The sequence below is a fragment of the Plantactinospora siamensis genome (assembly GCF_042434095.1).
Taxonomy (GTDB): Bacteria; Actinomycetota; Actinomycetes; order Mycobacteriales; family Micromonosporaceae; genus KBS50.
Window position 1 is genome coordinate 624,357 of sequence record NZ_JBHLUE010000016.1, and the last position, 57,671, is coordinate 682,027.

42 protein-coding genes, 2 pseudogenes and 1 riboswitch (1 of these 45 only partly in view) are annotated in these 57,671 nt (G+C 75.0%); of the genes and pseudogenes, 25 read left to right on the top strand and 19 right to left on the bottom strand.

Annotation, left to right across the window (positions count from 1 at the left end):
* Positions 1–100: 100 nt before the first annotated feature.
* The gene (locus tag ACFFHU_RS20240) at positions 101–2,758 is read right to left on the bottom strand and encodes a leucine--tRNA ligase (protein WP_377341096.1); all 2,658 of its coding nucleotides are present in this window, start codon (positions 2,756–2,758) and stop codon (positions 101–103) included.
* A 315-nt stretch (positions 2,759–3,073) separates the two neighbouring features.
* Here ACFFHU_RS20240 and ACFFHU_RS20245 point away from each other — a divergent pair, with 315 nt between their 5' ends.
* The gene (locus ACFFHU_RS20245) at positions 3,074–3,985 is read left to right on the top strand and encodes a cation diffusion facilitator family transporter (RefSeq protein WP_377341098.1); all 912 of its coding nucleotides are present in this window, start codon (positions 3,074–3,076) and stop codon (positions 3,983–3,985) included.
* Positions 3,986–4,128: 143 nt separating this feature from the next.
* A riboswitch (cyclic di-AMP (ydaO/yuaA leader) is annotated at positions 4,129–4,258 on the top strand.
* Positions 4,259–4,261: 3 nt separating this feature from the next.
* Entirely contained in the window at positions 4,262–5,329 is a 1,068-nt protein-coding gene (locus ACFFHU_RS20250; protein WP_377341099.1) for a coiled-coil domain-containing protein, read from the top strand.
* Positions 5,330–5,399: 70 nt separating this feature from the next.
* Here ACFFHU_RS20250 and ACFFHU_RS20255 read toward each other — a convergent pair whose 3' ends face one another.
* The gene (locus ACFFHU_RS20255) at positions 5,400–5,960 is read right to left on the bottom strand and encodes a hypothetical protein (protein WP_377341101.1); all 561 of its coding nucleotides are present in this window, start codon (positions 5,958–5,960) and stop codon (positions 5,400–5,402) included.
* A gap of 181 nt (positions 5,961–6,141) precedes the next feature.
* A complete protein-coding gene (locus ACFFHU_RS20260) occupies positions 6,142–6,501 on the bottom strand; it encodes an STAS domain-containing protein (protein WP_377341103.1) in 360 nt (119 codons plus the stop codon).
* 527 nt (positions 6,502–7,028) lie between these two features.
* Between ACFFHU_RS20260 and ACFFHU_RS20265 the strand changes: the two genes are divergently transcribed.
* The 4 genes from ACFFHU_RS20265 to ACFFHU_RS20280 all read left to right on the top strand — a co-directional run bounded on the left by ACFFHU_RS20265 (position 7,029) and on the right by ACFFHU_RS20280 (position 9,844).
* Positions 7,029–7,451 carry a hypothetical protein gene (locus tag ACFFHU_RS20265; RefSeq protein WP_377341104.1) on the top strand — a complete coding sequence of 141 codons (423 nt, stop codon included), beginning with the start codon at positions 7,029–7,031 and terminating at the stop codon, positions 7,449–7,451.
* A 241-nt stretch (positions 7,452–7,692) separates the two neighbouring features.
* The gene (locus ACFFHU_RS20270; RefSeq protein WP_377341106.1) at positions 7,693–8,064 is read left to right on the top strand and encodes a hypothetical protein; all 372 of its coding nucleotides are present in this window, start codon (positions 7,693–7,695) and stop codon (positions 8,062–8,064) included.
* Positions 8,065–8,530: 466 nt separating this feature from the next.
* A complete protein-coding gene (locus ACFFHU_RS20275) occupies positions 8,531–9,205 on the top strand; it encodes a BON domain-containing protein (protein WP_377341107.1) in 675 nt (224 codons plus the stop codon).
* Between the two features lie 84 nt (positions 9,206–9,289).
* Positions 9,290–9,844, top strand: coding sequence for a DsbA family protein (locus ACFFHU_RS20280; protein WP_377341109.1), 555 nt, complete (start codon positions 9,290–9,292; stop codon positions 9,842–9,844).
* A gap of 65 nt (positions 9,845–9,909) precedes the next feature.
* Here the strand turns inward: ACFFHU_RS20280 and ACFFHU_RS20285 are convergent, their stop codons facing one another.
* Positions 9,910–12,714, bottom strand: a complete 2,805-nt coding sequence (locus tag ACFFHU_RS20285; protein ID WP_377341110.1) for a helix-turn-helix transcriptional regulator — start codon at positions 12,712–12,714, stop codon at positions 9,910–9,912.
* A gap of 142 nt (positions 12,715–12,856) precedes the next feature.
* On the opposite strand from ACFFHU_RS20285, the gene ACFFHU_RS20290 reads away from it, so the two are divergent.
* The 3 genes from ACFFHU_RS20290 to ACFFHU_RS20300 all read left to right on the top strand — a co-directional run bounded on the left by ACFFHU_RS20290 (position 12,857) and on the right by ACFFHU_RS20300 (position 16,829).
* The gene (locus ACFFHU_RS20290) at positions 12,857–14,038 is read left to right on the top strand and encodes a saccharopine dehydrogenase family protein (RefSeq protein ID WP_377341112.1); all 1,182 of its coding nucleotides are present in this window, start codon (positions 12,857–12,859) and stop codon (positions 14,036–14,038) included.
* A gap of 125 nt (positions 14,039–14,163) precedes the next feature.
* Positions 14,164–15,222, top strand: coding sequence for a DNA polymerase III subunit beta family protein (locus ACFFHU_RS20295; RefSeq protein ID WP_377341248.1), 1,059 nt, complete (start codon positions 14,164–14,166; stop codon positions 15,220–15,222).
* Positions 15,223–15,341: 119 nt separating this feature from the next.
* On the top strand, positions 15,342–16,829 hold the full coding sequence (locus tag ACFFHU_RS20300; protein ID WP_377341113.1) for an FAD-dependent monooxygenase: 1,488 nt from the start codon (positions 15,342–15,344) through the stop codon (positions 16,827–16,829).
* 22 nt (positions 16,830–16,851) lie between these two features.
* Here ACFFHU_RS20300 and ACFFHU_RS20305 read toward each other — a convergent pair whose 3' ends face one another.
* Positions 16,852–17,490: a TetR/AcrR family transcriptional regulator gene (locus ACFFHU_RS20305; protein ID WP_377341115.1), complete on the bottom strand. Its 639-nt coding sequence runs from the start codon at positions 17,488–17,490 to the stop codon at positions 16,852–16,854.
* Between the two features lie 73 nt (positions 17,491–17,563).
* On the opposite strand from ACFFHU_RS20305, the gene mgrA reads away from it, so the two are divergent.
* Both mgrA and ACFFHU_RS20315 read left to right on the top strand, forming a co-directional pair.
* Positions 17,564–18,559, top strand: a complete 996-nt coding sequence (gene mgrA, locus ACFFHU_RS20310) for an L-glyceraldehyde 3-phosphate reductase (RefSeq protein WP_377341117.1) — start codon at positions 17,564–17,566, stop codon at positions 18,557–18,559.
* An 85-nt stretch (positions 18,560–18,644) separates the two neighbouring features.
* A complete protein-coding gene (locus ACFFHU_RS20315; protein ID WP_377341118.1) occupies positions 18,645–19,391 on the top strand; it encodes a hypothetical protein in 747 nt (248 codons plus the stop codon).
* On the opposite strand, the gene ACFFHU_RS20320 is transcribed toward ACFFHU_RS20315, so the two are convergent.
* The 6 genes from ACFFHU_RS20320 to ACFFHU_RS20345 all read right to left on the bottom strand — a co-directional run bounded on the left by ACFFHU_RS20320 (position 19,312) and on the right by ACFFHU_RS20345 (position 32,857).
* On the bottom strand, positions 19,312–21,360 hold the full coding sequence (locus ACFFHU_RS20320; RefSeq protein ID WP_377341120.1) for a copper resistance CopC family protein: 2,049 nt from the start codon (positions 21,358–21,360) through the stop codon (positions 19,312–19,314). The two genes, ACFFHU_RS20315 and ACFFHU_RS20320, sit on opposite strands and share 80 nt — an antisense overlap.
* A complete protein-coding gene (locus ACFFHU_RS20325) occupies positions 21,357–21,824 on the bottom strand; it encodes a hypothetical protein (RefSeq protein WP_377341122.1) in 468 nt (155 codons plus the stop codon). Before ACFFHU_RS20325 ends, ACFFHU_RS20320 begins: the two co-directional genes overlap by 4 nt.
* A gap of 59 nt (positions 21,825–21,883) precedes the next feature.
* Positions 21,884–24,952 (bottom strand): multicopper oxidase domain-containing protein, encoded by a 3,069-nt coding sequence (locus tag ACFFHU_RS20330; protein ID WP_377341124.1) that lies wholly within the window; start codon positions 24,950–24,952, stop codon positions 21,884–21,886.
* A 20-nt stretch (positions 24,953–24,972) separates the two neighbouring features.
* Positions 24,973–26,292, bottom strand: a complete 1,320-nt coding sequence (locus ACFFHU_RS20335; protein WP_377341125.1) for a multicopper oxidase domain-containing protein — start codon at positions 26,290–26,292, stop codon at positions 24,973–24,975.
* A gap of 20 nt (positions 26,293–26,312) precedes the next feature.
* Positions 26,313–27,560, bottom strand: coding sequence for a multicopper oxidase domain-containing protein (locus ACFFHU_RS20340; protein ID WP_377341127.1), 1,248 nt, complete (start codon positions 27,558–27,560; stop codon positions 26,313–26,315).
* Positions 27,561–27,652: 92 nt separating this feature from the next.
* Positions 27,653–32,857, bottom strand: a complete 5,205-nt coding sequence (locus tag ACFFHU_RS20345) for a hypothetical protein (protein WP_377341129.1) — start codon at positions 32,855–32,857, stop codon at positions 27,653–27,655.
* Between the two features lie 299 nt (positions 32,858–33,156).
* Between ACFFHU_RS20345 and ACFFHU_RS20350 the strand changes: the two genes are divergently transcribed.
* Both ACFFHU_RS20350 and ACFFHU_RS20355 read left to right on the top strand, forming a co-directional pair.
* Positions 33,157–33,825, top strand: coding sequence for a response regulator transcription factor (locus ACFFHU_RS20350; protein WP_377341131.1), 669 nt, complete (start codon positions 33,157–33,159; stop codon positions 33,823–33,825).
* Positions 33,797–35,113 (top strand): sensor histidine kinase, encoded by a 1,317-nt coding sequence (locus tag ACFFHU_RS20355; protein WP_377341133.1) that lies wholly within the window; start codon positions 33,797–33,799, stop codon positions 35,111–35,113. The genes ACFFHU_RS20350 and ACFFHU_RS20355 overlap by 29 nt, the downstream gene beginning before the upstream one ends.
* Here the strand turns inward: ACFFHU_RS20355 and ACFFHU_RS20360 are convergent.
* Together ACFFHU_RS20360 and ACFFHU_RS20365 are read right to left on the bottom strand one after the other, a co-directional pair.
* Positions 35,100–36,569 (bottom strand): NADH-ubiquinone oxidoreductase-F iron-sulfur binding region domain-containing protein, encoded by a 1,470-nt coding sequence (locus tag ACFFHU_RS20360; RefSeq protein ID WP_377341135.1) that lies wholly within the window; start codon positions 36,567–36,569, stop codon positions 35,100–35,102. The two genes, ACFFHU_RS20355 and ACFFHU_RS20360, sit on opposite strands and share 14 nt — an antisense overlap.
* The gene (locus ACFFHU_RS20365) at positions 36,566–38,371 is read right to left on the bottom strand and encodes a hypothetical protein (RefSeq protein WP_377341137.1); all 1,806 of its coding nucleotides are present in this window, start codon (positions 38,369–38,371) and stop codon (positions 36,566–36,568) included. Before ACFFHU_RS20365 ends, ACFFHU_RS20360 begins: the two co-directional genes overlap by 4 nt.
* Before the next feature lie 683 nt (positions 38,372–39,054).
* Here ACFFHU_RS20365 and ACFFHU_RS31715 point away from each other — a divergent pair.
* Together ACFFHU_RS31715 and ACFFHU_RS31720 are read left to right on the top strand one after the other, a co-directional pair.
* Positions 39,055–40,002: pseudogene (locus ACFFHU_RS31715) on the top strand (DUF222 domain-containing protein); the annotation flags it as partial.
* A 624-nt stretch (positions 40,003–40,626) separates the two neighbouring features.
* Positions 40,627–41,058 (top strand): annotated as a pseudogene (locus ACFFHU_RS31720) (HNH endonuclease signature motif containing protein); the annotation flags it as partial.
* A gap of 602 nt (positions 41,059–41,660) precedes the next feature.
* Here ACFFHU_RS31720 and ACFFHU_RS20375 read toward each other — a convergent pair.
* Positions 41,661–42,896 (bottom strand): EamA family transporter, encoded by a 1,236-nt coding sequence (locus ACFFHU_RS20375; RefSeq protein ID WP_377341140.1) that lies wholly within the window; start codon positions 42,894–42,896, stop codon positions 41,661–41,663.
* Positions 42,897–43,008: 112 nt separating this feature from the next.
* On the opposite strand from ACFFHU_RS20375, the gene ACFFHU_RS20380 reads away from it, so the two are divergent.
* Positions 43,009–44,052, top strand: a complete 1,044-nt coding sequence (locus ACFFHU_RS20380) for a GlxA family transcriptional regulator (RefSeq protein ID WP_377341142.1) — start codon at positions 43,009–43,011, stop codon at positions 44,050–44,052.
* Here ACFFHU_RS20380 and ACFFHU_RS20385 read toward each other — a convergent pair.
* Entirely contained in the window at positions 43,972–46,170 is a 2,199-nt protein-coding gene (locus tag ACFFHU_RS20385) for a transglycosylase domain-containing protein (protein ID WP_377341144.1), read from the bottom strand. The two genes, ACFFHU_RS20380 and ACFFHU_RS20385, sit on opposite strands and share 81 nt — an antisense overlap.
* A gap of 190 nt (positions 46,171–46,360) precedes the next feature.
* On the opposite strand from ACFFHU_RS20385, the gene ACFFHU_RS20390 reads away from it, so the two are divergent.
* The gene (locus ACFFHU_RS20390) at positions 46,361–46,567 is read left to right on the top strand and encodes a nitroreductase/quinone reductase family protein (RefSeq protein ID WP_377341146.1); all 207 of its coding nucleotides are present in this window, start codon (positions 46,361–46,363) and stop codon (positions 46,565–46,567) included.
* Positions 46,567–46,704 (top strand): hypothetical protein, encoded by a 138-nt coding sequence (locus ACFFHU_RS20395; RefSeq protein WP_377341148.1) that lies wholly within the window; start codon positions 46,567–46,569, stop codon positions 46,702–46,704. The genes ACFFHU_RS20390 and ACFFHU_RS20395 overlap by 1 nt, the downstream gene beginning before the upstream one ends.
* Positions 46,705–46,766: 62 nt before the next feature.
* Here ACFFHU_RS20395 and ACFFHU_RS20400 read toward each other — a convergent pair whose 3' ends face one another.
* Entirely contained in the window at positions 46,767–49,043 is a 2,277-nt protein-coding gene (locus tag ACFFHU_RS20400) for a phenylalanine--tRNA ligase beta subunit-related protein (protein ID WP_377341150.1), read from the bottom strand.
* A 10-nt stretch (positions 49,044–49,053) separates the two neighbouring features.
* Positions 49,054–50,169 (bottom strand): phenylalanine--tRNA ligase subunit alpha, encoded by a 1,116-nt coding sequence (locus ACFFHU_RS20405; RefSeq protein WP_377341152.1) that lies wholly within the window; start codon positions 50,167–50,169, stop codon positions 49,054–49,056.
* 357 nt (positions 50,170–50,526) lie between these two features.
* Here ACFFHU_RS20405 and ACFFHU_RS20410 point away from each other — a divergent pair, with 357 nt between their 5' ends.
* Together ACFFHU_RS20410 and ACFFHU_RS20415 are read left to right on the top strand one after the other, a co-directional pair.
* The gene (locus ACFFHU_RS20410) at positions 50,527–51,204 is read left to right on the top strand and encodes an SRPBCC family protein (protein ID WP_377341154.1); all 678 of its coding nucleotides are present in this window, start codon (positions 50,527–50,529) and stop codon (positions 51,202–51,204) included.
* The gene (locus tag ACFFHU_RS20415) at positions 51,201–52,376 is read left to right on the top strand and encodes a zinc-dependent alcohol dehydrogenase (protein ID WP_377341156.1); all 1,176 of its coding nucleotides are present in this window, start codon (positions 51,201–51,203) and stop codon (positions 52,374–52,376) included. The genes ACFFHU_RS20410 and ACFFHU_RS20415 overlap by 4 nt, the downstream gene beginning before the upstream one ends.
* Positions 52,377–52,444: 68 nt before the next feature.
* Here ACFFHU_RS20415 and ACFFHU_RS20420 read toward each other — a convergent pair whose 3' ends face one another.
* Entirely contained in the window at positions 52,445–52,849 is a 405-nt protein-coding gene (locus ACFFHU_RS20420; protein WP_377341158.1) for a winged helix-turn-helix transcriptional regulator, read from the bottom strand.
* 73 nt (positions 52,850–52,922) lie between these two features.
* Between ACFFHU_RS20420 and ACFFHU_RS20425 the strand changes: the two genes are divergently transcribed.
* Positions 52,923–53,855 carry an NADP-dependent oxidoreductase gene (locus ACFFHU_RS20425; protein ID WP_377341160.1) on the top strand — a complete coding sequence of 311 codons (933 nt, stop codon included), beginning with the start codon at positions 52,923–52,925 and terminating at the stop codon, positions 53,853–53,855.
* 95 nt (positions 53,856–53,950) lie between these two features.
* On the opposite strand, the gene ACFFHU_RS20430 is transcribed toward ACFFHU_RS20425, so the two are convergent.
* Positions 53,951–54,403 carry an Lrp/AsnC family transcriptional regulator gene (locus ACFFHU_RS20430; RefSeq protein ID WP_377341162.1) on the bottom strand — a complete coding sequence of 151 codons (453 nt, stop codon included), beginning with the start codon at positions 54,401–54,403 and terminating at the stop codon, positions 53,951–53,953.
* 102 nt (positions 54,404–54,505) lie between these two features.
* On the opposite strand from ACFFHU_RS20430, the gene ACFFHU_RS20435 reads away from it, so the two are divergent.
* The 4 genes from ACFFHU_RS20435 to ACFFHU_RS20450 all read left to right on the top strand — a co-directional run.
* The gene (locus ACFFHU_RS20435) at positions 54,506–55,423 is read left to right on the top strand and encodes an SMP-30/gluconolactonase/LRE family protein (protein ID WP_377341163.1); all 918 of its coding nucleotides are present in this window, start codon (positions 54,506–54,508) and stop codon (positions 55,421–55,423) included.
* Between the two features lie 126 nt (positions 55,424–55,549).
* The gene (locus ACFFHU_RS20440; RefSeq protein ID WP_377341165.1) at positions 55,550–56,056 is read left to right on the top strand and encodes a GNAT family N-acetyltransferase; all 507 of its coding nucleotides are present in this window, start codon (positions 55,550–55,552) and stop codon (positions 56,054–56,056) included.
* Between the two features lie 295 nt (positions 56,057–56,351).
* On the top strand, positions 56,352–57,569 hold the full coding sequence (locus tag ACFFHU_RS20445; RefSeq protein WP_377341167.1) for a quaternary amine ABC transporter ATP-binding protein: 1,218 nt from the start codon (positions 56,352–56,354) through the stop codon (positions 57,567–57,569).
* Positions 57,566–57,671, top strand: the beginning of a protein-coding gene (locus ACFFHU_RS20450) for an ABC transporter permease (protein WP_377341169.1). The gene runs 773 nt beyond the window's last position; the window shows 106 of its 879 coding nt (coding positions 1–106); the start codon lies at positions 57,566–57,568; its stop codon lies beyond the right edge, outside the window. The genes ACFFHU_RS20445 and ACFFHU_RS20450 overlap by 4 nt, the downstream gene beginning before the upstream one ends.

Below are 57,671 nucleotides of genomic sequence, written 5' to 3' on the forward strand. Positions count from 1 at the left end.
CCCCGCCCCGCCCCCGCGATCTTGCAGTTTGGGCCGCCGACTCGCGGAGGAAAGTCCGGTTCGTCGCGGCCGAAAGTGCAAGATCGCGGGAACGGCGGAGTCAGCCGAGGACGATGTTCACCAGTCGGGGCGGCCGGACCACCACGGCCCGCACCGGCGTGGCGCCGACGGCGCGTGCCACCACGGGGTCGGCCAGCGCCTGCTCCCGCAGCTGGGCCTCATCGATGCCGGGTGGCACGCTCAGCCGGGCGCGTACCCGGCCGTCGACCTGGACCACGGCGGTGACGGCCGGCTCGGCCGCCAGCTCCGGATCGGCCGCCGGCCAGCCGGCCAGCGCCACCGTCGGGCGGTGACCCAGCCGTTCCCACATCTCCTCGGCGGTGTACGGGGCCACCAGGCTGAGCAGCACGGCCACGGTCTCGACCGCCTCCCGCACGGCCGGGTCGGCCGACCCCCGGCCGGCATCGGGCCCCCGGCCGGCGTCGGGCCCCCGGCCGGCGTCGGGCCCCCGGCCGGCGTCAGGCCCCGGGTCGGCCGGCCCCGGGCCGGCGTCGACGGCCCGCCGGGCGGCGTTGACCAGCTCCATCACCCGGGCCACCAGCACGTTGAACCGGCGCAGCTCCAACAGCCGGTCGGCCTCCCGGATGGTCCGGTGGGTGACCCGGCGCAGCTCGACGTCCCCGGCCGCGGGATCGGCGCCGGGCGCGCTGGTGACCTCCCCGGCCAGCCGCCAGGCCCGATGGAGGAACCGCAGCGACCCGCCGGGCGACAGGTCGGCCCAGTCCTTGTCCTCCTCCGGCGGCCCGGCGAACACCATGGTGAGCCGGACCGCGTCCACCCCGTACGCGCCGATCTGCTCGCCCAGGTCGATGCCGTTGCCGAGCGACTTGCTCATCCCCCGGCCGGAGTTGATCACCTCGCCCTGGCAGAGCAGCGCGCGGAACGGCTCGGCGAACGGCAGCTGGCCCAGGTCGTGCAGCACCTTGGTGACGAACCGCGCGTACAGCAGGTGCCCGGTGGCGTGGTCGCTGCCGCCCACGTACTGGTCGACCGGCCCCCACCGGTCGACCGCGGCCGGATCGAACGGCCGGCCGGCCTCGTGCGGGCTGGGATAGCGCAGGAAGTACCAGGACGAGTCGACGAACGTGTCCATGGTGTCGGTGTCCCGCCGGGCCGGCCCGCCGCAGCGTGGGCAGGTCACCGCCACCCAGTCGGCGGCGGCCAGCGGGGAGACGCCGGCCGGCTGGATCTCGTCGCCGCGCAGGTCGGGCAGCCGCACCGGCAGCTCGTCGAGCGGAACCGGCACCTCGCCGTCGCGCGGGCAGTGGACGATCGGGATGGGCGCGCCCCAGTAGCGCTGCCGGCTGATCAGCCAGTCCCGCAGCCGGTAGCTGACGGCCGCCCGGCCCGCGCCGGTCGACTCCAGCCAGCCGATCACGGCCGCGCCGGCCTCGGCCACGGCCAAGCCGTCGAGGTCGAGCCGGTCGTTCGCCGAGTTCACCGCCGGGCCCTCTCCCGGGTACGCCTCGCCGGCGAAGTCCGCGGGCGGCTGGACGGTGCGCACGATCGGCAGCCCGAACGCGGTGGCGAAGGCCCAGTCCCGCTGGTCCTGCCCGGGCACGCCCATCACCACCCCGGTGCCGTGGTCGGCCAGCACGTGGTCGGCTGCCCAGATCGGGATCCGCCGACCGGTGACCGGGTTGACCGCGTACACGCCCAGGAAGACACCGCTGCCCGGCCGGCTCTCGGCCTGCCGGTCCAGCTCGCTGAGCCGGCGTACCCCGAGCAGGTGGCGGTCGAGGTCCGCCCGCCGGTCCGGGCCGGCGGCCACGGCGCCGGCGGCGCCCGCGGCCCCGGCATTGTCGGCGCCGGCGGCCCGGGCGCCCGGCGACCCCAGCTCGGCCAGCTCGGCGGCCAGCGGCGAGTCGGGGGCGACCGCCAGGAACGTCGCGCCGAACACGGTGTCCGGGCGGGTGGTGAAGACGGTGACCGGCGCGGACCGGCCCGGCACCGCAAAGTCGATCTCGGCGCCGGCGGACCGGCCGATCCAGTTCCGCTGGATCGCCAGCACCCGGTCCGGCCAGCGCCCCGCCAGCCCGACCAGGTCGTCCAGCAGCCGCTGGGCGTACGCGGTGGTCCGGAAGTACCACTGGGTCAGCTCGCGCCGGGTGACCTCGGCGCCGCACCGCTCGCACCGGCCGCCCACCACCTGCTCGTTGGCCAGCACGGTCCGGTCGCCCGGGCACCAGTTGACCGGCGAGGAGCGCCGGTACGCGAGGCCATGCTCGTACAGGGTCAGGAACAGCCACTGCGTCCAGCGGTAGTACTCCGGGTCGTGCGTGTGCAGCCGGGTCGACCAGTCGAAGCTGACCGCGTACCGCCGAAACGACTCGGCCTGGGTGGCGATGTTGGCCTCGGTCCACGCGGCCGGGTTCTCGCCGCGCCGGATGGCCGCGTTCTCGGCCGGCAGCCCGAACGAGTCCCAGCCCACCGGGTGCAGCACGTCGTAGCCGCGCTGGAACCACCAGCGGGCGATGACGTCGCCCAGCGCCCACGCCTCGGCATGCCCCATGTGCAGGTCGCCGGAGGGATAGGGGTACATGTCCACCAGGTAGCGCCGCTCGCGGCCGTCGTCCCGGCGCCGGAACGGGTCGAGCTCCGCCCAGACCTTCAGCCACTTCTCCTGTACGGCCCGGACGTCGTACGTCGGTGCCGGCTCGCCGCGGTGGTGGGACGTGGCCGGCGCGTGCTCGCGCATGATCGGGTCTCCTCGCGCTCTCGCTGCTGCCGATCGACGGGCCCGGGGTCGGGCGCGGCCACCACGGCGCGGTCGATCGGCGGGAGCGCGGCCCGGGCGGGTCCTGGGCACAAAAAAGCCCCTCGGGTACGAGGGGCGGCCGCGCTGTCGGTGGTCCCGGCGATCAGCGCGGCTCGGTAAGGCGGAGAAGCGTTCCCATGCCGTCAGGGTACGGCAACGTCCCCCGTGCCGGGCGTCCCTTTTCCGTCGGTTGCACATATAGCAATGTGAGCATACATTGGGCCACGGGTCCGGACGACGACGGAGGGTTGACGGGTGGGCGCGGGTCACGACCACGGGCAGTCGGTGCACGCCGCGGGCCAACACCGGGGACGGCTGTGGGCCGCCGTCGGCGTGCTCACCGTCCTCATGCTGGTCGAGGCCGGCGCGGCCTTCACCACCGGCTCGCTGGCGCTGCTCTCCGACGCGGGCCACATGTTCACCGACGTGCTCGGGATCGGGATGGCGCTCGCGGCGATCACCGCGGCGCGGCGGTCCGGCAGTGACCAGCAGCGGACGTTCGGCCTCTACCGGCTGGAGGTGCTGGCCGCCCTCGCGAACGCGGTGCTGCTGTCCGGCGTGGCCCTGTACGTGCTGGCCGAGGCGGTCCGCCGGTTCACCGACCCGTCCCCGGTGCTGACCGGTCCGATGCTGGTGGTGGCCGTGCTCGGCCTGGCTGCCAACGTGGTGGCCTTCGCGCTGCTGCGCTCCGGGGCGCAGGAGAGCATCAACATGCGCGGCGCGTACCTGGAGGTGCTCGGCGACCTGCTCGGCTCGCTGGGGGTCATCATGGCCGCCGGCCTGATCGCGCTGACCGGATGGTGGTGGACCGACCCGCTGGTGGCGGTGGGCATCGGCCTGTTCATCCTGCCCCGCACCTGGCGGCTGGGTCGGGCGGCGGTGCGGATCCTGGTGCAGGCCGCCCCCGAGCACCTCGAGGTGCCGGCGGTGCGGGCCCGGCTGTGCGCAGTGCCGGGGGTGGCCGACGTGCACGACCTGCACGTCTGGACCCTCACCTCCGGCATGGAGGTGGCCTCGGCCCACCTCACGGTCCGGCCCGGCGCCGAGCTCGGGGACGTGCTGGCCGCGGCGCGCTCGGCGCTGCACGAGGAGTTCCGGATCGATCACGCCACGCTGCAGGTGGAGCCCGAGGCCCGCCCCGACGGCTGCGGCCGGACCGACTGGTGATTAGGAGATCCTTAATTTTCACCCGACCGGTCCGGCTTTTCGGACATTCCGCCCGACGCACCGGGCGGCCACCGGGACCGCTCCCGCGCCCGCCCGTAAACTCGGCCCCGGCCTCTCGCCGGTAGGCGCCCACCGGCGCCTGCGAGAAGCCGCCGCCTAATCGCGCTACGCGAGCCGGGGAACCACGTACCAGGGGTGCATCCGCGTCATGCGGTAGGGATCTTCCGTCCCGAACCCGTCAGCTAACCCGGTCGGCGGCTGACGGAAGGACGCTTCATGGCACCTGCTCGACGCACCGCCGCCGTCATCGCGGCGCTTCTCGGGGCGGCGCTGTCGTGCGCCGTGCCCGCCCTCCCCGCCTCGGCGGGACCGGTCACCGCGCTGGCGGCCGCGCCGAACGGCACCGACGACGAGGGCGGCAGCGACACCCTCCGACAGCAGCTCGACGCCGCCTCGCGCGGCTACCTGGACGCCAAGGCCAAGCTCGACAACTCGACCAAGCGGCAGAAGGAGCTGGCCAGCCACCTGGACAGCCTCGACGGCGAGGCGCGGATGCGCAGCCAGACCGTCGGGAACCTGGCCGGCGCCGCGTACCGCACCGGCCGGATCGGCCCGGTCACCGCGCTGCTCAACTCCGACTCACCGGACGGCTTCCTGGACACCGCGGCCCGACTGCAGGTCGTGGCCAGCAACGAGGACAGGCAGCTGCGCGCGCTGCTCGACACCCGCGACCAGGAGAGCCGGGCCAAGCAGGCGGTGGAGAAGGAGATCGCCGAGCAGCGCACCCAGCTCGCCGTGATGGGCAAGCGCAAGCAGCAGGCCGAGCAGGCCCTCGCGGTCGCCGCACGCGGCCGGAGCACCGCCGGGTCCGGCGACACCGGCGACACGGGCAGCCCGGGCGGCACCTCGACGGCGGTCGCGAAGGCCGCGCCGCGCAACTCCGACGGCTCCTGGCCGGCCGAGTCGTGCAGCGTCAACGACCCGACCACCACGGGCTGCATCACCCCGCGCACCCTGCACGCGATGAACGAGGCCAGGGCCGCGGGCTTCACGCACTTCGTCTCCTGCCACCGCAACGGCGGGTCCGGTGAGCACCCCAAGGGGCGGGCCTGCGACTTCGCCGCGGCAAAGGGCGGCTTCGAGGGCGTGGCCAGCGGCGCCGACAAGACGTACGGCAACAACCTCGCGGCGTACTTCATCAAGAACTCCGACCGGCTGGCCGTGCTCTACGTGATCTGGTTCAAGCGGATCTGGCTGCCCAGCAGCGGCTGGAAGGCGTACAGCGGCGGCAACGGCGACCCGTCCAGCGATCACACGAACCACGTACACCTGTCGGTCTACTGACCGCACGTTCCCGGCGGCGGGGCCCGGTCGGCCACGCCGGAGACTTCCGGGCCGTGGAGTTCTGTACCGGCTACGGCCGGTACAGAACTCCACGATCTCGCGCCACGGGTTCGGCGGGCGGACCGGCGGCGTCGGGGCGCACGGGCGCGGCGGCGCGGACGTTCCGGCGGCCCCGGCGGGTCCGCCCCCAGGGCTTGAAGCTCGACACGGCCGTCATGAAGATCAGCAGGCTGGACGACACCGACGGCGGGACCACCAGATCGATCCGGCTCCGCATCGGCGCCGCCCCGCCCAGCTCGCCGAGCCCGCGCACGGCGGGCAGCAGCACGAACAGCACCAGCCCGAGCATGGCGCTGGTGATCAGCAGCTTCACCACGACCCAGCGGTGGCGCACCAGTCCCCACGGGGTGAGCAGCGCGTTCAGCACGCCGATCAACCAGACCGCGCCGGAGAGCGGGGCGAACAGCAGCGTGGCCAGCAGCGCGGCGGCCGGATAGACGACGTCCCGGTCCGCGCCGGCCAGACCGGCGATGCCCAGGGTGAGCAGGGCGAGATCGACGCCCAGCCAACCCACCGAGGTGGCCACGTGCGCGGTCAGCAGGGTCTTACGGATGCGCGGCGGAACCCTCATGCGACCGATGCTGCCGCCTCGACCGGCGCGAGGTCGTGGTCCCGCGGGCGACCGTCAGAGTACGTCGGGGGGCGTAGCCGCGTCGGGGACGTAGCCGCGTCGGGGACGTAGCCGCGTCGGGGGGCGTAGCCACGTCGAGGGCGTAGCCGGCGGGGCCGATGCCCCGGGAGACGTCGGCCGCTCAGCCGTTGTGCACGGGCGCCTCGGGCACCCCGGCGAAATAGGGCTCGGGCGCGCCGAACAGCCCCAGCAGCCCGGTCACCCAGAGTTGCCGGTGGACGAACCGGCTCGGCTGGGTCACGACCAGCCGGACGCCGCTCACCTCGCCCATCTGGAAGCCGCTCACCATCGCGCTGATGCCGACCGAGTCGATGAAGCCGACCCGACACATGTTGAGCTCGATCCGGGAGGGTCGGCCCTTGGCCAGCACGCCTGCGATCGCCTCGCGCACCTCGTATGCCGTGTCGACGTCGATCTCTCCCTCGGGCGAGATTTCCACGATGCCACCGGGCAGGATCGACGTGCTGATCGACAGGCTCACGCGAGCACCTCCACTCGCCCGTACCGGGCGCTTCTAAGTACGCGGGCCGCGACCGAGCGTATTCCTCGGCAACGCAGGTCGCCACCCCTCCGGGGAAGCAATCTAGGCCGCGACCGCGAATCACCCGTACATTTCCGGGCAACTCGCCCAATCTTCCCCGACACCGGCGGACCCCACGCCGCCGGCCACGGGCTCCCACCCTAACCGCCCACGGCCACGATGCCAGCCGAAAATGCCGACGCCAGCCGACGCCGCCGCCGTGGGCCGACCGGATGATCAGGGCCGATGATCGGGCCGGGTGGCGCTCGCCACCGTCGGCTTCCGCGCGCGCCGGTCGGGCGGCGAGGCCCCGCATGTCCGGATCGTGCTGGTATTCTCGCTCTTCGAGCCCACCGCTCCGGCGGTGATCGCGAGTTTGCCACCCAGCGTGCGCGGGCACCTCGGATGCAGCACCCGCAAACCGCGCCGAACAGAACGCCTCTGTCCGAAGTGGCCAGCGACGTTCGGCAGCCGAGGAGGAACCACCGATGTTCGGAACCAACCTGCTGGACCGCCGGAGCAGGACCGAGCGGATCGCCGACCAGGCGTGGGACCATCTGGTCGCCGCGGTCAACTCGGCGGGCGAGACCGTCCGGGACACCGCGCTGGACACCGCGAAGACGGCCAGGTCGGCCACGGCCGGACTCACCGACGACGCGCGCGACCGCGTCGGCACCGTTGCCGACGAGGCCTGGCAGCGAGCCAGCCTCGCCTTCGACGCGCTCGCCGGCCGGCGCCCCGGGCTCCCCTGGGGCTACCTCATCGGCGCCGGTCTCATCGGCGCGGCCATCGGCTGGGCCGCGGGGACCGCGGCCCGGACGGCGATGGCCCGCGACAACGCCGCCCTCGGCTCGAGCGACCAGGTCGAGTTCGTGGACGTCGACCGTCCCGGCTCGGCGGCCGCCAACTGACTGACGGCTGTCCTCCGGGCCGGGTCGCCGCCGCGGCGCGGCCTCCGGCCCGGATCAGCCCGCTCGACCCGTCCCGACCGAGCCCGGCGGCTCACTCGGCGCGCCGCTCGACCGGTCGCTGCCGCTCGGCGTCGCCCGGCCGGCCGGGCGGGCGCCGGAACCTCGCGTCGCGCGTTCGGCCGGCCGGGCGCTGGAACTTCGCGTCGCGCGGTCGGCCGGGCGGGCGCTGCCGCTCGCCGGCGTGCTTCCGGTGGGCCCGGCGCCGCCGGTCGGCGAGGGCGAAGCGCTGCCCTCGGTGACCCCGCTGGACGCCGGTCCGGGCGACGAGCTCTGCGGCCCGGCGGACGAGGCCGGCGAGGAGGCGACCGGATCCGACGACCGGGTCGGCGCGGTCGTCGGGACGCCGGTGGGTGGCGCCGGCGGCGCCGTCCGGTGGCCGCCCGGACCGGCGCCCGAAGTGGTTCCGCGGCTGCCGCCCCCACCCGACGCGCCCACCCCGCCGGTGGCCGCCCGCGACCGCGTGACCGGCGCACCGCGGCGCGGACCGGCGCTGCCCGGTCCGGCGCTGGGCGACTGCGCGGCGTCGGTGCTCTCCGCCGGGACGATGTCCTGATCGGGCTGGGTGACGGCCGCGTCGGGCGAGCTGGTCGGCGGGTCCGGTGGGCCGGCGAGCAGGCTGCCCACCCAGAGCGCCGGCCCGAGGCCGGCCGCCACGATCGCGACGAACAGCCCCGCGGCCTGCCGGTCCATCGCCACCTCCGGACTGCCGGCGACGACGTCCGCCACCCCGCCGCATGCTGTCGCGCTCCGCTCACCGAACGCAACCATTCTCCATGCCATCCTGCCGAGCGGCCTCCGGCTGCCGCAGATCCGACCGCCGGAACAGGCTGTCCGGTGCGGCACCCATCGGTAAAACGGACGGGTCGGCACGTACCCTCGGGCGCGACTCACCCCGCCCGGGTGAGGGCGGTTCACCGTGCCCGGCGCGACGATCGGAGGGCGCGGGGTGGCCCCGGCCGCGCCCGCGCGGACCGCGCCGGGTTCGCGCCCGCCGCGCCCGAGTCGGAGGGAGCCGACCGATGGTCAGCACGATGGCCCGCACCGACGAGGCCATTCAGCGGAACGTCCTGGCCGAGCTGGAGTGGGAGCCCCGGCTGCGGCCCAACCGGATCGGCGTGACCGTCTCCGACGGTGTCGTGGCCCTGACCGGCCGGGTCGAGAACTACGCCCGGAAATGGGCCGCAGAGCGCGCGGCGCACCGGTTGTCCGGGGTACGGGCCGTGGCCAACGACATCGAGGTACGGCCGCCGGACTCCCCCGGCCGCACCGACGCGGAGCTGGCCGGTTCGGCCCGCCGGGCGCTGGAGTGGGACGCCTTCGTCCCGGCCGACGACCTGACGGTGACCGTCTCCAACGGCTGGGTGGTGCTGCGCGGCGAGGTCGAGTGGGAGTACCAGCGACGGGCGGCCGAGCGGTCCGTCCGGCGGCTGACCGACGTACGCGGCCTCACCACCGGCATCCGGGTCCAGCCCCGGGTCCGGCCGTCCGCCGGACAGCTGCGGCACCGGTTGCTGACCGCCCTGCTGCGGACGGTCTCGGCGGACGCCGACCAGATCGGCATCGAGGTCACCGAGGGCGTGGTACGGCTGCACGGCAGCGTGCGGTCCCGGCTGGAACGCGAGGAAGCCGAGCGGGTGGCCTGGTCCGGCCCCGGCGTCACGGAGGTGCGCAACGAGCTGATCGTCCGCTGGTGAGTTCCATCCGGGCCGGACGGACGGGTCCGGGCCCGGACCGGTACGAGCATCCCAACCATCGACGTGCACCGCGGAGGTACCGCCATGAGTAGCACTCCGCTCCAGGTCACGATGGGCCGGCTGAAGGTGCCGGCAACCGCCGACGACCACAGCCGCGGCCCGGTCGACGCCCCGGTGACGATCGTCCAGTACGCGGACTTCCAGTGCCCGCACTCGGGCGCGGCGGTCCGCAACCTGCGCGATCTGCTGCGCCAGCGGGCCGACACGGTACGCCTGGTCTACCGGCACTTCCCGCTGGTCAACGTCCACCCGTACGCGGAGATGGCCGCCGAGACGGCGGAGGCCGCGGGCGGCCGGGACCGGTTCTGGGAGCTGCACGACTGGCTGTTCGACCACCAGGAGCAGCTGGACCCGGTGCACCTGTCGCTCGGCGTGCAGCAGGTGGGTGTCGACGTGGACACCGTCTCGGCCGAGGTCAACGCGCACCGCTGGCTCGACCGGGTCCGCGCCGGCTTCGTGGGCGGCATCCGCACCGGGGTGAACGGCACGCCGACGTTCTTCGTCAACGGCGCCCGGCACGAGGGCGGGTACGCGCTGGCCGACCTGCTGGCCGCCGTCGACGCGGCCGGCGGCGCCTGACCCGCCCGGCGTTAAGAAGGGGCCCCTGCTATACAAAAAGCGATAACAGGGGGCCCTTCCTTCGCTCAGATCAGGTGCAGCTCGCGGGCCCGGCGGACCGCCTCGCGGCGCCGGCGCGCGTCGAGCTTGCGGTAGATGTTCCGCACGTGCGTCTTGACCGTGTTGACCGAAAGCGACAACTCGCTGGCGATTTCCACATTGGACAGGATGCTCTGCAGGTACCGCAGCACGGTGAGCTCGCGGTCGGTCAGCGGCTCGCCCAGGGCCGCCGGCGCCGCCGGTTCCACGGCGGTCCCTGCGTCGCCCGCGGCCAGCAGCTCGTCCAGCATCGGCCAGTGCGCCGTACCGGAGTCGCGGTGCGCCGCGAGCAGGTCACGGACCGGCGGGTTGGATCGGGTGAAGACCAGCCGGTAGCCGTCCGGCTCGGCCAGGTCCAGCACCCGCTCCACGATCCGGCCGACCTGCCCGAGCTGCCCGGCCGGCCCGGGCCGGCCGTCGCCGGCGCCGGCCCGGGCGGCGAGCGCGGCCAGCAGCCCGGCCGCCAGCCGGACCGGGACGGGCCAACCGGCCGCGGCCGGACCCGTCCAGTCCGGCAACGTGCGCGCGGCGCCGCCCGGATCGCCCGCCAGCAGCCGGACCCGGGCCAGCGCCACCGCCAGCGCCGGCGCGACCGGTTCGCCCGCCGCCTCCACCGCGGGGACCAGCAGGGAGCGGGCCGTGTCCAGATCGCCGTTGGCCGCCCGCAGCTCCGCCTCGGCCGCCAGCAGCGCCGGCTCGGCCAGCCCGCTCGGCCGGCCGGCCAGGGCACGCCGGCCCGCCTGCACCGCCTGGAAGCCGCCCACCAGGTCGGCCCCGGCCGCCCGCAGCCGGGCCCGGGCCAGCTCGCCGAGCGCCGCCACCAGCGGCTCGGCCGCCGGATCGACCGCGCCGTCGGCCAGCCCGAGGTGGGCCGCGGCATCCGCCGGCCGGTCCTGCTCGGTGGCCACCATGGCCAACGCCAGGTACGCCGGCGCGCAGTCGGCCCCGGCCGACCGGTCGCCGCCACCGGACAGCGCGAGCGCGGCCCGGGCGCTCTCGCCGGCGCTCCGCAGGCTGCCCCGGACCGCCCGGACCAGCGCGAGCCAGCCGGTGGCCGCCAGCTCGACGCGGGCCAACCCGGCCCGGCCGGCCGCGCCGGCGGCCGCGGCCAGCTCGGCCTCCGCGGCCGCGAAGTCCCCGGCGCCGAGCCGGAGCGAGCCCAGGGCCGTGCCGGCCAGCGCCCGGGCGGCCGCGGCGGCGGCCGGATCGTCGGCCAGCTCGGCCGCGTCGAGCAGCAGCCGGGCCGCGCCGGCGAGCCGCTCGGCGTCGCCGCCGAGCCGCGCCGCGCCGAGGCGCAGGGCCGCGAGGATCACCGGTACGTCGAGGTCCCGCGGGCCGGCGCCGGACCGGCCCGCGATCAGGCCCAGGACGGCCTCCACCGCCACCGGGTCGCGGTCGCGCAGCCGATCCGCCGCGTACGCCAGGGCCAGCTCCGGGTCGGCGCCGAGGTCCGCGGGCGGGGTCGGGGCCGGCGCCCCCGGCTCGGTCCGGGGCGCCGCGGCCACCAGCTCCGGCCAGTGCTCCCGGAGGATCCGCCGGGCCAGGCCCGGGTCCTCCGCGGCCAGCGCGTGCCGCAACCCTTCCGCCGGCCGGTCGTGCCGGACCGCCCAGCCGGCCGCCCGGCAGTGCAGGTCCCGCACCTCGGCCTCGGGCAGCCGGGCCAGTTCGGACCGGAGCAGCCCGGCGAGCAGCCGGTGGCAGCGCCAGGTGGCCGGCCGGGTGCCCAGCGGAACCACGAAGCCGGTCCGCTCGGCCCGGACGAGCAGCCCGCCCGGGTCGATCGGACCGGCGCCGCCGGCCGCGTCGATCGGACCGGCGCCACCGGCCGGGCTGGTCGGACCGGCGCCACCGGCCGGGTCGGTCGGGCCGTTGGCCAGATCGGTCGGGCCGGCGCCACCGGCCGGGCCGGTCGGGCCGGCGCCACCGGCCGGCGCGGCGAGCGTGGCCAGCAGCTCGGCCGAGAGGCGGTCGGCGACCGCGGCGCGCCGCAGCCCCTCCCGGTCGGCCGCCGGCAGCGCGCCGAGCACCTCTGATCTCAGGTATCCGGCCACCCCCGGGTCGTCGCCGTCGAACTCGGCCGCGTACCGGTCGGGGTCGGCATGGTCCCGCAGCGCGAGCGCGGCCAGGCGCAGCCCGGCCGGCCAGCCCTCGGTGCGCTCGACCAGCTCCGCCACCCGGTCGGCCGGCAGCCGGACCCCGTGCGCGGCCAGCAGCTCCCCGGCCTCCGCCGCGGTGAACGCCAGCTCGGCCGCGCCCAGCTCGGTGAGTTCGCCGCTCAGCCGCCAGCGGTGCAGCCCGAGCGCCGGATCGGTGCGCGCGCCGAGCACCAGGCGCAGCCGGCCGCGGCAGTGCCGCAGCAGCAGGTCGAGGCCGTCCTGCAGGTCCGGGCCGGCGTGGTGGGCGTCGTCCAGCACGAGCACCACCGGCTCCGGGCGCCGGGCCACCGCCTCGGCGAGCCGGTCCGGCAGGTCGGCCCGGCCGGCCGTACCGTCCGGCGGTCCGTCGGCGAGCGCGGCCGCCAGGTACGCCCAGCACCGGTCCGGCGGGTCCGCCGGCTCGAGGGTCAGCCAGGCCGCCGGCCCGCCGCCGCCGGCCCGCCGCCAGGCGCTGAGCAGCACGGTCTTGCCCCAGCCGGCCGGCGCCCGGACCAGGGTCACCGGTCCGGCCGCGCCGGCGTCCAGCAGCCGGTGCAGCCGGCCCCGGTCGATCAGCGTCTCCGGCACCGGCGCCGGGTCGAGCCGGGCCGCGAGCAGGGGCGGCGAGGCGGTCTCGGTGCGCACGTCCTGGAACACCTGCGGGCACCTCCTGGCGGGGCGGGGACCGGTACGCCGACCGGCCGGCGGCCCGGATTACCCGGCCCGGGCCGGTTCACCCCTTGCGGACGAGCCCGGGGTGAGCCGCCGCCGGCGTCCGGCACCCGTGGCAGACTGCGGTGTGCCCGCTGACCGTTCGTACGACCTCGTCCTGTTTGGCGCCACGGGTTTCACGGGCGGGCTGACGGCCCGCTACCTGGCCCGGACGGCCCCACCGGGCCTGCGCTGGGCGATCGCCGGCCGGAACCGGGACAAACTCGCGGCCCTGCGCGCCGACCTGGCCGCCGACGACCCGGCGCTGGCCGAGCTGCCGCTGGTGCTCGCGGACAGCACCGATCCCGCCGCGCTGGCCCGGGTGGCCGCGGAGAGCCGGGTGGTGGCCAGCACCGTGGGCCCGTACCAGCGGTACGGCGAGCCGCTGGTGGCCGCGTGCGCCGCCGCCGGCACCGACTACCTGGACATCACCGGCGAGCCGGAGTTCGTCGACGACATGTACCTGCGGCATCACGCCACCGCCGAGGCCACCGGGGCCCGGCTCGTGCACGCCTGCGGCTTCGACTCCGTCCCACACGACCTGGGCGCGTACTACACGGTCCGCCAGCTGCCCCGGGACGTGCCCATCCGGCTGGCCGGTTACGTCCGGGTCGGCGGCCGGTTCTCCGCCGGGACTTACCATTCGGCGCTGCTGGCGATCTCCCGGCAGCGCCAGACGGCCGCCGTGGGGCGGGCCCGCCGCCGGGCCGAGCCGCGGCCGGCGGACCGCCGGGTACGCGCGGTGCCCGGCCGGCCGGGCCGGGTGGCCGAGGCGGGCTGGTGGGCGCTGCCGCTGCCGACCATCGACCCGCAGGTGATCCGCCGGTCCGCCGCGGCCCTGCCGGCGTACGGGCCGGACTTCACCTACTCGCACTACGCGGCGTTCCGGCGCCTGCACATGGCGGCCGCCACGGTGGCCGGGCTGGCCGGCGTGGCCGGCACGATGCGGGTCCCGCCGGCCCGGGACTGGCTGCTGGGCCGGATGGCCGCCGGCGCGGGGCCGTCGGCGGAGCGCCGGGCGAGGAGCTGGTTCACCGTCCGGTTCGTCGGCGCCGGCGGCGGCCGGCGGGTGGTCACCGAGGTGACCGGCGGGGATCCGGGGTACGACGAGACGGCCAAGATGCTGGGCGAGGCGGCGCTGTGCCTGGCCCTGGACGACCTGCCCCGGACCGCCGGGCAGGTCACCACCGCGGTGGCCATGGGCGACGCCCTGATCGGCCGGCTCGACCGGGCCGGGATCGGCTTCCGCACGCATCAGCCGGCCGGCTGACGCCGGCCGCGTGCGAGCCGGCCGGCTGACGCCGGCAACGTTCGAGCCGGCCGGCTGACGCCGGGCCGGCAGGCTTGACCCTCGACCTTGTCGAGGCCCCAGGATCCCTCGTCGTGGAGAGAACGATGCGCAGCATCGGCGAGCTGGCCCGGTCCAGCGGCCTGTCGGTCAGCGCCCTGCGGTTCTACGACGGCGCGGGCGTGCTGGTCCCGACGTTCGTGGACCCGGAGACCGGCTACCGCTGGTACGCCGACCACCAGGTCGGGCCGGCCCGGCTGCTGGCCGGGCTGCGCCGGGTCGGGATGCCGCTGGCCGAGATCCGGTTGGTGCTGGCCGGGCGGCGGGATCCGGACGCCGTCCGGACGCTGCTGGACGCGCACCTGCGCCGGCTGGAGGACGGGCTCGCCGACGCCCGCCGCGAACTCTCCCGCGTCCATGCCCTGCTGATCCGCGAGGAGACCCCGATGAGCACCCGATTCACCGTGCGCGCGAGCGCGCTGGCCGCCGCCCTGGACGCCGTACGCTTCGCGGTCGGCGCCGACCCGGAGCTGCCGGCCATGCACGGCGTCCTGCTGGAGGAGATCGACGGTGGCCTGCGGCTGGTGGCCACCGACCGCTACCGGCTGGCCGTAGCCGCGGCGCCGCTGGCCGACCGGTCCGGGCCGCCGCTGCGGCTCACCGCGCCGGCCGGGCTGATCGATCAGGTACGCGAGCTGCTGCCGGCCGCCGACGGCGAGGTGCTGGTGGAGGCCGGAGGGACGGACCTGGCGGTGTCCGTGGCCGGACGCCGGCTCACCGGTACGGCCGTCGAGGGCGACTTCCCGGACGTCACCCGCCTGCTCCGCGAGCTGCCGACCGGCCGGCCGTGGCTGACCATCGACGGGTCGGCGTTGCGGGACGCGGTCCGGTCCGGCCGGACGCTGGTCCGGGAGCACAACGGCGAGCAGCGGAACGTCGTGCTGCTGACCGCGGATCCGGCGGCCCCGATCGGATCGCCCGAGGCGGCCGCGACCGCGGCCGGCGACGGCCACGTGGCGGTGGACCGCGAGTTCCTGCTGGACGCGCTGGACGCGGGCGGCCCGGGCCAGCTGGTGCTGGAGCTGGACAGCCCGATCCGGCCGCTGGCCATCCGCGCCGACGGCGCCGCCGGCTACTCGATCCTGATGCCGGTACGCCTGGACTGACTGCCCTGACCGCCGGAGTGACGGCGCTCGCACCGGAAAAACTCAACATTCGTTGACCCTCCCTCCATCGGCGGTTACCGTTGTCAACAAGCGTTGGCAAATGTTGGAGGGAGTCAACCATGGACATCCACACCGAGGTCCTGATCGCCGGCGCCGGCCCCACCGGGTTGTTGCTGGCCGGCGACCTGGCGGCCGCCGGCGTCTCCTGCACGGTGCTGGAACGGCGGACGCACGAGTCGAACCTGACCCGGGCGTTCGCCGTGCACGCCCGCACCCTGGAGCTGTTCGACGCCCGCGGGCTGGCCGAGGAACTGCTCGGCACCGGCCAGCGGTTGCGCCGGCTCCGGCTGTTCGGTGACGCGCAGCTCGACCTGGGCCGGCTGCCCACCCGCTTCCCGTACCTGCTGGTCACCCCGCAGTACCACACCGAGGCCGCACTGACCCGGCGGGCCGCGGCGGCGGGCGCCCGGATCGAGAACGGCGCCGAGCTGACCGGCCTCGACCAGGACCCCGACGCAGTACGCGCCACCGTCCGCGGCCCGGCCGGCACGCGGACCCTGCGGGCCCGCTACCTGGTCGGCGCCGACGGCGTCCGCAGCGGCGTACGGACCGCGCTGGGGATCGACTTCCCCGGGCACGCCGCGGTGCAGTCGGTGATGCTGGCCGACGTCCGGCTGGCCGAGCAGCCGCCCGACGTGCTCATGGTGAACGCGGACGGCCGCGCCTTCGCCTTTCTCGCGCCGTTCGGCGACGGCTGGTACCGCGTGATCGCCTGGGACCGGGCCCGGCAGCTGCCGGACGACGCGCCCGTGGACCTGGCGGAGATCGCCACGCTCACCCGGGAGGCGCTGGGCACCGACTTCGGGATGCACGACGCGCGGTGGATGTCCCGGTTCCACAGCGACGAGCGGCAGGCCACGGCGTACCGGTCCGGCCGGGTGTTCCTGGCCGGGGACGCCGCGCACGTGCACTCGCCGGCCGGCGGCCAGGGCATGAACACCGGGCTGCAGGACGCGGCCAACCTCGGCTGGAAGCTCGCGGCCGTGCTGCGCGGCGCGGCGCCCGAGGCGCTGCTGGACACGTACCAGGCCGAGCGGCACCCGGTCGGCGCCGAGGTGCTGCGGACCAGCGGCGCGCTGCTGCGCGGCGCCCTGATCGGCGCCGGGCCGCGGCTCGTGGCGCGGAACCTGGTCGCCCGGATCGCCACCGGCATCCCGGCGGTGAACGACCGGCTCGCGCTGCGGCTGTCCGGCATCGGGACCCGCTACCCGGCGCCGGCCGGCGCCCACCCGGAGGTCGGGACCCGGGTGCCCGACCTGCCGCTGCGGGCCGCGGCCGGCGGCCCCGACCGGCTGTACGCGGCGCTGCGCTCCGGCCGGTTCGTGCTGGTCGCCCCGGACGGCCCCGCCCCGATCGAGCCGCCGGCCGGCTGGGCCGGTTCGCTCACCACCGCCGTACGCGCCGACGGGCGGCCCGGCAGCCTGCTCGTGCGGCCGGACGGCCACCTGAGCTGGGTGGCGACCGACGCCGGGACGCCGCCGCCGGTCAGCCTCGCCGCGACCCTGCCGGCGCCGGACCGGACGGCCGGCGCGGTGCCGGCGGCGTGACCCCCGGGCGGGCCGGGGCGCCCTAATCCAGCGGGTCGCAGAGGTAGCGCTGCAGGGTCGGGCCGACCCACCGGGCGAGCTCGGCGGGCGCCATCGCGACCACCGGCGGCAGCCGGAGCAGGTACCGGCAGAGCGCGAGGCCGAGCACCTGGGTGGCCACCAGCCCGGCCCGCCGGGGCGCCTCGGCGGGCGGCGCCAGGCCGGCGATCATCCCGACCAGCTGGTCGGCGAAGACCTGCTGGACCCGTTCGGCCGCCGCCGCGTTGATGGCGGCCGACCGGAGCAGCAGCGCCAGCGCGTCGTCATGCAGCTCGCCCTCCCAGCGCCGCACGAAGTGCTCGGCCAGCGCCCGGCCGCGGTCGGCCGGCGGCACCGCGGCCAGATCCGGCAGCGCCAGGTCGACGGCGAGCGCCGCCGCGAACAACCCGTCCTTGCTGCCGAAGTAGCGGATCACCATCGACGGGTCGATGCCGGCCTCCCCGGCGATCGCCCGCACGCTGGCCTTGTCGTACCCGACCGCGGTGAACTGCCGGCGTGCGGCGCCCAGGATGGCCAGCCGGGTCCGGTCCGACTTGCGCAGCGGCGGCCGGTCGCCCCGCGGGCCGGCGGGATCGTCGCCGCGGCTCACCCGCGGCCTCCCGGCGGCCCCCTCGGCGGTCACGCCGGCGATGCTACCGCGACGCCACACAGCCGGGCGATCGCCCGCGCTGCCCGCCGGGCACTACCCTCGGTCCGTGACCTACCTCGCCGCGCCCGGACGCTATGACTCGATGACCTACCGCCGGGCCGGCCGCAGCGGCCTGTCGCTGCCGGCCATCTCGCTCGGCCTCTGGCACAACTTCGGCCACGGCCGCTCGCTGGACCAGCAGCGGGAGATCCTGCTGCGGGCCTTCGACCTCGGGGTGACGCACTTCGACCTGGCCAACAACTACGGTCCGCCGCCCGGCAGCGCGGAGGAACGGTTCGGCCGGGTGCTGGCCACCGACCTCGGCCGGTACCGCGACGAGCTGATCATCTCCACCAAGGCCGGCTACCGGATGTGGCCCGGCCCGTACGGCGAATGGGGTTCCCGGAAATACCTGCTGGCTTCCCTCGACGCCTCGCTGCGCCGGATGGGCCTGGACTACGTTGACGTCTTCTACCATCACCGGCCGGACGAGGACACGCCGTTGGAGGAGACGATGACCGCGCTGGACACCGCGGTCCGGTCGGGCCGGGCGCTGTACGTCGGGATCTCGAACTACTCGGCCGAGCAGACCGCCCGGGCCGCGGCCATCCTGCGCGACCTCGGCACGCCGCTGCTGCTCCACCAGCCGTCGTACTCGATGCTGAACCGGTGGATCGAGCGGGACCGGCTGCTCGACACGCTGGCCGACGCGGGCGCCGGCTGCGTGGCGTTCAGCCCGCTGGCCCAGGGCGTCCTCACCGACCGCTACCTGAACGGCATCCCCGCCGACTCCCGGGTACGCACCAGCGACTTCCTCTCCGAACGCGACCTGAGTCCGAAGACCATGGCCGTGGTCCGGGACCTCAACGAGCTGGCCGCCGGCCGGGGGCAGTCGCTGGCCCAGCTGGCCCTGGTGTGGGCGCTGCGGGACCCGCGGATGACCAGCCTGATCATCGGGGCCAGCAGCGTGGACCAGCTGACCGCGAACGTGGACGCGCTGGCCAACGCCAAGCTCGGCTCGGACGAGCTCGCCGAGCTGGACCGCATCCTCGCCGGCGCCTGACCGCCGGCCGGCGATGCGCGGCCGGTGCGATGACAGTCCATTCATCTGCTGGCTCGGCGGCGGCCACCGTGTCCACAATCGAGGCATGGTCCGACTGCCCAGCACCGCGAACCGCCGCACGTGCCCGCGGGTCCGGACGGTCGCCGCCGCCGTCGCGGCCGCCGCCACCACGCTGGCGGGCCTGCCCGGCGTGGCCGCCGCGCACCCCGGCTCGCAGCCAATACCGGACGCCGCCTATTACCGGGCCGACCTGGCCGAGGTCGTGCCGGCCCCGGCCGGCGTGCGGGTCCGGGTCGACCCGGCCGGCGAGTGGATCGAGCTGACCGACGGCGGGCCGGCCGAGGTGATCGTGTTCGGTTACGCGCGCGAGCCGTACCTGCGGATCACGTCCACCACCGTGCAGGAGAACCAGCTCTCCCAGACCACGTACCTCAACCGCAGCCTCTTCGCCGACTCGGTGCCGACGGCGCCGGCGTCCGGCAACCTGGCGCCGGTGTGGCGGACCATCGGCTCGGCCGGGTCGGTGCGCTGGCACGACCACCGGATCCACTGGATGGGCCAGGCCCGGCCGCCGGCCGTGGACGCCGACCCGCGACACCCGCACCCGGTGGGCGACTGGACCGTGCACGCCACCGCGGCCGGCCGGCCGTTCGAGATCCACGGCAGCCTCCGCTGGCTGGGCAAGCCCGATGCGGCCAACGCCCAGCCGGTGCCCGGCTGGCTGCTCTGGATCGTCGAGTCGATGGCGTTGGTCATCCTGGTCCTGCTCGGCCTGGTCGTCCGGCAGCACCGCCGGGGCCGGCGGAGGAATATCCCCACGCCGACCGGGTAGCGCGCGGGGTCCGGCCGGCGGACCGGTCGGGACCGGTTCGCGGGCCCGGCCGGCCGGCGGCCGCCCGCCGGCGCAGCCAGCCGGCCGCCACGCCGGCGCCGACGAGCGCCGCCAGCACCGCCAGGAGGTCGACGCCGGGTCGCAGCGGGGCCGCCGAGACCCGGACCGGCGCGGCCGCCGACGGCGCGGCCGGCACGATCCAGGAGTGCGGATCGGTGACCGGCGGCAGGCCCTCGCGCAACACGGTGACGGCCACCCGCCAGGCGCCGGCCGCCCGGATGTCGTCCACCGGTACGGTCCAGCCGTCCGCGGTCCGGGTGACCGGGTGCAACCGGGTCGTGCCGTCCGGGGCGGTGAGCTGCACCGACACCCCGGTGACCCGGGCCGGCGCCGGTCGCCGGGTGTCGTTCACCGTGATGGTCACGACGTTCCGGCCGGGCAGGTTGGGCCGGATCGCCACGGTGTCCACCAGGTCGGCCGCCTGCCCGCTGACCTCCGGCACGGTGCGGCTCGGACCGGCCACGGCATACCGGGGACCGCGGGCCGGCCCCGCCGCCGCCAGCGCGCCGGCCAGCACGAGCACGCCGGCCAGCACGGCCGCCTCGGCCGCGAGCCCTCGCCGGGGCAGCGCGGCGTCCCCGGGCCCGGTCACCCGCAGCCGGCGGGCGGTGCGGAGGCCGAGCAGCCCGGCCACCCCCACGGCCGCCACCTTGGCCACCAGCAGCAGCCCGTACGGCGATGTCAGCAGGGCGTCCACGGTGGACACCTCGGCGCCGGTCAGCAGCAGCCCGGTGATCGTGAGCACCGTCAGGCACGTCACCGCCAGCACGGCGAAGGCGTGCAGGACGGCGCGGACCGGGATGTCCTGCCGGCGCCCGGTCCCGGACAGCGGCAGCAGCGCCGCCGCGGCGACCAGCACCGCCCCGGCCCAGCCGCCCGCGGCCAGCACGTGCGCGGTCCCGGCCAGCAGCGTCAGGGTCCGACCGCCGCCCTGGTGGCCGAGCAGCGCCGTGCCGGTGGCGGCCGCCAGCGCGCCGGCCGCGCCGAGCCCGGCCACCGCCGCCCGGGCGCCGGTCCCGGCCGGTACGCCGCGCCGCCGCACCCCGAGCACGACCGCGAGCAGCACGGCCAGGCCCAGTTCGCGCAGCAGCCAGCGACCCGCGGTGAGCTGCTCCAGCAGCACCGACCGGCGGACCGGATCGCCGCCGCCCACCTGGACGACGAGCTGGATCGGGGTGGCCACCAGCGCGGCCGCCCCGCCGTACGCCGCCGTGCCGAGCAACCGCCGGCGCAACCCGGCGCCGCCGGCAGCCCCGCCACCGGCAACAGCGCCACCGGCAACAGCGCCACCGACAGCCGCGTCGGCGGCGTCCGCGGCGGCGGCCGCGCGGCCGGTCCGCCGACGGCCCGTGATCAGCGTGATCAGGGCCAGGCCGGCGCCACCGAGCAGGACGGCCAGCCCGACCAGCCCCACCGCCCGGGCCGCGGTCTCCCGCGGGCCGGGGCCGGCCGGGCCGGCGGGCCCGGCGGCCGGTCCCACCGCGCGGCCCACCCCGAAGACCAGCGTCCCCGAGGTGGTGTGCAGATCGTCCGAGGACAGGGTGCGCCAGCCGACGTGGTAGACGTTCGGCGGCAGCGCGGGCAGCCCGGCCACCAGGATCACCGGTGACTCCGTGCCCGCCTCCGCCGTTCCGGGCGCGCCGGCCTCGCCGGCCGGGCGGACCGCCAGCGAGGTGACGGCCCAGTGCCGCCCGTCGCCGTCGACCAGGTCCACCCGGGCCGCCGACGCCTCCACCCGCTCGGTGAAGGTGAGCGTGAGCACCTCCGGAGCCCGGTCCAGCACCGCGCCGTCCGCCGGCGCGCTGGCCGCGAGGTACGCGTGCGCCGAGGCGGGCGCGGCGGCGGCCAGCGGCGCCAGGGCGCCCAGGAACAGCGCGAACGCCGTACGGGCCAGCCGGGACACGCTCACCGGACCGGGACGTGGGCCAGATGGCGGGGGCCCGCCACGATTTCGATCTTGTCGCCCCGCTTCACCGCGCTGTCGTTGTTGAGATAGAGCAGGTAGTAGCTCTGCCCGGGTCGCAGCTCGTGGCCCTGCTTCATCAGCGCCGTACGCCAGGCCAGCTTGCCGGAACGTTCGTTGCGCAGCCGCGGCGGATGCTTGGTGTCGTTCTGGAACGCCGACGCCTTCTGGGTGTCGAGCACCGTGTACCGAAGCTCGACCAGGCCGCCGTCGCCCACCACGGCCGCCTGGGTGAACCGGATGCCGAGCGATGCCTCCAGCTGGCCGTCGTGCGGGATGTCGTACCGCTGCCGCGCGTCGGCGTACCCGCTGAACCGGACGACCGCGACGGCCGCGAGGGTCAGCACGAGCAGCAGGATCAGCGCCTGGCCGAGGCGGCGGCGCGGGAACCGGACGGGAATGGCGATCATCGTTGCTCCTGGAGTGGAGGGTGGGGACGCGGGCGGCCGCCCGCGTCCCCACCGGTGCGTCAGGGCGCGGTGTACCGGGTCGATGCGTAGTTGTCGAAGGTGAGCGAGCCGGTGGTGGCGGCCGACCGGGCCACCAGGCCCAGCGCCGCCGACTCGATGACGTACGCCGAGGTGTTGCCGGTCAGCGAGCCGACGGTGACCGTGCCGACCTTCAGCGTGGCCACCCCGGCCGTGCCGGAACTCCAGTCCACCCGCACGGTGCCGCCGCTGGCGGCCACCCAGCCGGTGTACGCCCAGCCGGTCGAGCGGAGCTGCCCGAGCCGGAACTGGTTGGTCCCGCCGTTGCGGCGGTACTGCACGGTCAGCACGGCCGCGCCGGTGGCGCCGCGGAGCTGGTACAGGTCCACCGTGGCGGTCTGCGGGTTGAACGAACCGAGCGTCACGTCGAACTTCGCGTGGAATGTCCGTTCCGCCGTCGGCCGGTTGTCCACCACGTAGGCCACCCCGCCGACCACCAGCGCGCCGGAGGCGGCCGAGGCGGTCCCCACGGTCTGGGACCAGGCCGCGGTGTTGCCGGCGAAGCCGTCCGCGAAGATGGCGTTGGGCGGCTGCACGGTCACGGTGACCGAGCCGGGCGTGCCCCAGTTGCCCACCGCGTCCCTGGCCCGCACCCGTAGGGTGTGTGCCCCGGCCGCGAGGCCGGAAAGGTTCACGGTGGCCGAGAGCGCCCCGCCGCTGACCGTCATGGCCGTGCCGTGCCCGACCCCCGGATCGGTGCCGTCGAACCATTCGGCGGCCGTCACCGCGGAGAGCGCGTCGGTCGCGGTGGCGGACAGCGCCAGGGTGGCGGCGCCGTTCGTCGGGTTCGGCGTGGCGGTCACCGCGCTCACCACCGGACCGGCCCGGTCGATGGTGAACACCACGGCGGTGAGCGGTCCCCAGTTCCCGGCCGAGTCCCGGGCGTGCACCAGGACCTGGTGCGGCCCGTCGGCCAGCGGGATCAGCTCGGTCAGCGGGATCAACCCGTAGGTGTTCTCGGTCCCGCTGTTGTACGACCCGTCGAGGGCCTGGAACGGCAGACCCGTTCCGTCGGCGCCGGCCGTCTCCAGGAAGCCCTCGGCCGCCGCGATGGTGCCGTGCACCGCGCCCCCGGTGGGGTCGGTGAACGCCGCGTTGATCCGCAGGTCGGTCGGATCGGCCGGCGACCCGGTGCTGCCGTTCGTCGCGGCCGGCAGCGCGGCGCCGGAGAGCAGCGTCGGCACCGTGCGGTCCACGATGAGATCGGCCGTGGCGTACGGGCCCCACAGGTTGAAGGAGTCCCGGGTGTGCACCGACACGGTGTGCCGGCCCTCCGGCAGGGCCGCCATGACCACGGCCGGGATGGCGCCCGACTCGGCGGTCACCGCGGCGCCGGGGCTGTCCAGCGCGAGCGCCGTGCCCGCGCCGTTCGCCCCGGTGGCGTCGATGAAGTACTCGGCGCCGGTGACCGTGCCGCCCAGCCCGCTGTCGTCGCCGCTGGCGGTGAGCGCCACCTCGGCCAGGCCGGCCGTCGGGTTCGGGTTGAGCGTCACCGCCGTGGTGGCGGCCCCGGTCTTGGCGAGGTTGAAGGTGGCGCTGCCGACCACGCCCCAGTTGCCGGCCACGTCGTGGCCGCGGACGTAGACGGTGTGCCGGCCCTGGCCCAGGCCGGTCAGCACGCTGCCCGGGATGGCGCCGGTGGCGCCGGTGACCACGGCCGCGGCGCCGAAGTCGGGCGAGCCGAGCGCGATCCCGGTGCCCTCGGCGATGGACAGGTCGTCCACCACCAGCTCGGCCCGGTCCACGATGGAGTTGCCGTTGGCCGCGTCGGAGATGTCCGCCGTCACCGTCACGGTGTCCAGCACGGAGGCCGGATCCGGGCTCACCCGGATGTTGCGGGAGACCGGCCCCACGTGGTCGCCGCTGACCGGCGGCGGGTTGGTGTCCAGGAAGGTCAGCATGCCGCCGAACGCCTGCTGCGGGCTGACGCCCGGCACGATGGTGCCGTACCGCTGGCCGGCGTTGTTGAGCTGCCCCCCGGACTCCAGCAGCGCGAAGCGGCGCCCGTCCGGGCCGGCCGGGACGCTCACCACCGCGTCGACGGCCTGTCCCGGTTGCAGCGGCAGGGTCACCGCGCCCTCCGGGTACGCGGCCGGCCGCGCGTCCTGACCGACCACGAACTGATCCAGCCCGAGCAGGGTCATCGGGTGCGGCTGCAGGCCCGCGTCGACGTACCGGAGCAGCACCCGGCGGTTGATGTCGGTGGCCAGCACGTCGGTCTCCGGGAAGGCCTTGCCGTTGATGAGCCGGTACTTCGGGCTGTAGGCGCGCATGTCGAAGCCGCCCGGGTTGGCGTTGAGCGCCGGGTCGACCTCGGTGAGCACCAGCACGGCCTCGTCGTCGTAGACCGAGGCCGCGTCGCCGTACCCGCTGGGCCGGCCGCCGACGGCCGCGGCCCGCACCACCAGGGCGCCGACCAGGCCCATGGCCGCCTGCCGGGCGCCGTCCGCGGTGTGCCCGGCCTCATAGAGGTACGTCCCGGGCCGGCCCGCGGTGAACGTGTAGGTCTTCGTGCCGCCGGGCGCCACGCCGGTACGGTCCGGCGCGAGCCCGGTCACCGCGGGCAGCGCCAGGGACAGGTCGCCGGCGGTCAGCTGGTTGTGCACGCTGATGGTGACCGACGATCCCTGATCGACCACCAGCACCGGACCGGGCAGCGTGGCCGTGCCGGCCGCGGTCGAGGTGAAGCCCCAGATCGGCACGCCGGAGGTCGCGCCGGGCAGCGTGACCGAGCCCGGCTTGGCCCAGAGGTCGCAGCTCGCGACGCCGGCACCGAGCGTGCAGCCGGTCTGCGGCAGCGGGCCCTGCGGCGGCGCGGGCGCCGCGAGCGAGGCCCGGCCCGGGTCGGGTCGCGCCGCCGCGACCGGTGGCGGCACGGCGGCCGGCGCCGGCCCGTGCGCCGCCGCGACGGGCGGCGCCGCGAGCACCCCCGCCGGCGGGGCCGTGGCCGCGGCCGGCGCCGCGGGGGCCAGCCCGAGCGCCAGGATCGTCGCCCCGAGGCCCGCCACCGAGCGCGCAGCCATCGAGCGCGGAACGGAGAGCAGTCTCATCCTCGCCTTCCCTTCCGGCCTCATCCCGGGCATCCGACGGGCGGATCGATCCGGATCAAGGTCATCATTCCGCCGAAGCTGGCGCCGTAGTTCGTGGCCTGCTCCAGGGCGTGGCTGTGCGCGACGTGGTAGTACTCGCCGCACTGGTTGTTCTGCACGACCCCCGGTGGCAGCTCGCCGGGCTGGCCGCCCAGGTATGGGTTTTCGGCGAACCAGGTGTCCGAGCCGGGCCCGACGATCTGGTCCTGCAGCGGCGGCAGCGGAACCGGGATGGGATTGTTGGTGGGGTCCCAGTGCTCGGCGTCCTTCCAGAACATCTGGGTGTCGGCCGTCTGCCCGGGGGCCACGTCGATGAGGAAGTTCGAGAACGACAGGTCCTGCCCGCCCGGCCCCTGCGCCGGGTGCCCGTCCCGGGCGATCAGCTGCTCGTCGCTGCCGTGCGGGTGGAACGGGTAGCTCACCGAGCCCGCGTTCAGATAGCGGATCAGCGCCGGCTTCGGGTTGGTGGCCGCGTCGAACGGGCGGATGTGGATGAGCGCGCCGTACGGCTGCGCCGGCAGCCAGTCCGCGTGGTTGGCGGCCAGGGTGTCCGGCATGCTCCGGCCGTTGATCATGAAGTACCGGGCCTTGTACTTGGTGAAGTCGTACGCCCGCTTGCGCTCGACGGCCAGGTGCAGGTCCGGGTCGACCTCGCTGAGCAGGTAGAGATACTCGTGGTCCGGGTCGAACGCCGAGTCGGGCCGGTCGTTCTCCCAGTCCCGGTGCGCGGGCGGCCGGACCACCAGGGCGCCGAACAGCCCCATCTGGACCTGCTTCTGCACGTCGGTCCCGGAGGAGTACAGGTACGTGCCGGGCGCTCCGGCCACGAACGTGTACGTCACCGAGCCCGAGGTGGCCGCCGCCGAGGTGGTCAGCGAGGTGAGGTTGCCGGCCGCGTCGGTCTCCGGCTGCGCCGGCTGGCCGTCGGCGAGCACCTGGGTCTGGCCGGGGAAAGTGATCGAGGTGGCCTCCGGCAACGTGTTGTGCAGCACCACGGTCACCTTGACCCCGCTGTCCACGCAGAGGGTGGGGCCGGGCAGCTGGAACGACCCGCCGCTCGGGCCGTAGCTCCACATGAAGATGCTGTTGCCGTCCGGCGTCGAGATGTAGCCGCCGCCCGCGGTGAGCGAGAAGGCGTTGCTGGCCGAGCTGAGGCATTCCAGCCCGGCCGCCGGGCTGGCGGCCGAGCGGTGCGGGCCGGGCACCAGCAGCACGGCCACGATGGCGGCCACCAGCGGCACCGCCAGCAGCCGGCGCGACCGGGCCACGGACCGCAACCGGTCCAGTCTGAACGAGCGCATCGGTTTCTTCCCACCCCTCGTCACGTGTTCGCCCGGGTCTGCCGGCCGAGCGTCCCGGGCGGCGAGACGCGGATCTCGGTCAGCTGGCCGCCCCGACCGGCGCCGGAGTTGGCCAGCGACGCGTAGTCCCGGTCGTACAGCAGGTACGTGCCGGCGGCCGGCGCCGTGAACAGCACGTCACGGCTCTCCCCCGGGCCGATCTCCACCGTGTTGACCACCTGGAACTGCGCGCTGCCGTCCCGGCCGCGCAGCAGCGCGGCGTCCTTGCCGACCACCGTGAGGTCGACGCCGTCCACGGTGAGCGCGTGGTTCTGGTAGCCGAGGTTGGCCAGCCGCAGCAGCACCCGCTCCCCCGCGTTCGCCGTGATCAGCGACGAGATCGGCTGGTACCGCAGCCGGCCGGTCGTGGTCATCGGATCGCCGGCCGGCTCCACCGTGTCCGGGTACGCCCGGCCGTTGAAGGCGAAGAACGACGGCCGGAAGTCCGTCCAGTCGGTGGTCTGGATGTGCGCGTCCCGGTAGTGCGCCTCGGCCCACACCTCGGTGAGCATCAGCGCGAACTCCCGGTCGTACCGGGTGGAGCCGTCGCCGTCGTTGTAGACGAACTTCTGCGTGGCGGTGTTCTGCCGTGGCCGCACGCAGACGATCCCGGTCATGCCCATCTGGACGTGCTCGACGTCCTCGAAGTGGCAGTGGTACATGTACGTGCCCGGGTCGTGCGGCCGGAAGAAGTACGTGAACTCCCGGCCGATGGGCACCGAGATGGACAGCTCCGGCACCCCGTCGAAGAGCGGGATGGCGTTGCGGAACCCGTGCCAGTGCACGGTGTGCCCGTCGACCAGGTCGGGCCGTTGCGACAGGCCCAGGTTGGAGAGCGTGAGCTTGATGTCGGTCTCCTGGTCGAAGACCAGCAGCGGGGCGCTGACCTGCGCCTTGCCCCGCTGGGCGCTCACCTGGCTGGCCGAGAACCCCGTGACGTCCCGGAAGCCGAAGACATACAGGTTGGTGTCGGTCGGTGCGAGCGGGTCGGGCCAGAAGGGCGGGATGGGCGGCGACCCGGCGGGCATCGACACCCACCCGTCGGTGGCGGCCAGATGCAGCTCCACGGTGGGATTCGCCAGCGCCCGGGCGCGGGCCGCGGTGGGCCGGCCGGACTGCGGCTGGGCGCCGGAGCCGCTCTCCGGCAGCACCGCCCAGGTGGCCGCGCCGGTGGCGCCGGCCAGCAGCGCCCGCCGGCTCAGGCCCGGGCGGCTTGCGGGTTCGGACACGTTGTCCTCCTAGCGGACGTCTCGATCGGGTGGGCCCGGACCGGTGACCGGCGGCTTGCGGGTCCGCCGGTCACCGGTCGCTCGCGGAGCGCCTAGTGGGCCTTCTTCGTCCAGCGGGTGGCCGGGGGCGCCGACCGGATCGGAGCGGGCGCCGTGAACAGCAGCCGCAGCTCGTCAGCGCCGCTGTCCGGCCGGGTGGCGCTGCGGGCCTGGCCGTCGTAGTCGGTCCGCGGCGCCTGCACCACAACACCGCCCACCGTCCGGGAACCCACCCCGAGGTCGTTGGCCGGGGAGCCGGCGCCGACGAGGTGGTAGTCACCCATCTGGGTCAGTGGCACGTTCTGCAGCACGATCACCGCCTGGCGGAACGCCGGGAACGTCCGCGAGGCCTGGATCGTGACCGACGCCGAGAAGGCGCTCCGCACCTGCGGATCCACCCCGACCCGGTTGGTTGGGCTGGCCGCCGTGCCGTCGGTGGTCTGCAGGATCGAGTTCGTCGGGGCGAGCGGTCCCACCCCGTCGGCCGAGCCCATGTCCCAGTGCCGGACCGGGTCGCCGGCCGGCGCGTCGGTGGACCCGATGCCGCTGACGTAGACGCCGTTCCAGCTGCCGGCCCGGTTGTCCCAGAAGATGTTGTTGAACTGCTTCGGGTTGCTGAACGTGGGCGAGCCGGCCGGCAGGGTGGCCTGCAACTGGTCGCTGTTGGCGGCCGTGGACAACCCGGCCGGGGCGGCCGTGCCGTTGCTGGTGGCCGCGGTGGCGGTGGTCTGGTTGCCCATGATCGTGTTGTTCACCACCCGCACGTCCGGCGCGTCGTCCAGGGCGATGCCGCCGCCCTCGTGGGTGGAGATGTTGTCCACCACCATGTTGTTGGTGACGGTGATCGGCACGTTGCCGGCCTGCAGCGCCCGGATGCCGCCGCCGTCGTCGTTGGCCAGGTTGGCCTCGATCAGGTTGGCGTCGATGGTCACGGCGCCGGATCCCGCGGAGAGTCCGTTCGGGTTCGCCGGCAGCTCACCAGCGATCATGACCCCGCCGGCCTCGTCGTACGACTGGTTGAGCCAGATCCGGTTGCCGGTGATCTGCCCGCCGGGCGACCTGCCGTAGTGGCTGATCCCGCCGCCGTACTCGGCCGAGAAGTTGCCGCAGATGGCGTTGTGGTCGACCGTGTAGTTGTCGCTGCCCGCGAAGATCCCGAGGCCGCCGGCCAGGTTCGTGCCGCCGTTGTCCCGGATCTGGTTGCGGGCGATCGTGACGTTCGAGTTGTGCGTGTTGAGGTACGGCGTGCCGACCCGGATGGCGCCGCCGTACGAGCCGCTGTTGGCCACGATCACGTTGTCGGTGATCCGGGTGTACCGGTCATCGGCGTGCAGATAGATCCCGCCGCCCTGGGTGACCAGCGAACCGGCCGCCCCCACCGGCGTGTTCACCGCGCCGGTCACGTCGTTGACGTTGCCCGCGAAGTCGCTCTGGTTGCCGCCGGAGATCCGGAAGCCGTCCACCGCGGGCGGGTTGAGCACGTTGAACTGGTTGGGCTGGGCCAGCACGGTGACCACCGCGCCGTCCGGCACGTCGGCCGGCCCGCTGTGCGGCACCGACGCCACCAGGTTCAGCCACGCCGTGCCGCTCGGGTTGTCGATGCCGAATGCCCGGCCGTCCAGGATGGAGCCCGGCACGGACGTGCCGTCGGCGTACTGGCCGCCGGGGCCGACCCCCTGGAGGCGTACCGAGGAGTGCAGCACCACGTTCTCGAAGTAGGCGCCGGTCGGGTTGTCCGGGGCCGCCGCCTGCGGCCAGACCGCGACCACCGCGGTGCCGCCGGCCCCGGCGGCCGCGTTCAGCGCGGCCTGCACGGTCTGGTACGTCCCCTGGCCCGACCCGGCCCCCGCCGGCGGATTCACCTGGTAGAGCCGCGGGTTGGCCACGGTGCCCAGCAGCGGACCCGTGCCGTTGCCGAGCAGTTGCAGGCTCAGCCCGTTGGTGGTGCTCTGCCCGTTGGCGGCCGTGACCGTGAGCGTCGCGGCGCCCGGCAGCAGCGCCGAGCCGACCGTGACGTCGATCTGCCGGTCGGTCCACGAGTTGATCGTCACCGACGGGTTGACCAGCAGGCCGGACAGGCTGACCGAGCTCCCCGCCCCGCGGGCGCCGAACCCGCTGCCGGTGATGGTGATCCGGCGGTTGGTGTCGGTGCTGCGCAGGTACGGCCTGGACACGGCGAACAGCTGCGGGGTGTCCGTGGCCGGGGCGCAGTCCACCGCGCCGAGCTGGCCGGAGCCGGGTGACATGCCGACCGCGGCCACCTGGGTGGGCGCCGTGTCGGTCACCGTGTACAGCCCGGGCCAGGCCTGGAAGTTGGTGGCGATGGTCCGGTACCGCGCGTTGTAGTTGGCGTTGATGTGCCCGGGCTGGCCGGGGTCGTTGCCGACGAACCGGTACATGTTCGGGCACGGGCCGGCCGGCAGCGGGCAGTTGAAGGTGTCGGTGGACGGCTCGATGGCCTCGTACATGCCGTTGAAGTCGGTGTCCACGGTGTCGACCAGCCGCCCGGCCCAGTCGTACAGGCCGACGGGGATGTTGGGGATGCCCTCGGCCTCGCCGTAGTTGCTGCTGCGCTTGTCCCGGGTCAGGCCCAGGTCGTTGATGACCAGGCCCCAGAAGTGGGTGGGCAGCGGCACCGCCGTGAACAGGTTGAAGTTCGGCGCCGACGCCTGCCCGGTGCGCACCTCGACAAGCTTGGTGTCGCACAGCGGCTTCTGCTGGCCCTCGAACGGGCTGCCGCCGCCGTCGACGAACGGCTGGTCGGTCACGTGCACGGTGTGCAGCGCGCCGGCGCACGCCGAGATGATTCCGTTGCCCTGCGACGGCGGTCCGCTCGGGTCCGTGGGCGTCCCGTCCGGCGGCCCGGGCGGGTTGCTGGCGGCGTCTGCCGAGGGTGGGAAGTTCTCCTGCGGCAGGAAGCCGTCGCCGTCGAAGATGTTGACGTCCTCCTCGCGGGTCGGCGTGTACATCTTGCCGCCGCCCACCGGGTTGTCCGGGATCTCCACGCTCACCAGGTAGTCGTCGGCCGCCAACGGCTGGGTCTGGCCGTCGGGCAGCGGGGCGTACAGCGGCAGGTCGTGGTCGGGCGCCGGGTTGGCCGGGTCGCCCGGCGGGATGAGGTTGAGCTTCGAGTCGCTGAACGCGTAGTTGCCGTTCACGGTCTGCCCGAAGTTCGTCGGGTCGTTGTCGGTGGGCGCGGCCTGGAAGCCCATCATCGGCGCCTCCACGCACAGCTGGTTGGCGTCCCGGCCGAAGTCCGGCAGCGCGAGCTGGTCGGTCAGCGGCCGGCCGTCGAACAGCCGGGCGGTGCAGCCGCGGCCGGGCTGCCAGGTCTCCGACGTGTACGCCTCGTTGAGCTCGGGCCCGCGCTTGATCGAGCCGTCGGCCCCGCGTACCGGGTCGCCGTTGCCGTCCCGGACCACCGCGTACAGGTGCACCTTGAGGCCCGGGATGCCCGGCTGGTAGGGCTCGGTGACCGACTGCGCGGCGTCCAGCTCGTTGCGGGTGGTGTCATAGCTGATGGTGCCGGCGATGCCGCCGTTCTCGGCGCCCCTGTACGGCTGGACGCCCCAGTCGATCCGGCCGCCGAGCCCGATGATGGGCAGCACGTCGACGTCCACGGCGGCGCCGCGCAGCGTGGTCGGGTCCGGCTCGTTGTCGGCCTGGTAGGTGATGCCCGTGGTCTTGAACCGGGTGTTGAACGCCTCCAGCACCAGCCACTTGGTGAGCGGGTACGCCTCCTTGATGGCGTAGTTGCCGTTGCCGTCCGTGCTGACCGTGTTGGTGCCCTGGTCCATCAGCGAGTTGTCGCGCTCCTTGAGCACCACCGGGAACCGCGGCACTCCGCTCTCCCCGGCGTCCCGCCGGCCATTGCCGTTGGTGTCCACGAAGATGGTGCCGTGGATCTCGGTGAACCAGCCCACCAGGATCTTGTTGCCGACGTCCACCGTTTGTCCGTTCCGGACGGTCACGTTGAACGAGTCGAGTATCATCTCCTGCGGGCCGTCCCAGGCGGTGAGCTGGTAGTCCCCGTCCGGCACGTTGGCGATCGAGAACGAGCCGTCGGCGCCGCCCTGGGCCAGGTAGACCATCTGGTCCCCGTTGCCCAGGTCGGACAGGGCGATCCACGGCCGGGGCACCGGACCGGCGATCGAGGCGCCGGCCACCCCGTCGGCCGGGATGGTCACCCCGCCCTGCCCGCCGACGTACGTGCGGGCCTGCACCACGGTCCCGGTGATCCGACCGGACGCGCCGCCGGTCAGCGGCTTGGGCGCGACGAAGCCGAAGTCCACGTACGGCACCCGCTCACCGCCGAGGGTCTGCTCGGTGTCGTACCCGGTATCGCCCTCCTGCACCCAGATGTCCCAGTCGTGACCGCCCTCCAGCGTGGTCGTCTGGATCCAGCTCTGCCCGCCCGGCGGCACCACCTGGGCCGCGTACCGGTCCGGGCCGAGGTTGGGGATCGTGATGTCGCCGTTGGCGTCGGACCGGCACCCCGTCGAGGGGGCGGAGATCTCCGGCTTGCCGTCGGCGCCGAAGACGAGCTGCCCGCCGGGGTGCGCGGCGTCCGGCGCGGTGTGCCGGTACTGCGTGCACAGCGGGTTGCCGTAGTAGTCGGTGGTCACCTCGCCCAGCACGTCCGCCAGGTGCGCCGTGAAGCCGGCCAGGCCGCGCTCGGCCCCCACCTCGTACGTGCCGTCCACCGGCACGGAGTCGTCGAAGACCCGCAGGCGCACGGTGCCGAGCGGCAGCGGGTACGGCTGCAGGCCCACGGTGACCGCCGTGGTCTGGCCGCCGGTGACCGCGAAGTGCTCGCCGTCGATCTTGTAGCCGTCGGCCGTCACCGAGATCAGGTAGCGCCCGACCGGCAGGTCGGCCAGCGCCTTCCCGGTGTTCAGGCCGCTCTCGTCGCCCTGCGCCACCACGGGCACCGCGCCCGGGGTGTTCCGGATCGACGGCCACTGGCAGTGGTCCGCGAAGTCCGGGCCGCTGGCCACCCCGGCCCGGGCGGGCAGGCAGTGCGCCAGGGGGTCGTGCGGGTCGCCGACGTCGTCCGCGGTGATCATCCAGCGGTACGCGGCAACCGCCGCGCCCTGCTGGATCTGGGGCGGCGGCCCCACCGTTCGGGCGCTCTGCACCCGAAGCGTCACGGCGCCCGTGGTGGGCGCGGCCGCGGCGGCTCGGGGCACGACGAATCCGACGAGTAGCAGGCTGCTGGCGACGATGAACCACCGGGGCCATCGGGAACGGCGCGGCATGCCTTACCCCCTTGCTCAGGGCTGATCGGCCCGGATCGGGCTGGTGGTGCGAATCATCGGTGCCGGCGTGCCGGCCGCGACCCGTTCATGACAACGCCGTCATCCGGCCGTCATCTGCGCCGGGCTCGGGGCCGGCCCTCCGCCACAGCGATTCGGGACGGCTGCCGTCCGCCGGCACGGCTGAGGGGAGCGTGTCGGAACGGCGACACGAGTTAGCACCGTTCGGTGGTGCCCCTAACCGGCAAGTCAGCGGCTTCATAGAGACGCGGGACTGCGGGCGTGTGGGGTGAGGGGGCTCGGTGGGACGGGTACTGGTGATCGAGGATGACGACCGGATCGGCCGGCTGGTCACCCGCGCGCTGAGCAGCGGCGGTCTGACCACCGAGCGGGCCGCCAGCGGACCGGCCGGCCTCGACGCGGCGCTGAGCCGCGAGTTCGATCTGATCGTCCTCGACCTGATGCTGCCGGGCATGGACGGCCACCAGGTGCTCCGGCGGTTGCTGGCGGAGCGGCCGGGCCAACGCGTGCTGGTGCTCTCCGCCGTACCGGAGATCGGCACCCGGGTGGCCGTGCTGGAGGCCGGCGCGGCCGACTTCCTGGCCAAGCCGTTCGCGGTGGCCGAGCTGGTGGCCCGGGTCCGCGCCCGGATGCGGTCCGCCGCGCCCGGCGCGGCCACCCGGTGGTTCCAGGTCGGTCCGGTACGCCTCGACCTGCTGAAGCGCCGGGCCGCGGTGAACGGCGGCGACATCGAGCTGCCGCTGCGGGAGTTCCTGCTGCTGCAGCACCTGATGACCCGCGCCGGCCAGCCCTGCAGCCGGGACGAGCTGCTCGCCGACGTCTGGGGGTTGACCTTCGACCCGGGCAGCAACGTGGTGGACGTCTACGTCCGGCGGCTGCGTGGCAAGCTGGACCGCCCCGACCGGATCGAGACGGTACGCCATGTCGGCTACGCCTACGCCCTCGACTGACCGGCTGCTCGGCGCCGCCTGGATCGCCTTCGCCAGCGGGAACGTCCTGTTGATGTGGATCCTCCCGGGCGAGGAGACCGTCCCGTTCCACTTCGTCTGGATCAGCCTGGCCCTGGTCTACGGCTTCACCATGTGGCGGGTGGGCTGGATGGTGCTGGCCCTGGTCGCGGTCACGGCCAGCACCGGGCTCATCCTCGGGCACCACGCCGCCGTCGGCGAGATCCGCTGGGAGGAGACCACCGAGGAGCCGTTGATGGCCGCCATCTTCATCGTGATGGTCTGGCACGTGCACCGCCGGCACCTGCTGCTGGCGGAGCTGCGCGGGGTCAACGCGGCGGAGCGGATCCGGGCCCAGCGCAAGCAGCTGTTCAGCCGGCTCGCCTCGCACGAGCTGCGGACCCCGCTCACCGTGGCCCGCGGCTACACGGAGCTGCTGCGGGCGGAGCTCGGCGACCCGTCCTCGGCGGACGATTTCGCGATCGTGCTGGACGAGCTGGACAAGGCGATCCGGATCAGCCAGCGGATGGTGGCCCTGGTCCAGCTCGACCAGCCGCCCCCGGCCCGCCCGGTGGACCTGGACGCCGAGCTGATCCGCATCCTGCGCCGGTGGTCACCGACCGCGCCCCGGGCCTGGTCCTGCGAGTCCGCCATCGGTGCTGCCCGGGTGAACCCGGAGCGGCTGGAGGCGGCCCTGGACTGCCTGATCGAGAACGCCATCAGGTTCACCGCCCCCGGCGACCGGATCGAGCTGCTAGGCGTCCGCGACGCCGAGGGCTGGCGGGTCGAGGTGGCGGACGGCGGCCGCGGCATGCCGCCGGCGGCCGTCCGGCAGTTGCTGGCCGGCGACCCGGTGCAGAACCAGCCGGCCGGGCTCGGCGGCGGCACCGGGCTGGGCCTGCTGATCGTCCGCGAGGTCGCCGCGTCGCTGGGCGGCCGGCTCAGCATCTCCAGCCGGCCCGGCCGCGGCTCCCGGTTCGGCATCCGGGTGCCGCACCCGGCGCCGAGCCTGCCACCACCGAGCCCACGGCAGCCGGCGCCGAGCCTGCCACCACCGAGCCCACGGCAGCCGGCGCCGAGCCTGCCACCGCCGGGCCCACGGCAGCCGGCGCCGAGCCTGCCACCGCCGGGCCCACGGCGGCCGGCGCCGAGCCCCGTACCGCTGGTGGCGGACCGTCCACCGGCGGCGGCGAAGCCGGCGCGGCCGGCGCCGGCCAGCGAGCCGGGCGCTCCGCAGCTCCCGGACGCCCGCCCGCCGGCGCCGTCCTGTCCCTCGTCTACTCCTCGCTGAGCCGCAGCGCCAGCGCCGGGCACATCTGGACGGCCTTGGTGGCCCCGCCCTCCAGCCAGGTCGGCACCGGGGTGGGCGGGAAGCTCGGGAAGCCGTTGTCGTCCAGCCGGATGAACTCGGGAGCCACCACCGCGCACAGCCCGTGCCCGTCGCAGCGCGACCAGTCCACCGCGAGCCGGCGCTTGACGACGTTCGGCGCCTCCGGCAGGCCGAGGACCCCCTTGACCCGCTTGCCGCAGCCGTCCCGGGTGGTGTGCGCCGTGACGTCGGCCGCGAAGACCTCCATGGCCGAGGTGGCGAACCGGCCCGTACCGTCCGGGTGGCTGCACGCCCCGCGGCCCTTGACCGTGCCGGCCGCGGACCGCACCACGTCGATGGTGCTGGCGCCGGAGACCACCAGGTCGGTGGCGCGGGCCAGGTCCGGCAGGCCGAGCCGGCACGGCCCGCACTGCCCGGCCGACTCGCCGGCCAGGTAGCGCACCACCTGCGCCACCTCGCCCAGCGGGCAGGTGTCCTCGCCCAGCGGCAGGATGATGCCGGCGCCCAGCGTGCCGCCCACGGCCGCCAGGCCGGCGCGGGACACCTCGGCCCTGGCCGCGGCCTCCGCCGAGATCCACTTGCCGTGGTAGCCACCGACCAGCACGCCGGGCCCGGGCGGCACGTCGCACAGCGCCAGCACGTCGGCCAGCGGCGTACCGGTCGGGCACTCCACGACGGCCTTCCGGCCGGCCGCGCCGCCCACGGTGAGCAGCACCGTGCCCGGCTCCTGCTCGGTGCCCACGGCCGCGTACTCGTACGGGCCGAGCCGGGCGGCCACCGCCAGCTGGGCGTACGTCTCGGCGTTGGAGAGCAGGGTCGGCAGGCCCGCCACACCCGAGTCGCTGGCCCGCTGCTTGCGGCCGGGCGGGATGTGCGCCTCGCCGTTGATCCCCCGCACCAGGGCGCCACCCTCGCCGGAGATGAACCGGTGCGGCACCGTCACGATCCCGGTGTCCACCGGCATCTGCCGCTCCCGCAGGGCCGCGGCCAGCGGACCCTCGCCCACCCCGTCGTCCGCCACCCCGATGACGATCTCGTCGGCGTCCAGCGCGTACGCGGCCAGCGCCGCGCCGTCGAGGATCAGGTGCGGCGCCCGGGTGAGCAGGACCTTGTCCTTCCAGCTCGCCGGCTCGCCCTCGGTGGCGTTGACCACCACCACCGGCGGCGCCTGCTGGGACCGGGCGGACTCGAGGACGGCGCGCAGCTTACGGGCGAACGGGAAGCCCGCGCCGCCCCGGCCGGTGATCCGGATGTCCTCGGCCAGCCGCAGCAGCGCCGTGATGGACAGCGGACCGATCGGCCCGTGCACCTCCTCGTGCGCCGCCAGGTCCAGCGAGCCGAACTCGTCCAGCCCGGCGGTGAGCCGCGGCTCGCCGAAGCAGGCGACCGGCGGCACGACCGGCACGGTCCCGATCACTGCGCCTCACCCCGCAAACTTGCCCAGTACGCGCTGTCGGCCACGTCCGCGGCCGCGCGCCTGCCCTCGGCCGCCTCGCCACCGCGGCGCCGCTTCGAGCGGCCCTCGGCGCGCATGGCCCGGCGGGACGCCAGGTCGACCAGCGTCGGCGTGTCATCCTCCGGCGCCTCGTACCGCGCCGTGCGGCCGGTCGAGACGTACCGGTCCTCCCGGTCGTACCGGTCCTCCCGGTCGGCACGCTCGTAGCGGTCCTGGCGCTGGTAGCGGTCGTACCGGTCGTCGCGCTCGTAGCGGTCGTACCCCTCACCGCGCTCGGGGCCGGCGTCGTACCGGTAGTCGTCCTCGTCCTCGTCCCGGCTGTGCCGCGGCCCGCCGCTGGTGACGGCGACCCGCTCGCTCGGCGGCGCGCTGTAGTTCCGCGGCGTTTCCCAGTAGTTGCTGTCCGCCGCGGCGGCCACACTCGGCTCGGCGACCCGGCTCGACCGGGCGGACCGACCCGACCGGCTCCGCTCGCTCACCGGCGCGTCGAGCTCGTTCTCCGCACGCACGTCGCGCTCCGCCCGCAGCTCCCGCTCCGCACGCACGTCGCGCTCGGCACGCAGCTCCCGCTCCGCACGCTGGTCCCGCTCCGCACGCTGGTCCCGCTCCGCACGCTGGTCCCGCTCCGCACGCTCCGCGGACCAGCGCCGCGGGCTGTCCCACGGCTCCTCCGGTACGTCCGCCGCGGCGTACCGCGAACCGCGGCGCGGCGCGGCGTCGCGCTCCCCGGCGGACTCATACCCGCGCGCGCCGCTGGCCGCGTACCGGCGTCCGCTCGGCGGCGCGTCCAGCTCCGGCTCGCGCTCCCAGTCGGCGGCCGGCGCCATCGTGGACTCGGACTGCCAGGCGGGACGGTCACCCGGCTGGGCCGGCACCTGCGGCACGGTGAACCGGCCGTTCCCGGCGCGTCGCCGCGGCGAACCCACCGCGCGGTATCCGGCGTCCGGCGCCCACGAGTCCAGCGCGGCCGTGGCCATCGTCGGCTCGGCCATGACGTCCCGCCCGACCCGGATGTCGGACACGGCACGGCTCGATTCGGACGCGCCCCGGCTGACCGGCCAGCGGACCGAACGGGAACCCTCGGCCTGGCCCGCCGAGTCGCCCTTCGCCCGGGTCGCGGCCGGGTTGCGCTCGGCCTCCCGCCGCTTGCGTCCGAGGCTCACCGACAGCCGGACGATCAGCGCCACGACCACGAGCAGGACGCACAGGATGTAGCTCACGGTAACCCAGCCGGCCGGGGTACGCCCGGCGTTCAGGCCGTGGACCAGGGCGATCGGCCAGGAGACGTACGCGCCGCTGTGCAGCGCGCGCCACATCCACGGCTTCCCGGCGCCGGCCCAGCGCATCCGCACGATGCCGGTCCAGAACACGGCCGCCATCGACCAGCCGGCCAGGGTGCCGAGGCCGACGAAGAAGCCGCGGCCGGAAACGAACGGCAGCACCGGGTCGAGCAACCCGGCGTGCCCCTCGGCGATCTTCGTGAGAATGTGCAGCCCCAGCGCGCCCACCGCCATGGTGCCGAGCGCCCGGTGCGCGGACTGCATCAGCACCCGGTGCTTGATCCCCAGGACGATCCGGTCGGTGGAGACCACCCCGATCATCACCGTGATGCTCAACAACACCAGGACGGCCACGCCGCCGTAGAACTCGGTGAAGACGAACAGGTACGCATAGACGACCTGGCCCGCCGAGGTCGTCATCATCACGGCCCAGAAGACGGCCGTGATCGACGCGACCAGGCCGGCCAGGGCGCGGCGGGACACCGTACGACCACTCCGGCTGCTGGTGCTCCGCGGAGCCTCCGGCACCTGGGTCCGTTGTTTCCGAGCCATCCGCTCCTCGATCTCGCGCCGTGCCGACGTTCCACTTCAGGTACGGGCGGGCGGTCCGATCGGATGAACGGTTTTGCGATTCTTTCCGTGAATCCCTCAGGCGGTCATCCGACCACACACCGTGAGCAAGCTAATGCGGGCAAACCGGGACCACCCTGCCGACCACGCCGCGGCGCCGTGGCGTACCGCACTCAGCGGCCACGATAACGCTGCGCCGTGCGGCCGATGTGCGCTACGCCGTGGCAGCCGATGCGCGCCGCGGCGTGCCGGCAGATGCGCGCCGCGCGGTGGCGTACCGCACGCAGCGGCCACGATAACGCCGCGCCGTGCGGCCGATGCGCGCTACGCCGTGGCAGCCGATGCGCGCCGCGCCATGCCGGCAGATGCGCGCCGCGGCGTGCCGGCCCACGCGCGCCGCGCCGTGACGGCCCATGCGCGTCCCGCCGTAAACGCTCGCGCCGGACCGCCGGATTGCCCCTTGCGGCATCATCTGAGAGCGACGGCTCGCTCGCGCTGCGCGGCCGGGAAGTGTCGGTGGGTCGTGCGAACGTGAACTCGTGCTCGACGAGTTGGCGCGGATCGACGACGCGGTGGCGGCCTGCCTGGCCGCTCCGGTGTGGGCGCTGCCCGAGGGCCGGCTCGGCGAGTGTCTGGGCGAGGTCCACCGGCTGCGCCAGCGGCTGGACGTGCTCGAGCTGAGCCTGGTCCGCGAGGCCGACGGCCGGGACATCGGCCGGGCTCAGGGTGCCACCTCCACGGCGGTCTGGCTGCGCGACCGGCTGCGGGTGACCAGCGCCGCAGCCCGCCGGATGGTGGCCGACGCGGCGTGGATGGACGCCGACAGCCCGGCCGCGGCCGCGGCGGGCCCCGGCGATGACCGATGCTCCCCCACCATGGGCGGCGTCGATGATCGCTCGGCTGGTCCGGTGCTGAACGCGGCGGCCGGTTGCGCCGCGGATGCCGCGGGTCCGGCCCTGCGCGAGCGGCTGGCCGCCGGGGAGCTGAGCCTGGATCAGGCCCGGGTCATCGCGTCCGCCGTCGACCACGTTCGCCGTGAGGCCGACGCCGAGGTCGCGGACAAGGCCCTGCACACCCTGCTCGCGGACGCCCGGGAATGGGGCCCGCGAGCCCTTCGCGCGCTGGCCGACCGCATCCTCTGGCACGTCGCCCCGGACGCGGCCGAGGCGGCGGACCTCCGGGCGTTGCGTCGGGCCGAGGACGACACCGGCCGGCGGCGCCACCTCACGCTTTCGAACGGTGGCGACGGCTGGATGCGGCTGCGCGCCGTGCTCGATGCCGAGACCAGCGCCACGCTGCTCGCCGCTCTGGACCCGCTGACCAGACCGAACGGCCCGGGCGACGACCGCACGCCCGGACAGCGCCGACACGACGCACTCGCCGAGCTGACCCGGCTCGCGCTCCGCACCGGTGAACTGCCAGACAACGGTGGCGAACCGGCCCAGATCGTGGTCACCACCAACTACCGCGAGCTGGCCGCCGGTCTTCGCCCGATGCCCCATCCTGACGCCGGTCTCCCGCCCGGCGCCGATGTCGGTCTCCCGGCCCGGAAACGCCGGATCGACCCCACGGCCCGCGGCCGCCGCAGACCGCGCTCCAGCCTGCCGGTACGGAACGCCCGGAACCAGCGCGGCCACCAGCCGGTGGATCGCGGAGTCAACCGTCCTTCGGCCGCGGGCACCGTCGGACGGGCACCTTCGCCACGGCCGGACGGCAGCGGCTCTCGCTGTCCGACGGGCGCGCCGCGCCCAGCCAACGCCGCACCGCGCCCAGCCAACGCCGCACCGCCCCCAACCAACGCCGCACCCCGCTCGACCAACGCCGCACCGCGCTCCGCCACCGCGACGTCACCACCGCCTGCGGCGACCCCGGGACCGCGTTCCGCCGACGCGTCCCGTCAACACAGCACCGCCACCGCCGCGGCCTCACCACGGCGCGCTGCCGCCAGCACCAACCAACGCCGCACCGCCACCGCCACCGCCACACCACGGCGCGCTGCCGCCAGCACCAACCAACGCCGCACCGCCGCAGCCTTACCACGGCGCGCTGCCGCCAGCGCCAACCAACGCCGCACCGCCACCGCTGCGGCACCCCGCTCAACCGACGCGCTGCCCGCAACGGCGCTCGCCCTCGACGGGGATCGCCTCGCCGTGTCCCGTCCCGTCGGACTCGGGCCCGGCGCCCTCGACACGGGCCACCGGCTCACCCCCGAAGCCGTCCGGCGACTGGCCTGTGACGCCGCCATCCTGCCCGCCGTACTCGGCAGCCCGAGCCAAGTCCTCGACCTCGGCCGCAAACGCCGCCTCATCACCGCACCCCTGCGCCGCGCCCTCATCCTCCGCGACCGCGGCTGCGCCTTCCCCGGCTGCGACCGACCACCCCGCTGGACCGACGCCCACCACATCCACCACTGGGCGGACGGCGGCCCCACCGCCCTCCACAACGCGGTACTTCTCTGCCGACACCACCACACCCTCATCCACCACCACGAATGGCAGGTCCGCCTCGCTCCCGACGGGCACCCCGAATTCCTTCCACCCGCCTGGCTCGATCCCGACCGCCGACCTCGCCGCAACCGCCAACCCCACCACCGCTGCTGACCGCCCCCCGAGCACGAACGCACGCACGGCACGCGGGCACGCACGGCACGCGGCACGCACGGCACGCGGCACGCACGGCACGCGGCACGCACGGCACGCGGCACGCACGGGCACGCATGGCGCGGCTCGGCTGCGGTACGGACAAGCTCGGCGCTGGAAGCGGCCGATCTCACCACCGAGCGGCTGGTGGAGGCCGAGCGACGGCAGACCCTGCTCCGGCCCAGGCAATCAATGGCGGGGTCGGCAGCGCACGGCAGCGTCCTTGCCGTGACCGCGGTACGGCCCGGCACGGCAGGGGCGGGGCCGGCCCGACCCGCCCGCGACCCGGAACCCGTCGGCCCGGCGGACGATCGGCGGCGGGCACGCCGAGCATCGCTCGTACGTTGGATCCGCCACCCCGCTGCGGCGGCCGCCGCGTTCCGCGGGCTCGGCGGACCCCCACCCGCGCCCCCCACCGCATACTCTGCGGATCCGGCCCGGTGGCCCCTGGGGACCTCACCGGCCCCCGACCTGTGGGCTCGACCAGACCCGTCGCGGACTCGCCGGCCCCTGCCCGACAGGACCACTGACTCGCCGGACGCTCGCCCGATGGCGCCGGCGGACTACACGGATCCCCGACCGGCGGGCTCGACGGAACCCGGCCCGGTCGGCTCGGCGGGCCCGGGCCGGGTCGGCCCGGCGGGCTCGCGCATCGCGGCGGGCTCGCACACGGTCCCGGCCGCGGGCTCGCGCATGGCCGCGGGCTCGCGCATGGCCGCGGGCTCGCGCATGGCGGCGGGCTCGCGCATGGCCGCGGGCTCGCGCACGGTCCCGGCGGCGGGCTCGCGCATGGCGGCGGGCTCGCGCATGGCGGCAGGCTCGCGCACGGCCGCGGGCTCGCACACGGTCCCGGCGGCAGGCTCGCGCATGACCGCGGGCTCGCGCACGGTCCCGGCGGCAGGCTCGCGACGGGACACGAGGAGCGCGACCCCGACGACGATGACGGCCGCCGCCAGCGCGGTCCGGCCGTCGACCGGCTCGGCGAGCAGCAGCGCGCCCAGGACGACCGCGACGAGCGGGTTGACGAAGGCGTACGTGCCGGCCAGTCGCCCCGAGACGTGGTGCAGCAGCCACTCGTACGAGGTGTAGGCCAGCAGGCTGCCGAACACGATCAGGTAGCCGAGCGCCAGCAGCGAGTCCGGCGCCAGCGTGGCCCGGTCGATCCGGCCGAATTCGCCGCCGAGGCCGCCGAGCAGCAGCAACGCGACGCCGGCGCAGATCATCTCGACGCCGCTGGACAGCAGCGGCTGCTTCGGGGTGGCCGCGCGTCGGGCGTACACCGAGCCGCAGCCCCAGCAGATCGCCCCGGCCACCGCCACGGCCGCGGCGGGCAGGTCCAGCCCGCCTCCGCCGAAGGGGTCGACAAGCACGGCCACCCCGCCCAGGCCGAGGGCGAGCCCGGCCGCGCCGGCCACGCCCACGCGTTCCCGGTCCACCACCCGGGCAGCCAGGGTGAGCCACAGCGGAATGGTCGCCAGGAGCAGGGCCGTGACCCCGGCCGGCAACTTCTGCTCCGCCCAGGTGGCTCCGCCGGTGCCGGCGGCCGGCAGCGCGAGGCCCAGGATCCCGCAGATCACCCATTGCCGCCGGGTGGGCGCGGACCACCGGCCCGGCTCACGACGCCGCCGCCAGGCCGTCCAGGCGTACAGGAGCAGGCCCGCGACCAGGAACCGCACGCCGCTGAGCGTCAGCGGTGGCAGCGTCCGTACGGCGACCCGGAGCGCCACGTACGTCGAGCCCCAGACCACGTAGACCACGAGCAGGGCCATCGCGATCCGTACCCAGTGCCCGGTCCTCATCACTCAACCTCCCGTACGACGTTGCGGCTGGCGATAGTGACGTTCCCCGCCGAGTGCCATGGATGACTGGCGGAACTGCCATGGTGGCCGCATCCTCTGCCACACTCGCTGGATGCTCGGAAACGTCGCCGTGCCCGTGTTCGCCCCGGTGCCCACGTTCGAGTTGGGGGTGGCGTGCGAGGTGTTCGGCCTGGACCGGTCGGCGGCCGGGCTGCCCGCGCACGAGTTCGCGGTCTGCGCCGAACGCGCCGCGCCGGTGCCCACCACCTCGGGCTTCACGGTGCTGCCCAGCCACGACCTGAGCCGGCTGGCCGCCGCGGACCTCATCCTGGTGATCGGCGCCCCACCGCCGGACGTCGCTCCCCCGCCCGCGCTGCTGGCGGAGCTGCGCGCGGCGGTGGGCCGCGGCGTCACGGTGGCCAGCCTCTGCACCGGCGCGTTCGTGCTGGCCGCCGCCGGCCTGCTGGACGGCCGGCGGGCCACCACGCACTGGTCGCACGCGCCCCGGCTCGCGGAGCGCCATCCGGCCGTCCGGGTCGAGGTCGATCGGCTGTACGTCGAGGACGGGCCGATCCTCACCGGCGCCGGCTCGGCGGGCGCCATCGACCTGTGCCTGCACCTGGTGCGCCGCGCCTACGGCGCCGAGGTGGCGAACGCGCTGGCCCGGCAGATGGTGGTGCCGCCGCACCGGGAGGGCGGGCAGGCACAGTTCGTCGAGGCGCCCGTGCCGGACGTACCGGACGGGGGTGAGCTGGCCGACCTGCTGGCCTGGCTGGTGGGCCACCTGAACGAGCCGGTGACCGTGCCCGACCTCGCGGCGCGGGCCCTGATGTCCCCGCGGACGTTCGCCCGGCGGTTCCGGCAGGTCACCGGGACCACCCCGCGGGCGTGGCTGGACGACCAGCGGGTGTGGCTGGCCGGCCGGCTGCTGGAGCGCGGCGACGACACGGTCGACGGGGTGGCCGTGCGGTGCGGCTTCGGCAGCCCGGACACGCTGCGCCGGCACTTCACCCGGGTGATGGGGGTGACCCCGGACTCCTACCGGCGGTCGTTCCGGTCGCCCCCGCGGCCGCGGTCAGCCGCGGCGGCCGGTGGACCGGCGGTTGGCGCCGGGCGCCGGGGCGGCGGGCCCGGCGGGGTTCGCGGCGCCCGGTAGCGACGCGGCGTCCGGTCCGCCGGGGCCGAAGGCCAGGTCCTGGCTTGGTGCGGTGAAGCTCTGGGCCGGTTGGCCGGTCAGCGCCGTGCGCATGGTGCGGGCCACCGCGTCGATCACCCGCTGCTGCACCGCCGAGCCCACGTGGTCGTTGGGGTCGTCCGGATTGGCCGCGATGGCCGCGGCGGCGAGTTGCGGGGTGAAGCCCACGAAGGTCTCCGTGGCGTTCTCCTCGGAGCTGCCGGTCTTGCCGGCCACCGGCCGACCGTTCATGATCCCGTTGACCTGCGCGGCCGTGCCGCCGTCGCAGCGGCCGTACGCCGACTGCTGGCCGACCGGGCAGCGCGCCGCGTCGGCGGCGGCCCGGGCAACGTCCTGATCGAGGACCCGCTTGCAGTCGGGCTGCCCGACGTCGACCTGCCGGCCGTCCGGTCCGGTCACCGCGGCGACGGGCAGCGGCTTGCAGTACGTCCCCTCGGCGGCCACCGTGGCATAGGCGTTCGCCACGTCCAGCGGGGTGGTGGCGGCCACGCCCAGGGTGAAGGAGCCCCAGCCGGCGGCGCCGTTGCGGGCCAGTTCGGCGTCGGAGCCCGCCCGGAACGTGATGCCGAGCCGCTGAGCCACCTCGACCGCCTTCTCGGCCCCCACCCGCTGCTCCAGCCAGACGAAGTACGTGTTCACCGAGCGGCCGAAGCCGGTCCACATGGTGCGGTATCCGTCCATCCAGGACGGATTGGCGTTGCCCGGGCACCAGGCGCCGCCGCAGCTGTCCGGACCGCTGCCGGGGTAGTTGGTGGGCAGCTTGGCGGGCGAGTCGAAGCCGGTGTTCAGCGGCAGCCCGGACTCCAGCGCAGCGAGCATGGTGAACAGCTTGAACGTCGAGCCGGCCTGGTAGCCGTCGATGGCGCCGCCGCCGGCCACCAGCTGGTTCACCGTGTTCGGGTAGTTCGGCTGACCGGCGGGGTTCTTCGCCAGGCTGTAGTGCCGGTTCACCGCCATCGCCAGGATCCGCCCGGCGCCCGGTTGGACGACGGCCATCGGCATGGCCCGCGCGCTGTCATAGCCGTACACGGAAAGGGTCTGCTGCTGCGCGGCGGCCTGGATCTTCGGGTCCAGCGAGGTGACCACGGTGTAGCCGCCGCGCTTGAGCGCGGCGTCCCGCTCGGCGGTGTTGGCCCCGAAGGCCGGCTGGCTGAGCCACCAGCTGCGCAGGTAGTCGCAGAAGAAGCCCCAGTCGTCGTGCCCGCCGGCGGTGGCGGTGCACCCGTTGGGCTGCTCGGTCGGGTGCAGGGTGAGCGGCGCGGCCTTGGCCCGGCCCGCCTGGTCGGCGGAGATGTCGCCCATCCTCGTCATCGAGTCCAGCACGTACGACCGGCGGCCCAGCGCCGCGTCCCGGTCGCCGCCGATCGGGCTGTACTCGTCCGGCGACTGCACCAGCCCGGCCAGCAGCGCGGCCTCGTCCAGGGTGAGGTCGGCCGGCGACTTGTCGAAGTACCGCTCGCTGGCGGCGTCGATGCCGTATGCCCCGGAGCCGAAGTAGGCGATGTTGAGGTAGCGGTCCAGGATCTCGTCCTTGGACAGCTTCTTCTCCAGCGCCACCGCGTACCGGATCTCCTGGAGCTTGCGCCCGACGGTGTCCTCGGTGGCCTGGGCCCGCTGCTCGGCGGTGAGCGAGGGGTCGGTCTTCAGGACGTTCCGGACGTACTGCATGGTCAGCGTGGAGCCGCCCTGGCGCACCCCGCCGCCGCTGCCGTTGGCCACGAACGCCCGGGCCAGCCCTCGCGGGTCGACGCCGTTGTGGTCGTAGAACCGGGTGTCCTCGGCCGCCACGATCGCCTGCCGCATCACCGGGGCGATCTCGTCGAGCGAGACGTCGTGCCGGTTCACGTCGTAGAAGGTGGTGATCAGCGTCTTGCCGTCGTTCGCGTAGATGTAGCTGCGCTGGGCGGTCGGCGGCGTCTGCAGGTTGGCCGGGAGGCTGGCGAAGCTGTCGCCGGCGGCCTTGATGGCCACGCCGAGCAGCGCGTTCGCCGGCAGCGCCGCGGCGGCCACCGCGGCGCCGGCGAGCAGGCCGGTCAGCAGCACGGTGGCGGCACGGGACAGCTTGGATCCAGGGGGCATCAACCCAGGTTTGCCCGGATCCGGCCGAATGCCGAGGGCCGGGTGCCGATTGTCAGCAACCTCACGGTCCGCGTACAGCCCCAACTCAGCGAGTCACCGCGGCCCCCGGCCCGCGGCCGTGGGGAGCGAAGGGGACGGAGACGGTCATGGCGGACACCGCGGCCGTACGCGGGCACAGGCCTGCGCGCCGGTGCTGGACCGGCTGGTCGACGAGGCCGCGGCCGGGTTGGGCGCCGCGCCCGACCTGCCCACCGGGCTGGACTGGGCCGCCGGCTTCGGCGCCCGGTCCGACTGGTACCGCAACCTCCGGGCGCATCCCCGGGCGGCCATCCAGGTCGGCGGGCGGCGCCGGGCCGTCACCGCCGTGCCGCTGCCGGCCGCGCGGGGGCCGAGCTGATGGTCCGGTACGCCCCCCGGCACCCGTTCGCGGCCCGCCGGTTGTGCCGGCTCATGGGGTACGAGGTGGACGGATCCACGGCCGACTACCGAGCCGTCGGCGCGCGGATCCCGTTCCTGCGCCTCGACCCGACCTGACCCGGGCCGGCGCACCCCGACCCGGCGCGGGCCGGCTCACCCCGGCGCGCCGCCGCCGGGGTTCAATCGCGCAGCCGGGCCGCCAACCGGTCGGTCAGGGCGGCCAGCACGGCGGCCCGGGCGGCGCCGATGTCGTCCGCGGTGAGCGTGCTGCCGGCCGCCCGCAGGCCGACCCGCAGGCTCACCGAGCGGTGGCCCGGCGGCACCCACGAGCCGCGGAACTCGTCCAGATAGCGGACCGCCTCGACCAGCGGGTGGGCCCCGGCCGCCACGTCCGCGACCCGGGCCCACCCGACCGCGTCGGCCAGCACGACCGACAGGTCGAACTCCGCCCCGGGCAGCTCCGGCAACGGCCGGTACCGGTTCTCCCGCGACGGATGCGCGGACAGCCCGCCGAGGTCCAGCTCCAGCAGCGCGACCTGGGTGTCCTCGATCCCGGCCAGCCGCCGCGCGCGCGGGGTGACCAGGCCGAGCGTGCCGACCCGGCGGCCACCCGCGCGGATCGCCAGCCGGGCCGCCCGGTCCGCCCAAGCCGGTCCGCCCGGGCCGGCGTCGCAGGCGTCGTCCGGGTCCGCGTCCCGGGCGCCGTCCGGGTCCGCGTCCCGGGCGCCGTCCAGAGCCCCGTCCCGGGCGCCGTCCAGAGCCGCGTCCCGGGCCGCCGGGGCGGGCCCGGTCGCGTCCAACTCGCGCAGGTGGCACCGCCGGCGCAGCAGCTCCAGCAGGCCGGTCGCGGTCCGGAACAGGGCGACCCCGTCGGGGCCGGCCAGCGCCACCCCCAGCCGGGTCGACTCGACCGGCGCCGCGTCCGGACCGCCGGGCGAGAACACCACGCCGACCTCGAACAGGCCGAACACCGGGCGGTGCCGCAGGTTGTCGGCCACCGCGGCCAGCAAATTCGGCGCCAGCGCGGGGCGCAGCGAGTCGCGGTCGGGCGCGGGCGCGGCGTCGGTGCGTACCGTCCGGTCCTTGTCCCGACCCACGGCCCGGAGCAGGCGGTCGGCCGTCCACGGGTAGGTGATGACCTCGCGCAGGCCGGCGGGGCCGGCGAGTTCCTCCCGGACCCGGCGCTCCAGCGGGCGCGGGCGCAGGCTCCGCGCCGGACGCAGCGTCACGGTCGGTGGCGCGGACACGAGCCGGTCGTACCCGTGCAGCCGGGCCACCTCCTCGACGATGTCCTCCGGCCCGGCGATATCGCCGGTGGATCGCCACGGCGGCGGGGTGACCCGGAGCGTCCGGCCGGCGATCCCGGCGGTGCAGCCGAGGGCACGCAGGTGCGCGAGGATCTCCGCGGCGCCGAGCCGCGCACCGATCCGCCGGTCGAGCCAGTCCAGGTCGATCCGCAGCTCGGCGCCGGCGGTGGCGGCATGGGCGCGGTCCGCCATCCCGGTCGCGGTCGCACCCGGCAGCACCTCGGGGAGCAGCCGCAGGAACAGGTCGAGCGCCGCGTCCACCCGGGCCGTGTCCAGGCCCTTCTCGTACCGGATCGAGGCCTCCGTGCGCAGGCCGAGCCGCCCGGCGGACCGGCGTACCGGCCCGGGCCGGAAGTTGGCCACCTCGACCACGGCCCGCCGGGTGCCGGGCGTGACCGCGGTACGGGCCGCGCCGAGCACCCCGGCCAGGCCGGCCACGCCACGCCCGTCCCGGACCAGCGGCACCGGCTCGGCCGGGGTCACCCGGACCCCGCCGATCAGCGTCAGCGGCTCGCCGGACCCGCCGGCGCCGACCGACAGCGGCGGGCCGAGGGCGTCGGCATCGTACGGGCGCACCGGCTGGCCGGTCGCATACATGACGTAGTCGGCGAGGTCCACCAGCGGGTGCCCGCCGGCCGGCGCGCCGACCCGGGCCAGCCGCTCCCGCAGCCAGTCCGGCGCGGCGGGCGCGGTGGCGCGACCCGGTGCGGCGCCGTCGGGCGGCGCGGCGGCGGGACCCGGTGCGGCGCCGTGGGGCGGCGCGGATGCCGGACCCGGTGCGGCGCCGGGATGTGGCACGACAGCCGGCGGCGGCGCGATCGACAGTGCCACGGCCGCGTACCGGAGGCAGACCGCCGGGTCGACCGCCCCCGCCAAGCCGTCGACCGGCGGCGGCCGGTCCGCGGCCGGCGCCGGCCGCAGCGGTACGCCGTACACGGCCGCGAGCTCGCGGGCGATCCCGGCGTGGCCCCACAGGTCGGGCCGGTTGGTGAGCGACTTGTTGTCGATGTCCAGCAGCACGTCGCCGTCGATCCGCAGCACGTCCTCCACCTCGACGGTGGCCAGCGTCAGCCGGTGCGCCAGCTCCGCCGGGTCGATCCCGGCCGGCAGCTCGACGTGGTCGCGGATCCAGTCCAGGGAGATCAGCATGTCCGCCTCCTCAGCAGAACTGGTCGAGGAACCGCAGGTCGGCTCCGTGCATCAGGCGTACGTCGTCGATGCCGTACCGCATCATCACCAGCCGGTCCAGGCCGACGTTGAGATAGCAGCCGGTCCACCGGTCGGGGTCGAGGCCGGCCGCGCGCAGCACGTTCGGGTGCGGGCTGCCCCCCGGCATCACCTCCAGCCAGCCGACCTGGCGGCAGGTGCGGCAGCCCCGACCGGCGCAGACCTGGCACTCCATGTCGATCTCGAAGCCGGGCTCGACGAACGGGAAGAAGCCGGCCCGCATGCGGGTCCGCACCGGAGCACCGAATGTCGTCTCCAGGATGGTGTCGACCAGGAACCGCGCGGTGCTCAGCGGCACGTCGGTGTCCACCAGCAGCACCTCGTACTGGAAGAAGGCACGCTCGTGCCGCGCGTCGGTGCTCTCGTTCCGGTAGACCCGGCCGGGGTAGACGATCCGGACCGGCGGCGGATGCTCGCGCAGGTACCGCACGCTGGCGCCGGTGAGGTGGGGGCGCAGGCAGCGCCGGTCGGTGCCCGGCCCGTCCCCGTCGCCGGCCCGGCCCGCGTCGCCGGCCAGCCAGTACGTGTCCATGGTCTCCCGGGCCGGGTGTTCGGGCGGGAAGTTGAGCGCGTCGAACTCGTACCGCTCCGAGCTGATCTCCGGGCCGGCGTACACCTCGAAGTTGAGCGCGGCGAAGGCGTCGTCGAGGTCGTACCGGAGCTGGGTGGTGGGGTGCAGGCCGCCGCCGCCCACCGGCCGGCCGGGCACGGTGACGTCCAGCGGTACGGCGACCGCCGGCTCGGCGTCCAGCAGGTCCCGCTCGCGGGTCTCGATCTCGGCGGTGAGCTGCTGCTGGACGGCGTGCAGCGCGGCGCCGGCGGTCCGCCGGTCCGCGGCGGGCAGCGGGCCGATCCGCCGACGCAGCGCGGGCAGCGTTCCGGACCGGCCCAGCAGCTCCCGGCGTACCGCGGCCAGCTCGGCCGGGGTGGCCGCGGCCCGGACGGCCGCCCGGGCGTCCGCGGTCAGCGCGGTCAGGTCGCGGAGCAGGTCCGGGGCGGTGGGTTGGGGGCGCGGGGTCTCGATGTCGTTGTGCTCGCTGTCAGGCATGGCGCGATCGCATTCCCGAGCGGGCGGCCACGCGTGGCGGTCCCGTTCGTCGGCCGGCGGAGGGCATCGGGGATGCCCGGGACGGGGCGGTCCCCCGGGCCGGCCGGAGCGCCGAACCCGCGCCGGCGAGAGGCGGCGCGGAATCCGGGCCGTCGGGAAGCTGCGTCAGTCGCGCGCGGGCTGCCCACCGGTGACCCGGGGGCGGCTAAATCGCGGCGCGCGCTGCATGGTCGCCACCATAGCCCAACGGCGTCGCGGCGGCCGACCGCGTTTCGGGGCGACCCCGTCGGGTAGCGGCTGAAACCGAGGCACGGCTCGACAATCGTCGGGGCGCACCGACGCTGGCATGGAGGATCGGTGAAGAACAAGAGCACAGTGCGGGCGGCCGGGACCGGCACGGCGGTCGCGGTGGGTGCGGGCGCCGCGGTCGCGGTGGGTGCGGGCGCCGCGATCGGGGTGGGCACCAGCATCGCCCGGCGGCGCCGACGGCGCCAGCCGGAGCTGGTGGACGGGTGGTACGTCGTGCGCCGCGGGGTGACGGTGGACCGGTCCCGGCAGAAGGTGCTCGGGTTCCTGGCCGATCAGGAGCGGCTGGCCCAGTCTCTCGGGGACTGGGTGACGCTGGAGCAGCTCGACGACAACCGCTGGTCCTGTGTGGCCCGCGACCCGGTCGGTACCGGCGGGGAGCGGCGGGCCGAGCTGACCGTCGAGGACGGGACGCTGCGCTGGCGCGTCGAGGACGGCTCGGTGCCGCAGGAGGGCCGGGTGGAGCTGACCCCCGCCCCGGGCGGCCGGGGCACCGAGATCCGCGCCGAGCTGCGATACCGGGCGACCGGCCCGCTGCGCCGCACGCTCGGCCTGATCCGGGGCGACGAGCCGGACCTGCGGCTGCGCGACACCCTGCGCCGGGTCAAGTCGCTGATCGAGTGCGGCCAGCTGATCGACACCCACCGCGATCCGTCCGGCCGGGGGCCGGCGCAGGAACGGGTCACCGACACGGTGCGGGACAAGCTCACGACGGGAGGACGCGCGTGAAGGCGCTGTGCTGGGAGGGCGTCGGGGACCTGGCCGTGCGCGACGTGCCGGAGCCACGGATCAGGTCAGCGGGCGACATCATCGTCAAGGTGGGGGCCAGCAGTGTGTGCGGCTCCGACCTGCACCTGATCAACGGCTACCTGCCGGCCATGCGCGAGGGCGACATCCTCGGCCACGAGTTCATGGGCGAGGTGGTCGAGACCGGGCCGGCCGTCCGGAAGCTCGCGGTGGGCGACCGGGTGGTGGTCGGCTCGGTGGTGGCCTGCGGCGGTTGCTGGTACTGCCGCACCGAGCAGTACTCGCTCTGCGACAACTCCAACCCCCAGCCGGTGTTCACCGAGAAGCTGTGGGGGCACTCCCCCGCCGGCATTCTCGGCTACTCGCACGCGGTGGGCGGCTACGCGGGCAGCCACGCCGAATACATCCGGGTGCCGTTCGGGGACATCGGGGCGTTCAAGGTGCCCGAGGGGATCGCCGACGACGCGGTGGTGTTCGCCTCCGACGCGATGCCGACCGGCTGGATGGCCGCGGACTTCTGCGGCCTGCAAGGCGGGGAGGTGGTCGCGGTCTGGGGCGCCGGCGGGGTCGGCCAGATGGCGGCCAGGGCGGCGCAGCTGCTCGGCGCCGAGCGCGTCATCATGATCGACCGGCTGCCGGAGCGGCTGGCCACCGCGGCCGACCGGCTGGGCGTGGAGACCGTCAACTACGCCGAGACCGACGTGCTGGAGACGCTGCGGGAGCTGACCGCCGGCCGCGGCCCGGACGCGTGCATCGAGGCGGTCGGCATGGAGGCCCACGACGTCGGCCCGATCTACGCGTACGACCGGTTCAAGCAGGCCGGCCGCGCGCAGACCGACCGGCCCACGTCGGTCCGGCAGGCCATCATGGCCTGCCGCAAGGGCGGCACGGTCAGCATCGTCGGCGTGTACGGCGGCCTGGTGGACAAGTTCCCGCTGGGCGCGGCCATGAACAAGGCGCTGGTGCTGCGGATGGGCCAGATGCACGCCCAGCGGTACATCCCGATGCTGCTGGACCGGATCTCGGCCGGCGAGATCGACCCCGGCTACCTGGCCACCCACCCGATGCCGCTGGCGGACGGTGCGCGCGGGTACGAGATGTTTGAGAAGAAGGAGGACGCCTGCCTCCGCAGCGTCTTCCACCCCGCCGGCTGAGTCCGCCTGAGTGAAAGGAAGGGCCCCTTCTTATCGCTTTTTGTATAGGAAGGGGCCCTTCCTAACGGTCAGGGCGCGGGGCGGGCGTCGTACGCGGCGCGCGCCCCGTGCACCTGCTCGATGTGGGTCTCGGCCCAGGTCTTGATGGCCCGCTGCACCGGCAGCAGGCTCTCGCCCAGGCCGGTCAGCGCGTAGTCCACCCGCACTGGGACCGCCGGCGTGACCGTCCGGGTCAGCAGCCCGTCCCGCTCCAGCTTGCGCAGCGTCTGGGTGAGCATCTTCTGGCTGGCGCCGGCGACGATCCGGGACAGGTCGCCGTACCGCAGCGGGCCGTCGGCCAGCGCGCTGAGCACCAGCGTCACCCACTTGTCGCTGAGCGCCGCGAGCAGCTCGTGGCCGGGGCAGCCGGCCAGATTCGCGTTGTACCGCTCGCGGTCCCGTTCGCGCCGTTCGCCGGCCGACATGGTGGTCATCGCTCTCCCGGTTCGCTACGCACTCGCAGGTACCTACTTACCGTTGGAAACCAGCGTACCTAGCGTCGGTGGCATGAGAGCTGTGGTCGTACGCCGCTTCGGCGGCCCCGAGGTGCTGGAAATCGTCGACGTCCCCGTGCCGGAGCCGGGCCCCGGTGAGGTGCGGGTGCGGGTCGCCGCGGCCGCGGTGAACCGGATCGACCTGTCCACCCGCTCCGGCGCGCTGACCGCCGCCGGGCTGCTCCCGCCGGCGCCGGAGGTGTGGCTGGGCTGGGACGTCGCGGGCGTGGTCGAGGCGGTCGGGCCGGGCGTCTCGCGGTTCCGCGCCGGCGACGCGGTCATCGGGCTGCGCGACGTGCTGCCGGCCGCCGGCGCCCAGGCCGAGCGGGTGGTGCTGGAACAGGCCGCGCTCGCGCCGGCGCCGCGCACGGTCTCCCCGGTCGAGGCCGCCACGCTACCGCTGATCGGCCTCACCGCCGACCGGTCGCTCGCGCTGACCGGGCTCGCGGCCGGGCAGACCCTGCTGGTGACCGGGGCCGCCGGCGGGGTGGGCGGGCTGGTCTGCGAACTCGCGGCCGCCCGTGGCATCCGTACCGTCGCGGTGGCCGGCGCCGCCGACGAGCCGGAGGTACGGGGGCGCGGCGCGGCCGAGTTCGTGGCCCGGACCGACCGGCTCGGCGCGGCGGTCCGGCGCCTCGTGCCCGGCGGCGTGGACGCGGTGATCGACGCGGCCTGCGCGGGGGTCGCCGCGCACGCGGCGCTGCGCGGTGGGGGGACCTTCGTGGCGCTCGTGGCCCCGTACGCTCCGCCGCCGCTGCGGGCCACCCGGGTCGTCGTCCAGGAGGTGTACGCCGACGGCGCCCGGCTCGCGGAGCTGGCGGCGCTGGTCGATGCCGGGCGGCTCACCCTGCGGGTGGCCCGGGAGCTGCCGCTCGCCGAGGTGGCCACCGCGCACGAACTGCTGGCCGCGGGCGGGGTCCGGGGGCGCCTCGTGCTGGTGCCCTGAGGGGCCGACCGGCGAATGGGCCCGCCGCGCCTCGTGCCGGCGCCTCAGGGGCCGACCGGCGAGTGGTCCGGGCCGACCGGGCGGGCGCCCATCCGTCAGGGCGCCAGCTCGCCGGTCACCGGCACGGGCCGCTCGAAGAAGGTCTCCAGCGCCACGATGGTCTCGGTGCCGGTCACCCCGTCGATGTCGAAGAGCCGCCGCAGCACGCCCTGGAGCGCCTCGGTGGTGCCGGTGCGGATCTTGACCAGCACCGAGGCCGACCCGGCGACCACGTGCGCCTCCTGGATCTCGGGAAGGGCCGCGAGCGCCTCCCGGGCGTCGCCCATCCAGGTGTCCGCGGACAGCAGCACGAAGGCGAGCACCCCGCGCCCCACCCGGGCCGGGTCCACGTCCACCGTGCTGGCCCGGATCACTCCGCGGTCCCGCAGCTTGCGTACCCGCTCGTGCGCCGACCCGGCCGACAGCCCGACGGCGCGGCCGAGCCCGGCGTACGACTGCGTCGCGTCCCGTTGCAACTCGGCCAGGAGTGCCCGATCGATCTCGTCCATGTGGTCGCCTCTCAGATGTGGTTCTGAGCATATCGCTATTGACCGAACGAAGTTCGGTGTAGTTGGCTGTTGGCCATAGCTGGTTCAACCCAGGAGCGTGCGATGCCGCATACGATCCCCGCCGACCTGCAGATTCTGGACGACCGGCTGCGGTACGCCGACGGCGACTACGTGGTGACCCGGCTGCACACCGGCGACCGCAAGACCGAGGGCCCGGCATACTTTCCGGCCGGCCGCTACCTGGTGTGGAGCGACATCCCGAACGATCGGCTCATGCGCTGGGACGAGGCCACCGGCGCGGTCGGGGTGTTCCGGTCGCCGTCCGGCTACGCGAACGGCAACACCGTCGATCGGCAGGGCCGGCTGATCAGCTGCGAGCAGGGCAACCGCCGGATCACTCGTACGGAGCACGACGGCGCCGTCACGGTGCTGGCGGACCGATACGAGGGCAGGCGGCTGAACAGCCCGAACGACGTGGTGGTCCGGGCCGACGATTCGGTGTGGTTCACCGATCCCAGCTACGGGATCGACAGTGACTACGAGGGCGTGGCGGGTGACAGCGAGATCGGGGGCTGCCACGTCTACCGGATCGACCCGGCCAGCGGCGAGGTCCGGATCGTGGCCGACGACTTCAGCCGGCCGAACGGCCTGGCCTTCTCGCTGGACGAGCGCCGGCTGTACATCGTGGACACCCGGCAGGAGCCCAGCCACATCCGGCTCTTCGACGTGGCCGACGACGGCACACTGAGCGGCGGGAAGATCTTCGCCGAGTGCGACTTCGGCCGCTTCGACGGGCTGCGGTTGGACAGCGCCGGACGGGTCTGGGCCGCCGCCTGGGATGGGGTGCACTGCTTCGCTCCCGACGGGACCCTGATCGGCAAGCTGATGCTGCCCGAGCCGGTGTCGAACCTGACCTTCGGCGGCCCCCGGGGCACCGATCTGTTCATCTGCGCCGGGGTGTCGATCTGGACGCTCCGGCTGGCCGTCACGGGCGGGCGATACCCGGCGGCGGCCGACTGAGCCGGCGGCCGGCTGAGCAGGCTGAGCCGGCGGCCGGCTGAACCGGCGGCCGGACACCGACCGCGGGGAGCCGGGCACCCGGGCCGGGGCTGAACGGGGGGCCCGGGCGCGCGGCAGAATGGTCGGATGCTTATCCGGAACGCGCGGGACGACGAGCTGGCGCTCCTGCTGGACCTCGAGCGGGCCGCCGGCGCGTCGTTCCGGGAGATCGGCATGGCGGAGATCGCCGACGACGATCCCGGGTCACCGGCGGAGCTGGCCGGATACCAGCGGGCCGGCCGGGCCTGGGTGGCGACCGACGACACCGACCGGCCGATCGCCTACCTGATCGCCGAGCCCGTCGACGGCAACCTGCACATCGAGCAGGTCTCCGTGCATCCGGACTGGGCCCACCGGGGCATCGGCCGGGCCCTGCTGGAGCACGCGGCCGCCGTCGCCGCCGAGACGGGCGCGGCCGCGCTGACCCTCACCACCTTCCGCGACGTCCCCTGGAACGGGCCGTACTACCGGCGACTCGGATTCCGGTATCTGACCGAAGCCGAGGAATCGCCCGGGCTGCGCCGGATCCGCCGGCACGAGGCCGAACACGGGCTCGACCGCTGGCCGCGGGCCTGCATGCGCCGCGAAATCTGACCGGACCCGGCTCGGATTTCTTTTCCGATGACGGTCGGGCGACCAATTCCGACGTACGTGTCGTCCGGCGCCGATAAATAGTTCCCCCGGTGCCGCAAATTGTGTGATGGTGCACAGCCTCCCGACTCATCACCGCAGGTCAACTGGCCTGCTGGTGGAAGGTGTGCGTAACGTGGCCGACCGAGAAATACGACCTGAAACGGGTTAGGCAATCGTGGATATCGACCACAGAGACGCCATGCCGTGACTCGGTGGCACAAACGGATCGCCGAGCAAGAATGCCGGAAGGGAGACCGTGGCTGCCCTCGCAGTGAAATCGCTCTACAAGATATTCGGTAATCGCGGTGACGAGGCCGTCCGACGGCTTGCCGACGGGACCGACCGGGACGAGGCCATGACCGGCCTGCCCGGGACCGCCGCCGTGATCGACGCGAACTTCGAGGTCAGGCCCGGCGAGATCTTCGTCGTCATGGGGCTTTCCGGCTCGGGGAAGTCCACCCTGCTGCGGATGCTCAACGGCCTCATCCCGCCCACCCACGGCAGCGTGGAGGTCGGCGGGGTCGACATCACCGCGCTCAAGCCCGCGGCGCTGCGCCGGCTCCGGCGCGAGAAGCTCAGCATGGTCTTCCAGCACTTCGCGCTGATGCCGCACCGGACAGTGGCGGAGAACGCCGGCTACGCGCTCGAGGTGGCCGGGTTGCCCCGAGCGGAGCGCCGGGAGAAGGCCATGAACGCGCTCCGGCTGGTGGGCCTGGAGAAGTGGGCCGACAGCCTGCCCCGGGAACTGTCCGGCGGGATGAAGCAGCGGGTGGGCCTGGCCCGCGCGCTGGCCGCCGAGACCGACGTGCTGCTGATGGACGAGGCGTTCTCGGCGCTGGACCCGCTGATCCGGCGCGAGGTGCAGGATCAGCTGCTGGAGCTGCAGTCCGAGCTTGGCAAGACGATCGTGTTCATCACGCACGACCTCAACGAGGCCATGCGGCTGGGTGACCGGATCGCCGTGATGCGGGACGGCCGGATCGTCCAGATCGGCACCGCCGAGGAGATCCTCACCGATCCGGCCAACGACTACGTGGCCCAGTTCGTCGCGGACGTCGACCGGACCCGCGTCCTCACCGCCTCGTCGGTGATGGAACGCCCGCAGAGCGTCCTGGACGTCGGCGCGGGCCCGCGGCTCGCCGCCCGGGCGCTGCGCGAGACGCAGACCTCGGTGGTCTACGTGACCGGTGCGCAGAAGCGCCTGCTCGGCACGGTGACCGAGGACGAGGTGTCCCGGGCGCTCCGGGCCGGAAGCCGGACCCTGGACGGGTACGTCACGACGGGGCAGGTCCGCACGGTCGCCACCGACACCGCCGTGGCCGACCTGTTCACGCACTCGGCCGAGAGCACCCACCCGGTGGCCGTGCTGGACGACCGGGACCGGCTGGCCGGCGTGATCCCCCGGATCACCCTGCTGGCCGCGCTGGGCAACACCGGTTCCGAAGAGGGCAATCTGGCGGGAGAGCCGGTATGAGTGTGGCCGCATCGCCGCTCGACGGCATCCTGCCCCGGGTGCCGCTCGGCAGCTGGATCTCCGCGGCCGTCGACTGGGCCACGAACAGCCTCGGCTCGCTCT

Bases quoted from the DNA above. Each gene is read 5' to 3' on its own strand.
- ACFFHU_RS20240 (WP_377341096.1), bottom strand. From the start codon at position 2,758: ATGCGCGAGCACGCGCCGGCCACGTCCCACCACCGCGGCGAGCCGGCA.
- ACFFHU_RS20250 (WP_377341099.1), top strand. From the start codon at position 4,262: ATGGCACCTGCTCGACGCACCGCCGCCGTCATCGCGGCGCTTCTCGGG.
- ACFFHU_RS20255 (WP_377341101.1), bottom strand. From the start codon at position 5,960: ATGAGGGTTCCGCCGCGCATCCGTAAGACCCTGCTGACCGCGCACGTG.
- ACFFHU_RS20265 (WP_377341104.1), top strand. From the start codon at position 7,029: ATGTTCGGAACCAACCTGCTGGACCGCCGGAGCAGGACCGAGCGGATC.
- ACFFHU_RS20275 (WP_377341107.1), top strand. From the start codon at position 8,531: ATGGTCAGCACGATGGCCCGCACCGACGAGGCCATTCAGCGGAACGTC.
- ACFFHU_RS20280 (WP_377341109.1), top strand. From the start codon at position 9,290: ATGAGTAGCACTCCGCTCCAGGTCACGATGGGCCGGCTGAAGGTGCCG.
- ACFFHU_RS20295 (WP_377341248.1), top strand. From the start codon at position 14,164: ATGCGCAGCATCGGCGAGCTGGCCCGGTCCAGCGGCCTGTCGGTCAGC.
- ACFFHU_RS20300 (WP_377341113.1), top strand. From the start codon at position 15,342: ATGGACATCCACACCGAGGTCCTGATCGCCGGCGCCGGCCCCACCGGG.
- ACFFHU_RS20315 (WP_377341118.1), top strand. From the start codon at position 18,645: ATGGTCCGACTGCCCAGCACCGCGAACCGCCGCACGTGCCCGCGGGTC.
- ACFFHU_RS20325 (WP_377341122.1), bottom strand. From the start codon at position 21,824: ATGATCGCCATTCCCGTCCGGTTCCCGCGCCGCCGCCTCGGCCAGGCG.
- ACFFHU_RS20330 (WP_377341124.1), bottom strand. From the start codon at position 24,952: ATGAGACTGCTCTCCGTTCCGCGCTCGATGGCTGCGCGCTCGGTGGCG.
- ACFFHU_RS20335 (WP_377341125.1), bottom strand. From the start codon at position 26,292: ATGCGCTCGTTCAGACTGGACCGGTTGCGGTCCGTGGCCCGGTCGCGC.
- ACFFHU_RS20345 (WP_377341129.1), bottom strand. From the start codon at position 32,857: ATGCCGCGCCGTTCCCGATGGCCCCGGTGGTTCATCGTCGCCAGCAGC.
- ACFFHU_RS20355 (WP_377341133.1), top strand. From the start codon at position 33,797: ATGTCGGCTACGCCTACGCCCTCGACTGACCGGCTGCTCGGCGCCGCC.
- ACFFHU_RS20375 (WP_377341140.1), bottom strand. From the start codon at position 42,896: ATGAGGACCGGGCACTGGGTACGGATCGCGATGGCCCTGCTCGTGGTC.
- ACFFHU_RS20380 (WP_377341142.1), top strand. From the start codon at position 43,009: ATGCTCGGAAACGTCGCCGTGCCCGTGTTCGCCCCGGTGCCCACGTTC.
- ACFFHU_RS20385 (WP_377341144.1), bottom strand. From the start codon at position 46,170: ATGCCCCCTGGATCCAAGCTGTCCCGTGCCGCCACCGTGCTGCTGACC.
- ACFFHU_RS20395 (WP_377341148.1), top strand. From the start codon at position 46,567: ATGGTCCGGTACGCCCCCCGGCACCCGTTCGCGGCCCGCCGGTTGTGC.
- ACFFHU_RS20400 (WP_377341150.1), bottom strand. From the start codon at position 49,043: ATGCTGATCTCCCTGGACTGGATCCGCGACCACGTCGAGCTGCCGGCC.
- ACFFHU_RS20405 (WP_377341152.1), bottom strand. From the start codon at position 50,169: ATGCCTGACAGCGAGCACAACGACATCGAGACCCCGCGCCCCCAACCC.
- ACFFHU_RS20420 (WP_377341158.1), bottom strand. From the start codon at position 52,849: ATGACCACCATGTCGGCCGGCGAACGGCGCGAACGGGACCGCGAGCGG.
- ACFFHU_RS20425 (WP_377341160.1), top strand. From the start codon at position 52,923: ATGAGAGCTGTGGTCGTACGCCGCTTCGGCGGCCCCGAGGTGCTGGAA.
- ACFFHU_RS20430 (WP_377341162.1), bottom strand. From the start codon at position 54,403: ATGGACGAGATCGATCGGGCACTCCTGGCCGAGTTGCAACGGGACGCG.
- ACFFHU_RS20435 (WP_377341163.1), top strand. From the start codon at position 54,506: ATGCCGCATACGATCCCCGCCGACCTGCAGATTCTGGACGACCGGCTG.
- ACFFHU_RS20440 (WP_377341165.1), top strand. From the start codon at position 55,550: ATGCTTATCCGGAACGCGCGGGACGACGAGCTGGCGCTCCTGCTGGAC.